The sequence below is a fragment of the Ferrimonas gelatinilytica genome, from assembly GCF_039544205.1.
Classification (GTDB): Bacteria; Pseudomonadota; Gammaproteobacteria; order Enterobacterales; family Shewanellaceae; genus Ferrimonas; species Ferrimonas gelatinilytica.
The window spans coordinates 1-57,671 of record NZ_BAABLF010000027.1 but is presented as its reverse complement, the minus strand read 5'-3'; the positions used below and the strand labels follow the sequence as shown (position 1 = coordinate 57,671).

The 57,671-nt window shown below is 58.5% G+C and carries 46 protein-coding genes (1 of these 46 running past the window's edge); 34 read left to right on the top strand and 12 right to left on the bottom strand.

What is annotated here, in order from left to right:
- The 3 genes from fadA to ABD997_RS13165 form a co-directional block, all read left to right on the top strand.
- Positions 1-405, top strand: partial view of an acetyl-CoA C-acyltransferase FadA gene (fadA, locus tag ABD997_RS13175; protein WP_345317577.1) — the final stretch only. It extends 759 nt beyond the left edge of the window; only the last 405 of its 1,164 coding nucleotides appear in the window; its start codon lies off the left edge, out of view; it ends in the stop codon at positions 403-405.
- Between the two features lie 144 nt (positions 406-549).
- Positions 550-795, top strand: coding sequence for a sulfurtransferase TusA (gene tusA, locus ABD997_RS13170; protein WP_345317576.1), 246 nt, complete (start codon positions 550-552; stop codon positions 793-795).
- Positions 796-916: 121 nt separating this feature from the next.
- On the top strand, positions 917-4,123 hold the full coding sequence (locus tag ABD997_RS13165; RefSeq protein ID WP_345317575.1) for an amidohydrolase family protein: 3,207 nt from the start codon (positions 917-919) through the stop codon (positions 4,121-4,123).
- Between the two features lie 89 nt (positions 4,124-4,212).
- On the opposite strand, the gene ABD997_RS13160 is transcribed toward ABD997_RS13165, so the two are convergent.
- Entirely contained in the window at positions 4,213-4,797 is a 585-nt protein-coding gene (locus tag ABD997_RS13160) for a DNA-3-methyladenine glycosylase I (RefSeq protein WP_345317574.1), read from the bottom strand.
- Positions 4,798-4,931: 134 nt separating this feature from the next.
- On the opposite strand from ABD997_RS13160, the gene glyQ reads away from it, so the two are divergent.
- From glyQ to ABD997_RS13145, 3 genes are all read left to right on the top strand, one after another.
- Entirely contained in the window at positions 4,932-5,843 is a 912-nt protein-coding gene (gene glyQ / locus ABD997_RS13155; protein ID WP_345317573.1) for a glycine--tRNA ligase subunit alpha, read from the top strand.
- Between the two features lie 7 nt (positions 5,844-5,850).
- On the top strand, positions 5,851-7,944 hold the full coding sequence (gene glyS, locus ABD997_RS13150; protein WP_345317571.1) for a glycine--tRNA ligase subunit beta: 2,094 nt from the start codon (positions 5,851-5,853) through the stop codon (positions 7,942-7,944).
- A 225-nt stretch (positions 7,945-8,169) separates the two neighbouring features.
- Positions 8,170-9,207 (top strand): GMP reductase, encoded by a 1,038-nt coding sequence (locus ABD997_RS13145; RefSeq protein WP_345317569.1) that lies wholly within the window; start codon positions 8,170-8,172, stop codon positions 9,205-9,207.
- Positions 9,208-9,359: 152 nt separating this feature from the next.
- On the opposite strand, the gene gyrB is transcribed toward ABD997_RS13145, so the two are convergent.
- The 4 genes from gyrB to dnaA are packed head-to-tail and all read right to left on the bottom strand — an operon-like array spanning position 9,360 to position 15,351.
- On the bottom strand, positions 9,360-11,777 hold the full coding sequence (gyrB, locus tag ABD997_RS13140) for a DNA topoisomerase (ATP-hydrolyzing) subunit B (protein ID WP_345317567.1): 2,418 nt from the start codon (positions 11,775-11,777) through the stop codon (positions 9,360-9,362).
- Between the two features lie 14 nt (positions 11,778-11,791).
- Positions 11,792-12,859, bottom strand: a complete 1,068-nt coding sequence (gene recF / locus ABD997_RS13135) for a DNA replication/repair protein RecF (protein ID WP_345317565.1) — start codon at positions 12,857-12,859, stop codon at positions 11,792-11,794.
- Positions 12,859-13,959: a DNA polymerase III subunit beta gene (gene dnaN, locus ABD997_RS13130; RefSeq protein ID WP_345317563.1), complete on the bottom strand. Its 1,101-nt coding sequence runs from the start codon at positions 13,957-13,959 to the stop codon at positions 12,859-12,861. Before dnaN ends, recF begins: the two co-directional genes overlap by 1 nt.
- Before the next feature lie 15 nt (positions 13,960-13,974).
- Entirely contained in the window at positions 13,975-15,351 is a 1,377-nt protein-coding gene (gene dnaA / locus ABD997_RS13125; protein WP_345317561.1) for a chromosomal replication initiator protein DnaA, read from the bottom strand.
- 439 nt (positions 15,352-15,790) lie between these two features.
- On the opposite strand from dnaA, the gene rpmH reads away from it, so the two are divergent.
- From rpmH to ABD997_RS13035, 18 genes are all read left to right on the top strand, one after another.
- Positions 15,791-15,925 (top strand): 50S ribosomal protein L34, encoded by a 135-nt coding sequence (gene rpmH, locus ABD997_RS13120; protein ID WP_013347301.1) that lies wholly within the window; start codon positions 15,791-15,793, stop codon positions 15,923-15,925.
- Between the two features lie 6 nt (positions 15,926-15,931).
- Positions 15,932-16,306 (top strand): ribonuclease P protein component, encoded by a 375-nt coding sequence (rnpA, locus tag ABD997_RS13115; RefSeq protein ID WP_345317558.1) that lies wholly within the window; start codon positions 15,932-15,934, stop codon positions 16,304-16,306.
- Positions 16,270-16,521, top strand: coding sequence for a membrane protein insertion efficiency factor YidD (gene yidD / locus ABD997_RS13110; protein ID WP_345317556.1), 252 nt, complete (start codon positions 16,270-16,272; stop codon positions 16,519-16,521). The genes rnpA and yidD overlap by 37 nt, the downstream gene beginning before the upstream one ends.
- A gap of 6 nt (positions 16,522-16,527) precedes the next feature.
- The gene (gene yidC / locus ABD997_RS13105) at positions 16,528-18,141 is read left to right on the top strand and encodes a membrane protein insertase YidC (protein ID WP_345317554.1); all 1,614 of its coding nucleotides are present in this window, start codon (positions 16,528-16,530) and stop codon (positions 18,139-18,141) included.
- A 108-nt stretch (positions 18,142-18,249) separates the two neighbouring features.
- A complete protein-coding gene (gene mnmE / locus ABD997_RS13100; protein WP_345317552.1) occupies positions 18,250-19,617 on the top strand; it encodes a tRNA uridine-5-carboxymethylaminomethyl(34) synthesis GTPase MnmE in 1,368 nt (455 codons plus the stop codon).
- Positions 19,618-19,785: 168 nt separating this feature from the next.
- A complete protein-coding gene (gene mioC, locus ABD997_RS13095; RefSeq protein ID WP_345317550.1) occupies positions 19,786-20,220 on the top strand; it encodes an FMN-binding protein MioC in 435 nt (144 codons plus the stop codon).
- A gap of 436 nt (positions 20,221-20,656) precedes the next feature.
- Complete coding sequence (gene mnmG, locus ABD997_RS13090; RefSeq protein WP_345317548.1) at positions 20,657-22,546, top strand: tRNA uridine-5-carboxymethylaminomethyl(34) synthesis enzyme MnmG; 1,890 nt, start codon at positions 20,657-20,659, stop codon at positions 22,544-22,546.
- Between the two features lie 88 nt (positions 22,547-22,634).
- Positions 22,635-23,255 carry a 16S rRNA (guanine(527)-N(7))-methyltransferase RsmG gene (gene rsmG, locus ABD997_RS13085; RefSeq protein ID WP_345317546.1) on the top strand — a complete coding sequence of 207 codons (621 nt, stop codon included), beginning with the start codon at positions 22,635-22,637 and terminating at the stop codon, positions 23,253-23,255.
- 20 nt (positions 23,256-23,275) lie between these two features.
- Positions 23,276-24,070 carry a ParA family protein gene (locus ABD997_RS13080; RefSeq protein ID WP_345317544.1) on the top strand — a complete coding sequence of 265 codons (795 nt, stop codon included), beginning with the start codon at positions 23,276-23,278 and terminating at the stop codon, positions 24,068-24,070.
- Positions 24,071-24,087: 17 nt separating this feature from the next.
- Entirely contained in the window at positions 24,088-24,984 is an 897-nt protein-coding gene (locus ABD997_RS13075; protein WP_345317542.1) for a ParB/RepB/Spo0J family partition protein, read from the top strand.
- A gap of 616 nt (positions 24,985-25,600) precedes the next feature.
- Positions 25,601-26,425, top strand: coding sequence for a F0F1 ATP synthase subunit A (gene atpB / locus ABD997_RS13070; RefSeq protein ID WP_345317541.1), 825 nt, complete (start codon positions 25,601-25,603; stop codon positions 26,423-26,425).
- Between the two features lie 48 nt (positions 26,426-26,473).
- Positions 26,474-26,689, top strand: coding sequence for a F0F1 ATP synthase subunit C (atpE, locus tag ABD997_RS13065; RefSeq protein ID WP_425557074.1), 216 nt, complete (start codon positions 26,474-26,476; stop codon positions 26,687-26,689).
- A gap of 72 nt (positions 26,690-26,761) precedes the next feature.
- Complete coding sequence (gene atpF / locus ABD997_RS13060) at positions 26,762-27,232, top strand: F0F1 ATP synthase subunit B (RefSeq protein WP_345317540.1); 471 nt, start codon at positions 26,762-26,764, stop codon at positions 27,230-27,232.
- 18 nt (positions 27,233-27,250) lie between these two features.
- Positions 27,251-27,784, top strand: coding sequence for a F0F1 ATP synthase subunit delta (atpH, locus tag ABD997_RS13055; protein WP_345317538.1), 534 nt, complete (start codon positions 27,251-27,253; stop codon positions 27,782-27,784).
- A gap of 14 nt (positions 27,785-27,798) precedes the next feature.
- Positions 27,799-29,340: a F0F1 ATP synthase subunit alpha gene (gene atpA / locus ABD997_RS13050; RefSeq protein ID WP_345317537.1), complete on the top strand. Its 1,542-nt coding sequence runs from the start codon at positions 27,799-27,801 to the stop codon at positions 29,338-29,340.
- 20 nt (positions 29,341-29,360) lie between these two features.
- Positions 29,361-30,224: a F0F1 ATP synthase subunit gamma gene (gene atpG / locus ABD997_RS13045; RefSeq protein WP_345317536.1), complete on the top strand. Its 864-nt coding sequence runs from the start codon at positions 29,361-29,363 to the stop codon at positions 30,222-30,224.
- A gap of 33 nt (positions 30,225-30,257) precedes the next feature.
- A complete protein-coding gene (atpD, locus tag ABD997_RS13040; RefSeq protein WP_345317535.1) occupies positions 30,258-31,640 on the top strand; it encodes a F0F1 ATP synthase subunit beta in 1,383 nt (460 codons plus the stop codon).
- 18 nt (positions 31,641-31,658) lie between these two features.
- A complete protein-coding gene (locus ABD997_RS13035; RefSeq protein WP_345317534.1) occupies positions 31,659-32,084 on the top strand; it encodes a F0F1 ATP synthase subunit epsilon in 426 nt (141 codons plus the stop codon).
- 47 nt (positions 32,085-32,131) lie between these two features.
- On the opposite strand, the gene ABD997_RS13030 is transcribed toward ABD997_RS13035, so the two are convergent.
- The gene (locus ABD997_RS13030) at positions 32,132-33,034 is read right to left on the bottom strand and encodes a DMT family transporter (RefSeq protein WP_345317533.1); all 903 of its coding nucleotides are present in this window, start codon (positions 33,032-33,034) and stop codon (positions 32,132-32,134) included.
- Between the two features lie 95 nt (positions 33,035-33,129).
- Between ABD997_RS13030 and glmU the strand changes: the two genes are divergently transcribed.
- From glmU to ABD997_RS13005, 5 genes are all read left to right on the top strand, one after another.
- The gene (gene glmU / locus ABD997_RS13025) at positions 33,130-34,488 is read left to right on the top strand and encodes a bifunctional UDP-N-acetylglucosamine diphosphorylase/glucosamine-1-phosphate N-acetyltransferase GlmU (protein WP_345317531.1); all 1,359 of its coding nucleotides are present in this window, start codon (positions 33,130-33,132) and stop codon (positions 34,486-34,488) included.
- A 247-nt stretch (positions 34,489-34,735) separates the two neighbouring features.
- The gene (locus ABD997_RS13020) at positions 34,736-35,512 is read left to right on the top strand and encodes a DeoR/GlpR family DNA-binding transcription regulator (RefSeq protein WP_345317529.1); all 777 of its coding nucleotides are present in this window, start codon (positions 34,736-34,738) and stop codon (positions 35,510-35,512) included.
- Positions 35,513-35,526: 14 nt separating this feature from the next.
- Complete coding sequence (gene glmS, locus ABD997_RS13015; RefSeq protein ID WP_345317527.1) at positions 35,527-37,359, top strand: glutamine--fructose-6-phosphate transaminase (isomerizing); 1,833 nt, start codon at positions 35,527-35,529, stop codon at positions 37,357-37,359.
- Positions 37,360-37,721: 362 nt separating this feature from the next.
- On the top strand, positions 37,722-39,995 hold the full coding sequence (locus ABD997_RS13010) for a heavy metal translocating P-type ATPase (protein WP_345317526.1): 2,274 nt from the start codon (positions 37,722-37,724) through the stop codon (positions 39,993-39,995).
- A gap of 28 nt (positions 39,996-40,023) precedes the next feature.
- Positions 40,024-40,386 (top strand): cupredoxin domain-containing protein, encoded by a 363-nt coding sequence (locus tag ABD997_RS13005; protein WP_345317525.1) that lies wholly within the window; start codon positions 40,024-40,026, stop codon positions 40,384-40,386.
- A 45-nt stretch (positions 40,387-40,431) separates the two neighbouring features.
- Here the strand turns inward: ABD997_RS13005 and ABD997_RS13000 are convergent, their stop codons facing one another.
- On the bottom strand, positions 40,432-42,300 hold the full coding sequence (locus ABD997_RS13000; protein ID WP_345317524.1) for a 2Fe-2S iron-sulfur cluster-binding protein: 1,869 nt from the start codon (positions 42,298-42,300) through the stop codon (positions 40,432-40,434).
- The gene (locus ABD997_RS12995) at positions 42,297-42,956 is read right to left on the bottom strand and encodes a hypothetical protein (protein ID WP_486322303.1); all 660 of its coding nucleotides are present in this window, start codon (positions 42,954-42,956) and stop codon (positions 42,297-42,299) included. Before ABD997_RS12995 ends, ABD997_RS13000 begins: the two co-directional genes overlap by 4 nt.
- 565 nt (positions 42,957-43,521) lie before the next feature.
- Here ABD997_RS12995 and ABD997_RS12990 point away from each other — a divergent pair.
- On the top strand, positions 43,522-44,835 hold the full coding sequence (locus ABD997_RS12990; RefSeq protein WP_345317522.1) for a mechanosensitive ion channel family protein: 1,314 nt from the start codon (positions 43,522-43,524) through the stop codon (positions 44,833-44,835).
- A gap of 22 nt (positions 44,836-44,857) precedes the next feature.
- Here the strand turns inward: ABD997_RS12990 and ABD997_RS12985 are convergent, their stop codons facing one another.
- The 3 genes from ABD997_RS12985 to ABD997_RS12975 form a co-directional block, all read right to left on the bottom strand.
- Entirely contained in the window at positions 44,858-45,577 is a 720-nt protein-coding gene (locus ABD997_RS12985) for a glutamine amidotransferase-related protein (protein ID WP_345317521.1), read from the bottom strand.
- Between the two features lie 120 nt (positions 45,578-45,697).
- Positions 45,698-46,636, bottom strand: coding sequence for a 2-hydroxyacid dehydrogenase (locus tag ABD997_RS12980; RefSeq protein WP_345317519.1), 939 nt, complete (start codon positions 46,634-46,636; stop codon positions 45,698-45,700).
- A gap of 10 nt (positions 46,637-46,646) precedes the next feature.
- Positions 46,647-50,096: an indolepyruvate ferredoxin oxidoreductase family protein gene (locus ABD997_RS12975; protein WP_345317518.1), complete on the bottom strand. Its 3,450-nt coding sequence runs from the start codon at positions 50,094-50,096 to the stop codon at positions 46,647-46,649.
- A 264-nt stretch (positions 50,097-50,360) separates the two neighbouring features.
- On the opposite strand from ABD997_RS12975, the gene ABD997_RS12970 reads away from it, so the two are divergent.
- From ABD997_RS12970 to ABD997_RS12960, 3 genes are all read left to right on the top strand, one after another.
- Complete coding sequence (locus tag ABD997_RS12970; protein WP_345317517.1) at positions 50,361-51,104, top strand: Crp/Fnr family transcriptional regulator; 744 nt, start codon at positions 50,361-50,363, stop codon at positions 51,102-51,104.
- Between the two features lie 112 nt (positions 51,105-51,216).
- On the top strand, positions 51,217-53,061 hold the full coding sequence (gene ilvD, locus ABD997_RS12965; protein WP_345317515.1) for a dihydroxy-acid dehydratase: 1,845 nt from the start codon (positions 51,217-51,219) through the stop codon (positions 53,059-53,061).
- 11 nt (positions 53,062-53,072) lie between these two features.
- Entirely contained in the window at positions 53,073-54,422 is a 1,350-nt protein-coding gene (locus ABD997_RS12960) for a GntP family permease (protein ID WP_345317514.1), read from the top strand.
- A 158-nt stretch (positions 54,423-54,580) separates the two neighbouring features.
- On the opposite strand, the gene ABD997_RS12955 is transcribed toward ABD997_RS12960, so the two are convergent.
- Complete coding sequence (locus tag ABD997_RS12955) at positions 54,581-55,720, bottom strand: alpha-hydroxy acid oxidase (protein ID WP_345317512.1); 1,140 nt, start codon at positions 55,718-55,720, stop codon at positions 54,581-54,583.
- A gap of 210 nt (positions 55,721-55,930) precedes the next feature.
- Here ABD997_RS12955 and ccoG point away from each other — a divergent pair, with 210 nt between their 5' ends.
- A complete protein-coding gene (gene ccoG / locus ABD997_RS12950) occupies positions 55,931-57,361 on the top strand; it encodes a cytochrome c oxidase accessory protein CcoG (RefSeq protein WP_345317510.1) in 1,431 nt (476 codons plus the stop codon).
- Positions 57,362-57,671: the final 310 nt, after the last annotated feature.

The following is a 57,671-nucleotide window of genomic DNA, read 5'->3' as shown; positions in this document are numbered from 1 at the left end:
GCCAAGGCCAAGGCGCTAGGCCTGCCGATCCGTGCCCGAATCAAGTCCATGGCCATTGCCGGCTGCGATCCCTCCATCATGGGCTATGGTCCTGTTCCCGCGACTCAGAAGGCGCTCAAGCGTGCCGGTCTGACCATGCAGGACATTGACCTGGTGGAGCTCAACGAGGCCTTCGCAGCGCAATCCCTGCCCTGCGCCAAGGACCTGGGACTGCTGGAGATGATGGACGAGAAGGTGAACCTCAACGGCGGCGCCATCGCCCTAGGTCACCCTCTGGGTTGCTCCGGCGCCCGGATCAGCACCACCCTGATCAACCTGATGGAAGCCAAGGACGCCACCCTGGGCCTGGCGACCATGTGCATCGGGCTGGGTCAGGGGATCGCAACCGTGTTTGAGCGGGCCTGATCTCCAACCATTACCTAAAGGCGCCGAGAGGCGCCTTTTTTGTTGCCCCGATCACTTTGCTATGCTCGAAAAATGCACAGCGGTTGATCCGATGCCGGAACCGCGTACCATGTGGCGCCATTGTATTTAACGGGGTTACTCACCATGTCCGATCTGTTCCAAACCGCTCACCACACCCTCGATGCCATGGGGTTGCGCTGCCCTGAGCCGGTGATGATGGTGCGCAAAACGGTACGACGGATGGCTGCCGGAGAGACTCTGCTGATCACCGCAGATGATCCCTCCACGACCCGGGATATCCCCAGTTTCTGCCGATTCATGGATCACACTCTGGTGGCCTGTGACACCGACGCCTCCCCCTACCGCTACCTGATCCGTAAAGGCGCCTGAGGGCGGTAAGTGGCCGTTACAGCCGCTAACAATTCTTCCGCCGGTCGCTGCTTTGAGGCCCGGATCCCGGTTGTTACACTCCGGTTGACTTCGAAATCAACTGATAACAACAGGGATCGTTATGTTCAAGCCCTCTGCCCTCACCCTGCTGCTGGCTGGCGCCGGCCTGCTCAGCACGCCACTGCTGGCGTCCGACACTGACACCAAGATCGAGGCCTCCCCCACCTGGCAGGTCAATGCCCCCGCTAATGCCCCGCTCGAAACCATCCGGATCGAGGTGCAACAAGGCACCTGGATGAACCTGGATATCAGTCCGGATGGGAATACACTGGTGTTCGATCTGCTCGGCGATCTCTACACCCTGCCCATCGAGGGGGGCCACGCCACCCCCCTGCGCCAGGGAATCGCCTGGCATATGCAGCCGCGCTTCAGCCCCGACGGCAAACGCATCGCTTTTACCTCCGATGAGGATGGCGGCGACAACCTCTGGATCATGAACGCCGATGGCAGCGAAGCCCATCCGGTCACCGAGGAGGAGTTCCGCCTGCTCAACAGTCCCGCTTGGAGTCCCGATGGGCAGTACCTGGTCGGTCGTAAGCACTACACAGCCCGTCGAAGCCTGGGCGCCGGTGAAGTCTGGCTTTACCACCTCAGCGGGGGCGACGGGATTCAGCTGACCGCCCGTCCCAACGACCAGAAAGACCTGGGTGAGCCCGCCTTCTCCCCTGACGGCCGCTACATCTATTTCTCCCAGGACGCCACCCCGGGCAAGACCTTTCACTACTCCAAGGACTCGGTAAAAGGGATCTACAAGATCAAGCGTTACGACCGGGAAACCGGGGAGATCGAAGTGCTGCTGGAGGGCAGCGGTGGTGCCATTCGCCCCACCCCAAGTCCAGATGGCAAGACCCTGGCCTACATCGCCCGCGATGGCTTCCAGAGCGCACTCTACCTGTACGATCTGGCCTCCGGAGAGAAGCGCAAGCTGTACGTTCAGCTCGACCGGGATATGCAGGAGACCTGGGCGATTCACGGCGTCTACCCCACCCTGGCCTGGACCCCGGACAGCGAAGAGCTGGTGTTCTGGGCCGGCGGCCAGATCCACAAGCTGAACGTCGACAGCGGCGACAGCGCCGTGATCCCGTTTAAGGTGGCCACCGAGAAGCAGGTCCAGCCGGCGGTGCGCTTCAGCCAGGACCTGGATCAGGACAGTTTCCAGGTCAAGATGCTACGCCAGATGCAGATCTCACCGGATGGTGAGCAGATCGCTTTCGAGGCATTGGGCAAGATCTGGATAAAAGCACGCGGCGATGCCAAGCCCGAGCGACTGACCCGCCAGGATAACGCCTTTGAACTCTTTCCCACCTGGTCCCGGGATGGCAAGCGCCTCGCTTACGTGACCTGGAACGATACCGACCAGGGGGCCGTCGTAGTGCGGGATCTGCGCCGCAAGCGCAACCGCATCGTGACGACGGAGCCAGGAAAATACGTTGAACCCGCCTTTTCCCCGGACGGAGAGACTCTGGTATTCCGTAAAACCAAGGGCTACTACATTACCCCCCGCAGCTGGAATCGCGAACCTGGGATCTATGCCGTCGAGTGGGAGAGCAAGCATCCTGAACCGGTCCGGATCAGCAAACGCGGCAGTGCCCCGCACTTCGGCGATCGCAGCGACCGGGTGTTCTTTACCACTTACGAAGAGGGTCAGCCGGCTTTGGCCAGTGTCAACCTGCAGGGTTTTGAGGAGCGGGTCCACTACACCTCTGAACACGCCACCGAGTTCCACGTCGCCCCCGACGGCCGCCATCTGGCCTTTGCCGAGCGCTTCAAGGTGTTTGTCACACCGATGGCGGAGCATGGTGAAACCCTGAAGATCGGCCCCAACGGCGGCGGACTGCCGGTGAAGCAGCTGTCCGAGCGGGCCGGTGAGCAGATCAGCTGGAGCGGCGACAGCCGAAGCCTCTACTGGAACCTGGGCCCGGAGCTGTTCACCGCCGAGCTGACCGGTCTCTTTACGCCGGGCAGCGAACTCACCGTAACGCCCGAAGTTGAGCCGATCGATCTCACGGCCAAGGCGGAAGTTCCACGTGGAACCATCGCCTTTGTTGGCGGCCGGGTGATCACCATGGAGCAGGACAAGGTACTGGAAAACGCCACCGTGGTAGTCGAGGGAAATAAGATCACCGCCGTCGGTGAAGCGATCGCCATTCCCGAGGGGGCGCAGGTGATCGACATCAGTGGCAAAACCCTGATGCCAGGCCTGTTCGACGCTCACGCTCACGGCGCCCAAGGGCAGGATGAGATTATCCCGCAGCAAAACTGGATCAACTACGCCGGTCTGGCCCTGGGGGTAACCAGCATCCATGACCCATCCAATGACACCACCGAGGTGTTTGCCGCCAGCGAGCTGCAAAAAGCCGGCGAAATCGTCGGGCCAAGGATCTTCTCCACCGGCACCATCCTCTACGGGGCCAACAGCCCTGGTGCCACCGCCCACATCGACAGCCTAGAGGACGCCAAGTTCCACCTCTCCCGCCTCAAGGCGGTGGGTGCCTTCAGCGTCAAGAGCTACAACCAGCCAAGACGAAACCAGCGCCAGCAGGTGATCGCCGCAGCCAGGGAGCTGGAGATGATGGTGGTGCCCGAGGGGGGCTCCCTGCTTCAGCACAACCTGACCATGGTGTCTGATGGCCACACTGGCCTGGAGCACAGCCTGCCCGCTGCCAAGCTCTACGACGACGTGAAGCAGTTCTGGTCCCAGACCGAGGTGGGCTACACACCGACCCTGGTAGTGGCCTACGGCGGCATCTGGGGGGAGAACTACTGGTATGACAAAACCGAGGTTTGGAACCACCCTCGCCTCTCACAGTACGTTCCCAAGGACATTCTACGCAGCCGCTCCATGCGCCGCCCAACCGCACCGGATGAGCACTACAACCACTTCAACGTGGCCCGGGAAGCCAAGGCGATGGCGGATCTTGGGGTGCACAGCAACATCGGTGCCCATGGCCAGCGAGAGGGATTAGGTGCCCACTGGGAGATCTGGATGTTCGCCCAAGGTGGCATGAGCAACCTGGAGGCGCTGAAAACCGCCACCCTGAACCCGGCGATCCACTTCGGCATGGATCATCAGCTTGGTAGCATTCGCGAGGGCAAGCTGGCGGATATCATCGTCATCGATGGCAACCCCCTTGAGGACATTCGCAGTAGCGACCGCGTCACCTACACCATGGTCAATGGCCGGCTCTATGATGCTGACACCATGAACCGTGTCGATGGTCAGGGCGAGGAGCGACAGGCGTTTTTCTTCGAGTCCGTTAGGCTCTAATCACCAAAATTAAAGAGGTGAGCCATCTGGCTCGCCTTTTTTATGCAAAGTGATAACTGAGTTTACGTCCGATCAGGGTACAAGTAATGCTACTCAACAGGAGCTTGCTGACACGCCTGATGTTGAGGGCACTGGAGCAGATGGTCGTTCACCATCCCCACCGCCTGCATAAAGGCGTAGCAGATGGTGCTCCCTACAAAGTTAAAGCCCCTTTTCTTCAGTGCCTTGCTCATCGCATCCGACTCCGGTGAGGTGGCCGGCAACTGACTTATCTCCGTCCAGCCATTCACCTTGCTCCTGCCTCCCACGAACTCCCAGAGGAACTGGGCAAAATCGATCCCCTCGGCCTCCATCGCCAGGTAGGCGCGGGCATTCTTGACGATCGAGTTCACCTTCAGGCGGTTACGGACGATACCCGGGTTTTGCAGCAGGGCCTCTATCTTTGCCTCGTCATAATGGGCAATCCTGGCCGGTTCGAAGCCATCGAAAGCCGCCCGATAGTTCTCCGTTTTTCTGAGGATAATCAGCCATGAGAGCCCTGCCTGCTGTCCATCCAGGCACAGCTTCTCAAACAGCGCCCTGCTGTCCCATACCGGCCTGCCCCACTCATTATCGTGATAGGCGACGTACTGCGGATCTGTCCCACACCAACCACATCGCTGTTGCTCTGTCATTCCCACGTCCCATGCTCGACGGCTGCCCAGAATGGCGCGCCGATGTGCCAAAAATTTAGCCTACATCTGACTGTAGTCACAGGGTATAATTGGCCCCATTTACCAAAATCCACACCGCATTCAGGTGAGATCCCATGCATAAGTATGACACCCAAACCTTCCAGGGCCTGATCCTGGCTCTGCAGGACTACTGGGCACAGCAAGGCTGCGCCGTGGTCCAGCCTCTGGATATGGAAGTCGGCGCCGGTACTTCCCACCCGCTGACCTGTCTGCGCGCCCTCGGCCCGGAGCCGTTTGCCGCCGCCTACGTTCAGCCCTCCCGCCGCCCTACCGATGGCCGCTATGGTGAGAACCCCAACCGCCTGCAACACTACTACCAGTTCCAGGTGATCATGAAGCCGTCGCCGGACAACATTCAGGAGCTCTACCTGGGCTCACTGAAGACCATCGGCATGGACCCGGAAGTGCACGATATCCGCTTCGTCGAAGACAACTGGGAAAACCCCACCCTAGGCGCCTGGGGGCTGGGCTGGGAAGTGTGGCTCGATGGCATGGAGGTCACCCAGTTTACCTACTTCCAGCAAGTCGGCGGCCTGGAGTGTAAGCCGGTGACCGGTGAGATCACCTACGGTCTGGAACGCCTGGCGATGTATGTTCAGGGCGTGGACAACGTCTATGACCTGGTCTGGGCGGACGGCCCCTTCGGCAGGATCACTTACGGGGATGTGTTCCACCAGAACGAAGTGGAGCAGTCCACCTACAACTTCGAACACGCCGATGTGGATTTCCTGTTCAGCTACTTCGACCAGTGTGAAAAGGAGTGCCAGCACCTGCTTGGGCTGGAACAGCCGCTGCCCCTGCCCGCCTATGAGCGGATCCTGGATGCTGGCCATGCCTTCAACCTGCTGGATGCCCGCAAGGCGATCTCTGTTACAGAGCGTCAGCGCTATATCTTGCGGATCCGCACCCTGACCAAGGCGGTAGCCGAAGCCTACTACGCCTCCCGCGAAGCCCTGGGCTTCCCCATGTGCAAGCCGAAGCAGTGAGAACACAATGACTGAGCAAGTATTCCTGGTTGAGATCGGCACCGAAGAGCTGCCGCCCAAAGCCCTGCGTACCCTGGCGGAGTCCTTTGCCGCCAACCTGACCGACGGCCTGGACAAGGCGGAACTGCCTCATGGTGACGTTCAGTGGTTCGCCTCTCCCCGCCGCCTGGCAGTAAAAGTGGCGGACCTGGCGGCAGCGCAGCCGGATAAGATCGTCGAAAAACGTGGCCCGGCCACCAAAGCCGCCTTCGATGCCGATGGCAACCCCACCAAAGCGGCCGAAGGCTGGGCCCGGGGCTGCGGCATTACCGTCGCCGAGGCGAGCCGACTGAGCACCGACAAGGGTGAGTGGCTACTGCACAAGGCGCAGGTCAAGGGACAGCCGGTGCAGACCCTGCTGCCCGAACTGGTCAGTCAGGCTCTGGCCAAGCTGCCGATCCCCAAGCCGATGCGCTGGGGCGATTACGATACCCAATTTATCCGTCCGGTTAAGACCGTCACCCTGCTGTTCGGAACCGAATCGATCGATGCCACGATTCTTGGGGTGAAAAGCGGTACCACCCTCCAGGGCCACCGCTTCATGGGTGAGCCGAAATTCACCATCGACTCTGCCGACAGCTACCCGCAGTGCCTGCTGGATGGCCACTACGTCATGGCCGACTATGAGGCTCGTAAGGCCAAGATCAAGGCAGACCTGGAAGCGGCCGCAGCCGAGATCGGTGGTATGGCCGATATGGACGACGACCTGCTGGAGGAGGTGACCTCCCTGGTTGAGTGGCCGGTGGTGCTGACCGCCTCCTTCGAGGCCGAGTTCCTGAACGTGCCAGCCGAGGCACTGGTCTACACCATGAAGGGCGACCAGAAGTACTTCCCGGTATACGACAAACAGGGCAAGCTGCTTCCCAAGTTCATCTTTGTCTCCAATATCGAGTCCAAAGATCCCCGTCAGGTGATCGAAGGCAATGAAAAAGTGGTCCGCCCCCGTCTGGCGGATGCGGAGTTCTTCTTCAACACCGACAAGAAACAGAAGCTGATCGAACAGCTGCCCCGGCTGGAGTCGGTGCTGTTCCAGAAACAGCTGGGCACACTCAAGGACAAGACCGACCGAATCGAGGGCATGGCCGCCCATGTGGCCAAGCTGATCGGCGCCAACGAGGCACATGCGGCCCGCGCCGGCCTGCTCTCCAAGTGTGACCTGATGACCAACATGGTATTCGAGTTCACCGACACCCAGGGTGTAATGGGGATGCACTACGCCCGCCACGACGGTGAAGCCGAAGAGGTCGCAGTGGCCCTTAACGAGCAGTACCAGCCGCGCTATGCCGGTGATGCCCTGCCCGGCAGTGGCGTTGCCCAGGCCCTGGCCATCGCCGACAAGATGGACTCACTGGTCGGGATCTTCGGTATCGGCCAACCGCCGAAAGCGGATCGTGATCCCTTCGCTTTGCGCCGTGCCGCCATCGGGGTACTGCGTATCGCCGTGGAAAAAGCGCTGCCGCTGGATCTCTTCAACCTGGCCGCTTACAGCTACAGCCTGTTTGCGGAACAGGGCAAGCTGGATAATGACCCTAAACATGCGGTCAAGGTGTGCGATCAGGTGGTCGACTTCATGCTGGCCCGCTTCCGCGCCTGGTACCAGGAGCAGGGTTTCCCCGTGGATGTGATTCAGGCGGTACTGGCACTGCGTCCCACCCGCCCCCTGGACTTCGATCAGCGCGTCAAGGCGATGCAGCACTTCCGCAGCCTCGATGCCGCCGAGGCCCTGGCTGCCGCCAACAAACGGGTCGGCAATATCCTCGCCAAGGTCGAGGGCGAGATCTCCGATGAGATCGACCCATCTCTCTTGCAGGAAAGCGCCGAGCAAGCCCTGGCCGCCAAGCTTAAGGAGGTGAGCAGCGCCGTTACCCCGCTGTACGCCCAGGGCAACTACCAACAGGGGCTGGTGAAGCTCGCGGAATTGCGCGAGTCGGTAGATAACTTCTTCGACAACGTTATGGTTAACGCCGATGAGCCCGCCCTCAGGGCCAATCGACAAGCGCTGTTGAAGCAGCTGCGTCGTCTGTTTATGCAGGTGGGTGACATCTCTTTGCTGCAACAGTAAGAGATTTTCAAGCCAGAGAAAGGCCGCCTTCGGGCGGCCTTTTTAATTGTCTATTAAGAAGAACAGACTGTTCCAAACAAAACGGTTGGCTGTTCAAGCGAGCTCCCTATAATGCCCAAAACCGGTGCGTACGCTTTTTTATGGCGGGTTTGTGCTGGTTTGAATCTCCTCTCCAGTCTCGATCCCGCTGCTTATTTTCCGCAAGTAGTATCCGGGATTTAGACCATGCATATCGAATCTGACATCAAACTGGGCTTCAAAGACGTCCTGTTCCGACCCAAGCGCTCCACTCTCCAAAGCCGCTCCGAAGTCGACATTCGTCGTAGCTTCACCTTCAAGCATGCCGAGGGCGAATGGACCGGGGTTCCCGTCATTGCCGCCAATATGGATACCGTCGGCACCTTCGAGATGGCGGCCGCGTTGGCCGAGCACGAGATGCTAACCGCCGTGCATAAGCACTACAGCATTGAGCAGTGGAGCGAGTTTCTGGGTGCCCAGGATGAGAAGATCTACCAGCACATCATGGTTTCCACCGGTACGTCCGAGCGTGAATTTGACAAGCTCTCTACCCTGATGAACGACTTTCCCTCCCTGCGTTTCATCTGTATCGATGTGGCCAACGGTTACCAGCAAAGCTTCGTGACATTCATCTCCAGGGTGCGAGCTGCCTTCCCCAGCAAGGTGATCGTGGCCGGCAACGTCGTGACCGGAGAGATGTCCGAGGAGCTGATCCTGGCCGGTGCTGACATCGTGAAAGTGGGTATTGGCCCGGGCTCAGTCTGCACCACACGGGTAAAAACCGGTGTGGGCTACCCCCAACTCTCCGCCATCATAGAGTGTGCTGACGCCGCTCACGGGCTGGGTGGCCAGATCGTCGGTGACGGTGGGTGCACCTGCGCTGGTGATGTCTCCAAGGCCTTTGGCGGCGGTGCCGATTTTGTCATGCTCGGTGGCATGCTGGCGGGCCACGACGAGTCCGGTGGCGAGCGGGTCGAGAAGGAGAGCAAAACCTTCGTCGCCTTCTACGGCATGAGCTCTGATACCGCTATGAATAAACACAACGGTGGCGTCGCCAAGTACCGGGCTTCCGAAGGTAAGACCGTCATGCTGCCCTACCGTGGTCCGGTTGAAAACACCGTTCAGGATATCCTCGGCGGTGTCCGCTCCACCTGCACCTATGTCGGTGCCCGCAAGCTCAAGGAGCTAACCAAACGCACCACCTTCATTCGGGTGAATGAGCAGGAAAACCGCGTCTATAACTGACGCGACTCCGAAAAGAAAAAGGCGCCCTGTGGGGGCGCCTTTTTGCTGCTCTCTGTCCTGAGGGTCGTCCAAATCAGAGTACCGCGTGTCGGATGTTTCACGTGGAACAAAAAAGGCAGCCAACCGGCTGCCTTTTCACACGTAGCTTGGGTTTAAACGTCCAGGTTGGCCACCGCCAGAGCGTTGCGCTCAATGAACTCCCGACGCGGCTCCACCTGATCCCCCATCAAGGTATTGAACAGTTGGTCAGCGCCGATGGCGTCCTCGATAGTCACTTGCAGCATGCGACGGGTTTCCGGATCCATGGTGGTTTCCCACAGCTGATCCGGGTTCATCTCGCCCAGCCCTTTGTAGCGCTGAATATAGAGACCACGCTTGGACTCCTTGATCAGCCAGTCCAGGCCCTGCTCAAAGCTGCTGATAGGGAAGCGACGCTCACCACGGCGCATGTAGGCCCCCTCCTCTACCAGGTCGGCCAGGGCATCATACAGGGCCACTATCTTGCGGTAGTCACTGGAGTGGAAGAAATCGAACGTTAGAAGGTAATCGGATTCAACCCCATGCTGGCGCAGGATAAGCTTCGGCAGCCAGACCTCACGCTCACCCTCCTCCTCCAGCTCGAAGCGATAGCTGGCACCCTCGAGATCCAACTCATTCAGAGTGCTGACCAGGCCATCTGTCCACTGGGTAATGGCAGCCTTATCCTTCAGTTCAGCCTCGGATATCGGTGCTGTATAGATCAACTGCTTGAGCAGAGAGATCGGGTAACGGCGGCTCTGACGCTCCACCACGGCCTCTACATCACGGAACTGGTACACCAGTTTTTCCAGTGCCTCACCGCTGATCCCTGGCGCTTCGCTGTTCACGTGCAGAGCCGCGCTATCCAGTGCCAGGGTAGTCAGGTACTCGATCAGGGCCGGCTCATCCTTGATGTAGCGCTCCTGCTTGCCCTTCTTCACCTTATACAGCGGTGGCTGGGCAATGTAGATGTAGCCCCGCTCGATCAACTCCGGCATCTGCCGGTAGAAGAAGGTCAGCAGCAAGGTACGGATGTGGGAGCCGTCGACATCCGCATCCGTCATGATGATGATGTTGTGGTACCGGGTTTTCTCCGGATCGTACTCATCCCGGCCGATACCGCAGCCCAGGGCGGTGATCAGGGTTGCGACCTCCTGGGAAGACAGCATCTTGTCGAAGCGTGCCTTCTCCACGTTGAGGATTTTCCCCTTGAGCGGCAGGATCGCCTGATTCTTCCGGTTGCGGCCTTGCTTGGCAGAACCGCCAGCGGAGTCACCCTCCACAATGTAGAGTTCGGATTTACCCGGGTCTTTCTCCTGACAATCCGCCAGCTTGCCTGGCAGACCTGCCAGATCCAGAGCCCCTTTGCGACGGGTCATCTCACGGGCCTTACGGGCCGCTTCCCGAGCGCGGGCGGCATCGATGATCTTGTTCACGACCACCTTGGCTTCACCGGGGTTCTCCAACAGGTACTCAGCCAGCTTCTCGCCCATCGCCTGCTCAACCGCTGTTTTCACCTCCGAGGAGACCAGTTTGTCTTTGGTCTGGGAGGAGAACTTGGGATCCGGCACCTTCACGGAGATCACGGCAGTCAGACCTTCACGGGCGTCATCACCGGACGCGGAGGTTTTCGCTTTCTTGCTGTACCCCTCCCTGTCCATGTAGGTGTTCAGGGTCCGGGTGAGCGAGGCACGAAAACCGGCCAGGTGTGTTCCCCCATCACGCTGGGGAATGTTATTAGTGAAGCAGTAGATGTTTTCCTGGAAACCATCGTTCCACTGCATCGCGATCTCAACCGCGGTGCCATCTTCCCGTTCAGTATTGAAGTAAAAGATGTTCTGGTTGATCGGGGTCTTGTTGGTATTGAGGAACTCAACGAACGCCTGTATCCCGCCTTCGTAGCAGAAGTGCTCCTCCTTGCCGTCTCGCTCGTCCAGCAAACGGATGGAGACCCCGGAGTTGAGGAAGGAGAGTTCACGCACCCGCTTGGCCAGGATGTCCCAGTGGAAGGTCACATCGGAGAATATGGTGGGGCTCGGCCAGAAACGGATAGTGGTACCGGTCTTATCGGTATCTCCAACCGCCTTAAGCGGCGATTCGGGCTCACCGAGATGGTAGGTCTGTTCGTGTACATGACCCTGACGACGTACGGTCAGTTCCAGTTTATCGGACAGGGCGTTGACCACCGACACCCCAACGCCGTGCAGGCCACCGGATACCTTGTAGGAGTTGTCATCGAACTTACCCCCGGCGTGCAGCACCGTCATGATCACCTCGGCGGCGGACACGCCCTCCTCTGCGTGCATGTCCACGGGGATCCCCCGGCCATCATCACGCACCGAAAGGGAACCATCGGCATGGATGGTGATCACGATGTCATTACAGTGACCAGCCAAGGCTTCGTCGATGGAGTTATCCACCACCTCGAACACCATGTGGTGCAGGCCGGTACCATCATCGGTATCACCGATGTACATCCCGGGACGCTTACGCACCGCGTCCAGGCCTTTGAGGACCTTAATACTCGAGGAATCGTAGCTGTTTTCTGCCATTCGCCTGTCTCTGATTAGTCTGTCTGTTCCGTGATCCGGCCATGTTCCACGTGGAACTTTCGGCCCCATGGGACCATAGCCAGCTGTTCCGGCTCGATGGCCGTAACGAATACCTGGCTGCCGGTGTGTTGCAATTGCTCCAACAGCAGGGTGCGACGTCCGTGATCCAACTCGGACGCCAGGTCATCCACCAAATAGAGGCAACCACGCTGTTGCTGCTGACTCAAAACCCGACCCTGTGCGATCTTCAATGCGCAAACCAGCAGTTTAAGCTGACCGCGGGATAGAGCATCCTGAGCCGGCAGTTTATTCACGCGCAAACGCAGGTCCGCCTTATGGGGGCCGGAAACCGTGTAGCCGAGTTGAATATCGCGCTCCAAGTTATGACTCAGAAGCTGTTCCAACGGCGTTTTTACATCCCATCCCTGGCTGAAGCTGACCCGGATCGGTACGTCAGGTAAAAACGGCTCCATTATACCCTTCAGCGCACCATTTAACGAATTTACCCAGTTACTTCTCAGCCGGGTAAGCCACTCTCCATAATGCGCCGTCTGGGTGTCCCAAACGCTTATCTGGCGGGCGGCGCCGGGCTGACGTAACAACTGGTTTCGCTGTTTCAACAGGCGCCGATAGCGGCTCCACACGCCGAGAAACTGCGGGTCGGTATGGAAAGCTCCCCAATCGATAAACTCCCGCCGCGCCTTGGGCCCATCCAGCAACAGGGAGAAACTCTCCGGACTGATCAATTGCAGCGGCATGCGCGCCGCCAGCTCAGCCAGTCGCCTGGGACGCTCTCCGTTGATGCGAACGTCATTGTCACCCTCGCGAGGGCGCTGGATCCCGAGCCGATCCCCCTGTTCAAGGCGGCCAAAGAGGGTGAACTGGGGTTGTTCATGCTGAATCACCCGGGGTGCCAAGTGGGTACGAAATGAACGCCCCAGGCTCAGGTACCAGATCGCCTCCAGGACACTGGTTTTACCGCTACCATTGGCGCCATAAATAAGATTAAGACCGCCGGCCGGGGTAAGGCTGGCGGTCTCAATGTTGCGAAAATGGCGGATCTGAAGTTGCGACAGGGCCATCAGAGTCGCATCGGCATCACCACGTAAAGCGACTCGCCGCTCTCGCCCCCTTCAAAAAGGGCACTGCTGTTGGGCCCACCCAGGGTCACTTTGACCGTGGGTTCTTTCAAGGCATTAAGCACGTCCAGAACGTAGGAAACGTTAAAGCCAATCTCCAGGTTGGGATAGCCATACTCGATGTCCAGGACCTCCTCCGCCTCCTCCTGCTCAGGGTTGTTGGCAGTAATGGTGAGCTTGTCATTTTCCAGCAGCAGGCGGACGCCACGAAACTTTTCATTGGAGAGAATCGAGGCTCGGGCAAACGCCTGCTTCAGCAGGTCCCGATCTGCCAACACGACCTTATCGCCATCCTTCGGCAGCACCCGTCTGTAATCGGGGAAGCGGCCATCCACCAGTTTGGAGGTGAAGATGGCATCCCGGGTAACCGCGCGAATGCTGGAATCTCCGATGCACAGAGTGATCTCGGCCGATTCATCCTCGAACAAGCGGGCCAGTTCCACCACCCCTTTGCGAGGCACGATCACCTGTTTCTGCGGCAGGTCCGCATCGATGCTGCGCTGGCTCACCGCCAGACGATGGCCATCGGTGGACACGGTTCTCAGTACCTTACCTTCGGTCTCGAAGAGCATCCCATTGAGGTAGTAACGAACATCCTGGTGTGCCATCGAGAACTGGGTTGACTCGATTAATGACTTCAAGACGCCCTGCGGCAGGGTAAACTGCAGTTCCCCCTGCCAGTCCCCCAGGTCCGGGAACTCCTCCGCCGGCAGCGTTGCCAAAGAGAAGCGGCTGCGACCACAGCGGATCAACAGGCGGTTCTCCTGCTGAGCAATGGCGATCTCGGCATCGTCGGGAAGGCTCTTACAGATATCCAGGAACTTGCGGGCCGGAACCGTGATACGACCGGGCTGAACCTCGCCCTGCAGCGGAACCTGGCCGACCAGTTCAACCTCCAGATCGGTACCAGTGATCTTGAGCAGGTCGCCAGAGACCTCCAGCAGCACATTGGCGAGGATCGGCAGATTATGGCGCCGTTCAACGGCACCGGAAACCAGTTGTAAGGGCTTATACAGCGCATCCCGGGTAATGGAAAATTGCATCGGTGCTCGTCCCTATCAGGAAGACAATGTTCGGATCAGGTTGGCGTAATCTTCTTTAATGTCGTGGCTCTCTTCCCGCAACTCCCCAATCTTACGGCAAGCATGCAGTACTGTGGTGTGGTCACGCCCACCAAAGGCATCACCGATCTCGGGCAGGCTGTGGTTGGTCAACTCCTTGGCCAGGGCCATCGCCACCTGTCGGGGTCGGGCCACGGATCGGGAACGTCGCTTCGAGAGTAGGTCGGCCACCTTGATTTTGTAATACTCTGCCACCGTTTTCTGAATATTATCAATCGTTACCAACTTTTCTTGCAGAGCCAGAAGATCCCTCAGGGCTTCACGAACAAAATCGATGGTTATGGGGCGGCCGGTAAAATTGGCGTTGGCTATCACCCGGTTCAGCGCCCCCTCGAGCTCCCGCACATTGGAACGCAACCGCTTGGCGATGAAGAACGCCACCTCGTCGGGCAGGTGGATCTTGCTCTCCTCGGCCTTGCGCATCAGGATCGCCACCCGGGTCTCCAGCTCAGGCGGCTCGATCGCCACCGTCAGACCCCAGCCAAAGCGGGACTTGAGTCGATCCTCCACCCCATCGATCTCCTTGGGATAACGATCCGAAGTCAGGATGATCTGGTGATTGCCCTCAAGCAGAGCATTGAAGGTGTGAAAAAACTCCTCCTGAGAGCGATCCTTGTTGGCAAAGAACTGAATGTCATCGATCAACAACGCATCGACGCTGCGGTAATACCGCTTAAACTCGGCAATGGCGTTATTTTGCAGCGCCTTCACCATGTCCTGAACAAACCGCTCGGAGTGCATATACACCACCTTGGCGTTGGGCTTGTTCTTCATGATGCCATTCCCTACCGCGTGCAGCAGGTGGGTTTTACCCAGTCCGGTACCGCCATAAAGGAACAGAGGGTTATAAGCGCCACCAGGGTTATCCGCCACCTGGGTGGCCGCCGCGCGGGCCAACTGGTTCGACTTACCCTCAACGAAGTTGTCGAACTGATAGTTCAGGTTGATGTTGCTGCGAGGGCCGCTGGCGGAAGCAGGCTGCACCGGTGCCGGTTCTGGTCGGGAGACCGGTTGCTGGGCAGTGACAGTGCGCGGTGACTGTCCCACAGAGACTTTCGGCCGGGCCTCCGGGCGGGACCCAATATCGAATTGCAGGGTCGGAGCCTGGTCACCTAGTTCCTGATGAAGAAAAGCAGTGATCTTATCCAGGTACTTGTCCCGAACCCAGTCCAGCACGAAGCGATTTGGCGCGTACAGAACCAGGGTGTTGCCCATCAATTCCGATTGCAACGGTCGGATCCACATGCTGAATTGCTGTGCCGGCAACTCCTCCTGGAGTGACGCCACACAACCTTGCCAAATCGGTACACTCACCGCGATCTTCCCCGAAAACTAGAACACCAAAGAGAAGCAATTTTACCCATGTTGCTCAGTGATCACCATAGCTTAGAGAAGGTTATCAACAGATCCGATCCAAGATCTTTTGGTCAGATCGGATCCCGGGATCGCCAGGATCCCCGCAGCGAAACGCTGATTAAATAAGGGCTAGAAAGGGATCAGTGCGATCTATATAATGCCGCCGGTCGGATCCGATCCGCGATCCGGCTGTCTATATCTAGTGGTGGATACACAGTTTTATCCACAACAACTGGGGGTAGACCCGAGTGAAAAGAAAACACCGCAATTTCATTTGACGGTGGTGGTCGTTTTTTATTAGAATTCGGCCTCTTTTTGAACCGCCCGATCACCAAGCTAAGCTTGGGGTGGGCGTTTAAAGTTAATCTGTACAGTTAACTGAATACGGTAAAAAGCTATGAAACGTACTTTTCAACCGAGCGTTCTGAAGCGTAAGCGTAACCACGGTTTCCGTGCCCGCATGGCCACTAAAAACGGTCGTCAGGTACTGGCTCGTCGTCGCGCCAAAGGCCGCGCTCGCCTGTCCGCATAATTCATTATGCAAAGCGCCTCTCCGGTGCGATACACCTTCGGCCGGGAGTTACGTCTGTTAACTCCCGGCGATTTCAAACCCGTCTTCGCTAACCCTGTTCGGTCAGCCTCTCCCCAGTTAACCCTCCTAGCCCTGCCCAATGGTCTGGAGCATCCCCGTCTCGGCCTCACCATCGCCAAAAAACACGTCAAAAAAGCCTGCCAGCGAAACCGCATCAAGCGCGTTGTGCGAGACAGCTTTCGCCTTCAGCAGCATGCCTTGCCGCCGGTGGACATCGTGGTGATTGCCAAGAAAGGGGTAGACGAGCTGGATAACGCTGCCCTGCATAAACTGGTCAACAAGTTATGGCGCAAGCTCATTCGCCGTTGCAACGAGTCCTGATAGGATTGGTACGCGGCTACCAAAAGTGGATCAGCCCCATGCTGGGCCCCCGCTGTCGGTTCACGCCCACTTGTTCCCACTATACCGTGGATGCCATCGCACACCATGGAGCGATATACGGGTGTTGGTTAGCCATCGCACGCATATTAAAATGTCACCCTTTGCACCCGGGTGGCCATGATCCGGTTCCCAAAGCCAAACAAGGCAGAGACTGATAACTTATGGAATCACAACGTAATTTAATCCTGATCGGATTGCTGTTCGTCAGCTTCTTGCTGTGGCAACAGTGGAACATCGATCAGAACCCTCCGGCCCCTACCGAACAGGCCAGCACCCTGGCAGCCCCTTCGGCAGACGTGCCTCAGGCCAGCCAAACCAGTGATGCGCCCATTGGTGCCCAGCGCTCCTCGGCAGACCTGATATCGGTGACCACCGACACCCTGCAGTTGAAAATCGATCCGGTAGGCGGCGATGTCGTCTTTGCCGCACTGCCCAAGCACAAGCTGGAACAGGGAGGTGACGAGCCGTTAACCATCCTGGAGAATGACAGCCAGTTCACCTACGTGGCACAGAGTGGTCTGATCGGGGCCCAAGGCCCGGATAGCCAGCAGCGTCCCACCTACTCGGTTGAAGGCCAGTCCTTCACTCTGTCCGAAGGTCAGGACACCCTGGTGGTGCCCATGGTATTTACCGACGCCAACGGTATCACCTTCGAAAAGCGCTTTACCTTCGTCCGTGGCCAGTACGATGTCCGAGTCGATTACGTGGTTCGCAACGGCAGTGAGCAGAATGCTCAGGTTCAGATGTACACCCAGCTCAAGCAGAGCACCGGTAAAAAAGAGGGCAGCATGTTCATGCCCACTTACCGTGGCGCCGCCTACAGCACAGCCGATACCCGTTACGAAAAGTACAGCTTCGATAAGATTGCCAAGAACAACCTGGCTGAGCTGACCGAGGGTGGCTGGGTTGCCATGTTGCAGCACTATTTCGTGTCCGCCTGGGTACCTCAGCCCCAGGAGCGCAACGAGCTGTACAGCCGCAGCCTCAATGGTGAAGCCATCATCGGCGTTAAGCAGCCCTCCCAGGTGATCGCCCCCGGCAGTGAACTGACCACCGGCGCGTCCCTCTATGTGGGACCAAAAGACCAGGCAGCCCTGTCTGAGCTGTCTCCGACCCTGAACCTGGTTGTCGATTACGGTTGGCTCTGGTTTATCGCCCTGCCGCTGTACAAGCTACTGATGTTCCTGCACTCGTTGGTCGGCAACTGGGGCTTTGCCATCATCGTGATGACCCTGATCATCCGTGGCTTTATGTACCCGCTGACCAAGGCGCAGTACACCTCCATGGCCAAGATGCGCAAACTGCAGCCGAAACTGCAGGACCTCAAGGAGCGCTTTGGCGACGACCGTCAGCGCATGAGCCAGGCGATGATGGAGCTGTACAAGAAAGAGAAGGTCAACCCCATGGGTGGCTGTCTGCCGCTATTGCTGCAATTCCCCATCTTCATCGCCTTCTACTGGGTACTGCTGGAAGGGGTAGAACTTCGCCATGCAGACTTCATGTTCTGGATCACCGACCTGTCCCAGAAGGATCCCTACTACATCCTGCCTATCCTGATGGGCCTCTCCATGTTCGCAATGCAGAAGATGCAGCCGACCATGGCGACCATGGATCCGATGCAGCAGAAGATCATGCAGTACATGCCGGTGATGTTCACCTTCTTCTTCCTGTGGTTCCCTGCCGGTCTGGTACTGTACTGGCTGGTGGGTAACCTGGTGTCCATCACCCAGCAAGTGGTCATCTATCGTCAACTGGATGCCCAGGGGCTTAAGTAAGCTAAAGCCCTTTCAACGAGGCGGCCGGAAGGCCGCCTTTTTCATACCTCCCTTTCCCCCAAAACCGCCAGAGCGGTTACACTTGGCAAAAATTTTCTCGGAAGTAGCATGACCGATCACAACGACACCATAGTGGCGCAGGCCACCGCCCCCGGTCGCGGCGGCGTCGGCATCGTGCGGGTCTCAGGCAAGCGGGCCGAACAGGTTGCCCACGCCCTGCTTGGCCGTGTCCCCAAAACCCGCTATGCCGAATACCTGGCCTTCAAAGATCACCAAGGCCAGGTGCTGGATCAGGGCATTGCCCTGATGTTCAAAGCCCCAAACTCCTTCACCGGCGAAGACATACTGGAACTGCAGGGTCATGGCGGCCCCGTGGTAATGGATCTGCTGATCCGCGAGATCCTACGTCAGCCCGGGATCCGGACGGCTCGTCCCGGCGAATTCTCTGAACGTGCCTTTCTCAACGACAAGTTGGATCTGGCCCAGGCGGAGGCGATCGCCGATCTGATCGAAGCCAGCTCGGAGCAGGCGGTGCGCAGCGCCATGCACTCGCTTCAGGGGGAGTTTTCCGCCAAGGTCGACGACCTGGTGGAGCAACTGACCCGGTTGCGGATCTACGTCGAAGCCGCCATCGACTTCCCGGAAGAGGAGGTCGATTTCCTGGCCGATGGCCGCATTGCCGAGGAGCTTCAAACGGTTCGGACCCAGTTAACTCAGGTTCAGGACAGCGCCCGTCAGGGGGCTCTGATGCGGGAGGGGATGAAGGTAGTGATCGCCGGACGTCCCAACGCCGGAAAATCCAGCCTGCTTAACGCCCTGGCAGGGCGAGAGTCCGCCATTGTCACCGACATCGCCGGCACCACCCGGGACGTGCTCAGAGAACATATCCATATCGATGGTATGCCCCTGCACATCATTGATACCGCGGGGCTTCGAGAAGCCTCGGACGAAGTGGAACGGATAGGTATCGAAAGGGCCTGGAGCGAGATCGAGCAGGCGGACCGAGTTCTGCTCATGGTGGACGGTACCGACACCCCAGCAACGGATCCGGAAGAGATATGGCCGGAGTTCCTTCACCGCCTTCCCGAAGGGATGGGGATCTCCATCATCCGCAACAAAGCCGACCTGACCGGAGAATCACTGGGGCAAAGCGAAGCCGGGGAGCATCCGCTGTTTCGCTTGTCCGCGAAGAGCGGTGATGGCGTGAACCTGCTGAAAGAGCACCTCAAGGCCTGTATGGGTTATCAGGGTACCTCGGAGGGGGGATTCATGGCGCGCCAACGCCATTTGGAAGCCCTGGCATTGGCCAGACAACACCTGGATAACGGCGAAGAGCAGCTCAGGGTGTTCCATGCCGGCGAGCTGCTGGCGGAGGAGCTTCGACTGGCCCAGCATGCCCTCTCGGAGATCACCGGTGCATTCAGTTCCGATGATCTTCTTGGTCGCATCTTCTCGTCGTTCTGTATCGGTAAATAACTGTCCCGGACATCAAAAATGCCCTCGTCATCGAGGGCATTTTTGTCATTATCGGGCTCCGAGTTATGGCCACTACTCTCCCTACCAAGATGATCGCATCCACTCTGCCAGCTCAATCCCTTGCCGTATACTCCGCAACAGCCTTAAACAATCCAGAGAGGAACCCCCATGAAGATCGCACTGATCATAGGTACCACCCTCGGCGGTGCGGAAGCGGTCGCCGACGAGCTGCAGCCAGTATTGGAATCGGCCGGACATGAGATCCACTACGGCCTAGACTTCGATCCACAAGCGCTGCTTGAAGCCCCCTTTTGGCTGCTGGTCACCTCGACCCATGGTGCCGGAGAGCTGCCAGAGAACCTTCTGCCCTTCGCCCATTGGCTCGAAACTCAACCGGATCTAAGCCAGCACAGGTATGCCCTTTGTGGGATCGGTGATTCCAGCTATGACACCTTTTGTGGCGCCCTTGATCTGCTGGATCCCGCACTACGATCCAGCGGTGCAACCCCGCTTGTGGACAAGATCAGAATCGATGTTCAACAGATAGATCTGCCAGAAGATCAAGCACTAAGCTGGCTTACTGGTTGGCTGGACAGGATCTAGATCCCCCGTATGGATCCCATTTGATCACAGGCTCAGGAGAGTTATTCATAGATCAAAGATCTAACCACAGCCATGTGTGAATAAGTGCATTTATTTCTGTGGTAAACCTGACAACTAATCACAAGTAAGGATCCGGAAGGATCGCCCCTGTGCATAAGATCGCGATCTATCCAGAGGCTCCGATCCTTTAGATCCCGATCAGATCACAGCTTGCGATCCTCTCTAAACGCCCGCACAGCAATGGGATCCGGGAGTTGTCCACAAAGATCGCGTGAACTAATAAGAGTAAACATAAAAGATCTTTAAATAGATCTTTTAATATTTAAGGATCGAGCCCGATCGAACTGGTCAATTTATAATCTTTCTAACCAGGCTTCCCAGTGGTAGAATGCAGCGCTTTTTTCACCCCAATGATTGGTCAGGTAGGTAGTGGTTCATGCAGGTACAAGAACATTTTGATGTCATCGTTGTTGGCGGCGGTCATGCGGGTACTGAAGCCGCTCTCGCTAGCGCCCGCACCGGCAGCAAAACTCTGCTGCTGACCCATAACCTCGATACTCTGGGACAGATGTCCTGTAACCCCGCCATTGGCGGAATCGGCAAAGGGCACCTGGTTAAAGAGATCGATGCTCTGGGTGGTGCCATGGCTCTGGCAACGGATCGTGCCGGGATCCAGTTCCGTACGCTCAATGCCTCTAAGGGGCCGGCTGTCCGCGCGACACGCGCTCAAGCGGATCGCGCGCTCTACCGGCAGGCGATCCAGGAGATCCTGTTTCGCCAGGAGAACCTGCAGATCTTCCAGCAAGGGGTGAATGATCTGATCCTGGAGCAGGATCGGGTCACCGGTGTGATCACCGATGCGGGTATCCATTTTTCAGCCAGCACTGTAGTACTCACCGTTGGTACTTTCCTGGACGGCAAGATTCATATCGGTCTCGATAACTACGGTGGAGGCCGGATCGGGGATACCAACGCGGTTGCCCTCGCCCACCGTCTTCGGGAGTTGCCCTTCCGTATGGATCGGCTGAAAACCGGTACTCCGGCGCGACTGGATGCACGCAGCCTCGATTTTTCCGTGATGCAGGAACAACCGGGCGATAACCCGACGCCACTGATGTCCTACATCGGTGATCGCAGTATGCAGCCCCGGCAAATCTCCTGTTTCATCACCCACACCAATGAAAAAACGCACGAGATCATTCGTCGTGGACTGGATCGCAGTCCCATGTATACCGGGGTAATCGATGGGATCGGGCCGCGCTACTGCCCTTCGGTAGAGGACAAGATCATGCGCTTTGCGGACAAGACTTCGCACCAGATCTTTGTCGAACCGGAAGGGCTGAACAGCATTGAGATCTATCCCAACGGGATCTCCACTTCACTGCCCTACGATGTCCAGTTGGATCTGATCCACTCCATCAAGGGCTTCGAGCAGGCACGGATCCTGCGCCCAGGCTATGCCATTGAGTACGACTACTTCGATCCGCGAGATCTCAAAGCGTCGCTGGAGAGCAAGTTTATTGAGGGGCTGTTCTTTGCCGGCCAGATTAATGGCACCACGGGTTACGAAGAAGCGGGTGCCCAAGGACTGCTTGCGGGTCTCAACGCCGCCCGTCAATGTCGTGGTGAATCCCCTTGGGCTCCGCGTCGGGACGAAGCTTACCTTGGCGTCCTGGTGGATGATCTCTCCACCCTGGGCACCCAAGAACCCTATCGGATGTTTACTTCGCGGGCGGAGTATCGCCTCCTGTTGCGCGAGGACAACGCGGATCTGCGCCTGACCGAGGTCGGCCGCAACATGGGGCTGGTGGATGATGAGCGCTGGGCCAGCTTTAATGCCAAGCTGGAAGCTATTGAACAGGAGCGGCAGCGTCTTCGAAGCACCTGGGTTCAGAAAGAGAGCGATGAAGCACTGGTGCTGAATCCGCAACTTAAATCGCCGCTGACCCGGGAAGCCAACCTGGAAGATCTTATCCGCCGTCCAGAGATGACCTACGCACAGTTGATGGCAATCGACACCCTGGGGCCAGCGCTGAGCGACCCCCGTGCCGCCGAGCAGGTGGAGATTCAGATCAAGTACGCCGGCTACATCGATCGCCAGAAGGAGGAGATCGAAAAAGCCCGTCGGCACGAATCAACGGTGTTACCGCTGGACCTGGATTACCAGGAGGTCAAAGGGCTCTCGAACGAGGTGATCGCCAAGCTCAACGAGCACAAACCGGAAACCATTGGCAGCGCCTCGCGGATCTCCGGTATTACGCCAGCCGCTATCTCACTGTTGCTGGTCTACCTGAAGAAACACGGACTGCTGCGCAAAACCGCGTAAAATCCCATCCAGTGATAATGCAGCGGGGCTTTTCATGCCCCGCTGTTCCTTTCATAATGCCTAATTAACCCTGTGGGAGGATGCCAACGTGTTGGCTCAACGCCTGAAATCCTTGATTGATGACACTGATCTTACCGTTACCGCCGAACAACAGGCGCAACTGGTGACCTTGGTCACTCTGCTGGATAAGTGGAACAAGGCTTACAACCTCACTTCAGTGCGGGATCCCAATGAGATGCTGGTTAAGCACATGCTCGACAGCATGGTGGTCGGCCCCTACCTCGACGGGAAACGTTTTATCGACGTCGGGACGGGACCGGGGCTGCCGGGATTGCCGCTGGCGATCTGCAATCCGGACAAGGAGTTTGTCCTGCTGGACAGCCTCGGCAAACGGATCCGCTTTATCCGCACGGTGATCCACCAGTTGGGATTGACCAATGTGGTGGCGGTGGAGAGCCGGGTCGAGGCTTACCAGCCAGAACAGGGATTTGATGGTGTGCTCAGTCGTGCATTTGCCTCATTGCAGGATATGCTGAGCTGGTGTCATCATCTGCCTACCCCTCAGGGACGTTTCTACGCCCTCAAAGGGCAACTGAATGAGGATGAACTGGCACAGCTCCCAGAGGGGCTGTCCATCGCCGATACCATAGCGCTGAAGGTGCCTGAGCTGGATGGGCAGCGCCACCTGGTGATCGTTACCGCCCAATAACTCAATCTGGAGTCTCCGTCGTGGCCAAGATCATAGCTGTCGCCAACCAGAAAGGCGGCGTTGGAAAAACTACTACCAGCATCAATCTGGCCGCTTCCATGGCGGCTACCCGTCGCCGGGTGCTGCTGATTGACCTCGATCCTCAGGGCAATAGCACCATGGGCAGTGGCGTGGATAAGTATCAGGTGTCCCATACCGCCTACGATCTGCTGGTGGATGAGGTCCCCGCCAGTGAGGTGATCCAGACCGAAACCAGCGGGAAATACCACCTGATAGCCGCCAATGGTGATGTGACGGCGGCGGAGATCAAGCTGATGGAGGTGTTTGCCCGGGAGATCCGCCTGAGAACGGCCCTGGAAGCGGTGCGAGATCAATACGACTATATCTTCATCGACTGCCCCCCCTCGCTCAACCTGCTCACCGTGAATGCGCTGGCGGCTGCCGATGCGGTCGTTATCCCGATGCAGTGCGAGTACTATGCGCTGGAGGGGCTGACCGCACTGATGGACACCATTGAAAAGCTGGCCCGGTTGGTGAATCCAAAACTCGCCATCGAAGGGATCCTCCGCACCATGTATGACCCGCGGAACCGTCTTGCCAATGACGTGTCGGATCAGCTGAAAAACCACTTCGGGGACAAGGTCTACCGAACCGTGATCCCCCGCAACGTTCGCCTGGCCGAGGCACCCAGTTTTGGGGCGCCCGCCATGTACTACGACAAGAGCAGCGCCGGCGCCAAAGCCTACCTGGCATTGGCCGGCGAGATGCTGCGGCGCAGTGAATCGGCCCAGATCACTGCGCTGGAAACCGAATAACGTCAAAGAGGAAGCCGATGTCGTTGAGAAAACGTGGATTGGGCAAAGGGCTGGATGCCTTGTTGGGCAGCAGCCAGTCGATGGCGCTGAGCGATCAGAAAGAATCACTTCGCCCTGAACTGCCACCATCGGAGTTGACCCGTCTGTCGGTCACCGCACTGCGCGCCGGACAGTACCAGCCCCGTCGTGACATGTCGGCGGAGGCACTGGAGGAACTCGCGGCCTCCATCCGGTCACAGGGCGTGATCCAACCTGTCGTGGTCCGTCAACTCAGCGGCGATCGTTACGAGATCATTGCCGGCGAGCGACGTTGGCGCGCCGCACAGATGGCGGGTCTGGAGACAGTTCCCTGCCTGCTCAAGCAGGTTGATGATAACGCCGCTATCGCCATCGCCCTGATTGAGAACATCCAGCGGGAAGATCTCAACGCCATGGAGGAAGCGATCGCGCTTAAGCGCCTGGCGGATGAGTTTGATCTCACTCATGCCCAGGTGGCCGAAGCGGTGGGAAAGTCCCGCACCACAGTCACCAACCTGCTGCGCCTGAATCACCTCAATGATGAGGTGAAAACCCTGTTGGAGCACGGGGACCTTGAGATGGGCCACGCCAGGGCGCTGTTGGCCTTGAGCGGCGATGAGCAGAACCTGGTGGCCCGCCAGGTGGTGGCCAAAGGCCTGAACGTGAGGGAAACCGAACGGCTGGTACAGAAGGTACAGACACCGACGCCGGCGAAGCCGGAAAAGCGGGTGGATCCGGACATTCAGGCCCTGGCGCAACGCCTGACCGAAAATCTCGGGGCCGAAGTTGCCATCAATCACGGCAACAAGGGAAAAGGGAAGCTGGTGATCAGCTACCGGGACCTGGATCAGCTGGATGGGATCCTCAGCAAAATTGCCCCCTCCCGGGAGGAGTAACGGAGCAAATTTACTAGCCACCACAATGAAACGAGCCGAAAGGCTCGTTTTTCATTTGCCGATTCCAAATCTGTACTGAATTTTAACGTTTTGCAATTCGAAGTGCTGGCGTCCTGGCTGGATCACAAATCATGATGCAAACGTGACGTGAGATACCGTCAATCCGCCGTGTTTTGTTGCATCGGGGGCATAAGCCGGTATACTTTCGCATGATTTTTCAGTCCCGCCCTGCTGTTGCTTTGCGGGATTGTTAAAAACGCAGGAAGCGGGCTCGTTTCAAGCGAAATCCAGTCTCTGCGAGGGAGCGCGGTTGTACCTCAACCTCTGCTTTTGTCGTGGCTTGGTTCGTTGATGATGAGCTGGTGCTGCGTATTTCGGGTACCTGGGTAAAGCTAAGCGTCGTTTTTCGATGTTTTAACGTCTAGGCGCTCGATCTGTATCGCATTCCTTAGCGGTCGCTGATCTCCAGTGGCGGCGAATCGGCCTTCGGGTCTGTTCGGATAGGATTCGATAAAAGCTGATGCTAACCAGGGTGCGTCCGGACGACGCTATAGCGTCTCGGGACACACTATGGGCAGCAACTTTGTTTTTTCAACAAAAACAAATGAGATGAATAATGGCTGCTACTCCTCAGGAATACATCCAGCACCACTTGACCAATTTGCAGGTCTGCTCCACCGACTCCGGTCTTGGGTGGAACTATGCCTGTAAAGAGGCGGGGTTCTGGGTATGGCACGTCGATTCATTGCTGTTCGCGGTTGGCTTAGGTCTCCTCTTCCTGTGGCTGTTTCGCTCCGTAGCGAAAAAAGCGACCACTGGCGTTCCCGGTAAGCTGCAATGCTTTATCGAGATCCTGGTGGAGTTTGTGAACAACTCCGTGAAGGATGTGTTCCACGGCCGCAACCCCGTTGTAGCTCCCATGGCTTTGACCATCTTCGTCTGGGTTTTCCTGATGAACCTGATGGATCTTATCCCTGTGGACTTCATCCCCAACGCCATCATGTGGGCGACTGGTGTTGAGTACTTCAAGATCGTTCCAACGACCGACTTGAACATCACCGCAGCATTGGCGCTTGGTGTCTTTTTGACGGTGATCTTCACCAGTATCAAAGTGAAAGGCGTCAAGGGGTTTGCGAAGGAGTTGACCCTCCAACCGTTCAACCACCCAGTAATGATCCCGTTCAATTTCGTCCTCGAATCGGTCACCCTGCTGGCGAAACCCATCTCATTGGCGCTTCGTCTGTTCGGTAACCTGTACGCGGGTGAATTGATCTTCGTCCTCATCGCGCTGGTTTACAGCGGCGGTGTGGTGCTCGGTTCTCTGGGCGTGGCGTTGCACATACTTTGGGCAATTTTCCACATTCTGGTAATCGTGCTTCAGGCCTTCATCTTCATGATGCTGACGATTGTGTATCTCAGCATGGCAAGTGAAGACCATTAATCAATAACATCAATAAGTTAGTTTAAGCTTAACTATCTGGAGAGACTCATGGAATCCTATTTCGCTGTTGCTTTTCTGATCGGTATCTGTGCCATGGCCACTGCCATCGGTTTCGGTCTGTTGGGTGGTAAGTTCCTGGAAGCCTGTGCCCGTCAGCCGGAAATGGCCCCGACCCTGCAAACCAAGATGTTCATCATCGCCGGTCTGCTGGATGCCGTACCGATGATCGGTGTGGGTATCGGCATGTACATGCTGTTCGCATAACGCATCCCATCCTGATGACCGGGCCTTGCGCTGTACGCAAGGCTTGAATTGGATTTAAGAGGAGATGCCGTTTTGACTATCAACGCGACCTTACTGGGTCAGCTGATCGCTTTTATCCTCTTCGTCTGGTTCTGCATGAAGTACGTATGGCCGCCCTTGCTGGCAGCCATCGAAGAACGACAGAAGACGATTGCTGATGGCCTCGCCAGCGCGGAACGCGCGGGCAAGAATCTGGAGTTGGCGCAACAAAAAGCGTCAGACCAGATCAAAGATGCCAAAGGACAAGCGGCTGAGATCGTTGAGCAGGCCAACAAACGAGGCAATGCCATTGTCGAGGAAGCCAAGGCGGAAGCCGAGGTGGTTCGCGCCAAGATCATTGCCCAAGGCGAAGCCGAGATCGAAGCTGAACGTAACCGCGCACGGGATGAACTGCGCGCCCAAGTGGCTGCCCTGGCAGTCGCGGGTGCTGAGAAGATCCTGGAGCGTTCCATTGATGCCAACGCGCACCGCGACATTGTCGACAAGCTGGCTAACGAACTGTAAGCAAAGGGAGAGGGCTAAATGTCTGAATTGACCACTGTTGCTCGCCCTTATGCCAAAGCCGCTTTCGATTTTGCCGTCGAGAAGCAGGCGGTGGACGACTGGGGACAGATGCTGGGTTTCCTGGCAGAAATTGCGGCCAATGAGACCGTGATGGAACTGATGTCCAGTCAGACCAACGCCGAGCAGCTGGCCGATATCTTTATCAAGATCGGTGGCGAGCAACTCGATGAGCATGGCCAGAACCTGGTAAAGGTGATGGCAGAAAATGGACGCCTGGTGACGCTGCCGGCGGTTGCCCGCCAGTTCGCGCTGTTGCGCGACGAGTGGATGAAGGAGCTGACTGCGGAGGTTCAATCCGCCGAGGTCCTGTCCGAAGAGCAACTGACCAAAATCGCAGCGTCGTTGGAACAACGTTTGGCACGCAAAGTGAAGCTGAACTGCAGCGTCAACCCGGATCTGATCGCCGGTGTCATCATCACTTGTGGTGACACCGTGATCGACGGGTCGGTACGCGGCAAGCTCAGCCGCCTTGCCGACAAGCTGCAATCCTAATTGGGGATGTGAGCATGCAACTGAATTCCACTGAAATCAGTGAACTGATCAAGAGCCGTATTGAACAGTTCAATGTTGTCAGCGAAGCTCGTAATGAAGGCACCATCGTTTCCGTAAGCGATGGCATCATCCGTATCCACGGCCTGGCCGATGTGATGCAGGGTGAGATGATCGAGCTGCCTGGCAACCGTTTTGCCATCGCACTGAACCTGGAGCGTGACTCCGTTGGTGCTGTTGTGATGGGTCCTTACGCCGATCTGGCGGAAGGGGAAAAAGTTAAATCCACTGGCCGTATTCTGGAAGTGCCAGTGGGCCGTGGCCTGTTGGGCCGCGTGGTCAACACCTTGGGCGAGCCGATCGACGGTAAGGGAGCTATCGAAAACGATGGGTTCTCCCCCGTTGAGGTGATTGCACCGGGTGTTATTGAGCGTGAAGGCGTAGCCCAGCCTGTTCAGACCGGCTACAAGTCCGTTGACGCCATGATCCCGATTGGCCGTGGTCAGCGTGAGCTGATCATTGGTGACCGTCAGACCGGTAAAACCGCGATGGCCATCGACGCCATCATCAACCAGCGTGATTCCGGCATTAAGTGTGTCTACGTAGCGATAGGCCAGAAGGCCTCCACCATCGCCAACGTGGTGCGCAAGCTGGAAGAGCACGGTGCCCTGCAAAACACCATCGTTGTCGTGGCGTCCGCGTCCGAAGCGGCGGCTCTGCAGTACCTGGCGCCCTACTCCGGTTGCTCCATGGGTGAGTACTTCCGTGACCGCGGTGAAGATGCGCTGATCGTATACGATGACCTGTCCAAGCAGGCTGTTGCTTACCGTCAGATCTCCCTGCTGCTGCGCCGCCCGCCAGGCCGTGAAGCTTTCCCGGGTGACGTATTCTACCTCCACTCCCGCCTGCTGGAGCGTGCCTCCCGTGTGAATGCGGATTACGTGGAGAAGTTCACCAACGGCGAAGTGAAAGGCAAAACCGGTTCTCTGACCGCTCTGCCGATCATCGAAACCCAGGCTGGCGACGTTTCCGCATTCGTTCCGACCAACGTGATCTCCATCACCGACGGCCAGATCTTCCTGGAAACCGACCTGTTTAACGCCGGTCTGCGCCCTGCTGTTAACCCGGGGATCTCCGTATCCCGTGTGGGTGGCGCCGCTCAGACGAAGATCATCAAGAAGCTGTCCGGTGGTATCCGTACCGCCCTGGCTCAGTACCGCGAACTCGCGGCCTTCGCCCAGTTCTCTTCTGACCTGGATGAGGCGACCCGTGCCCAGCTGGAGCATGGTGAGCGCGTTACCGAGCTGATGAAGCAGAAGCAGTACTCTCCGATGAGCGTAGCCGAACAGGGTGTCGTGATTTTCGCAGCCGAGAAGGGCTTCCTGAAGTCCGTCGAAGTGGCCAAGATCGGTGACTTCGAAACCTCTCTGCTTTCCTACATGAACAGTCAGCACGCGGACTTGATTGCCCTGATCAACGAGAAAGGAGACTACAACTCCGACATCGAAGCTCAGCTGCAGTCCGCACTGGATCAGTTCATTGCCACTCAAACCTGGTAACAGGTCAAGGAGAGTAAGAGATGTCCGGCGCTAAAGAGATCCGTACCAAGATCGCGAGTGTGAAAAGCACTCAGAAGATCACGTCTGCAATGCAGATGGTGGCCGCATCCAAGATGCGTCATGCGCAGGAGCGCATGAATGCCAGCCGTCCCTATGCAGACAGCATGCGTAAGGTGATCGGTCACATCGCGCAGGGCTCTCTCGAGTACAAGCATCCTTACCTGGAAGAGCGCGAGGCCAAGAACGTGGGATACATCGTTATCTCCACGGACCGTGGCCTCTGTGGCGGCCTTAACATCAACCTGTTCAAGCAGGTGGTGAAGGGAGCTGCAGCCTGGAAGGCCAAGGGCGCCAATGTGCAGTTCGCTGCCATCGGCACCAAGGCCGCCGGTTTCTTCCAGAGTTATGGCGGGGAGGTCGTTGCACAGGCCTCCGGGTTTGGCGATGAGCCGACCCTGACCGACTTGATCGGTTCCGTCAAAGTGATGCTGGATGCTTACGACGAGGGCAAACTGGACCGCCTCTACCTGGTGTACAACCAATTTGTAAACACCATGAAGCAGGATCCGGTGATCGATCAACTGCTGCCGTTGCCCAAAAGCGACAAGCAGGAAGCCCCCCATACCTGGGACTACGTGTATGAGCCGGATAGCCCCAAGCAGCTGCTCGATAAGCTGCTGGTGCGCTACGTCGAGTCCGTGGTTTACCAGGGGGTGGTGGAAAATGTCGCGTCTGAACAGGCCGCGCGTATGGTAGCGATGAAAGCCGCGACCGATAACGCTGAAGGCCTGGTCGATGATCTGCAACTGGTATACAACAAGGCTCGTCAGGCTGCGATTACGCAGGAACTGAGCGAGATTTGTGCCGGTGCTGCGGCGGTTTAAGGCAACGCTTTTGACAGAATCAGAGGAAAAATCATGAGCACAGGTACTGTTGTTCAGGTGATTGGCGCGGTTGTCGACGTGGAGTTTCCGCAAGACGCCGTTCCTAAGGTATACGACGCCCTGAACGTCGCCCACGATGACGCCAGCCTGGTGCTGGAAGTTCAGCAGCAGCTGGGCGGCGGCGTAGTCCGTACCATCGCAATGGGTGCGTCAGAAGGTTTGCGTCGTGGCCTGAAAGTGACCAACACCGGTAAAGCCATTGAGGTTCCGGTGGGCACTGCGACCCTAGGTCGTATTATGAACGTCCTGGGTGAGCCCATCGACGAAGCCGGTGAAATCGGTGAAGAGGAGCGTTGGGCCATCCACCGCGCTGCACCGAGCTACGAAGATCAGTCTTCCGCCACCGAGCTGCTGGAAACCGGCATCAAGGTGATCGACCTGGTCTGCCCCTTCGCTAAAGGCGGTAAGGTGGGTCTGTTTGGCGGCGCCGGCGTAGGTAAAACCGTCAACATGATGGAGCTGATCCGTAACATCGCGGTAGAAAGCTCCGGTTACTCCGTGTTTGCCGGTGTGGGTGAGCGTACCCGTGAAGGGAACGATTTCTACCACGAGATGAAAGAGTCCAACGTACTGGACAAAGTATCTCTGGTTTACGGTCAGATGAACGAGCCGCCGGGTAACCGTCTGCGCGTGGCCCTGACCGGTCTGACCATGGCGGAGAAGTTCCGTGATGAGGGACGTGACGTACTGTTGTTTGTCGACAACATCTATCGTTACACCCTGGCCGGTACTGAAGTATCCGCTCTGCTGGGCCGTATGCCCTCTGCGGTAGGTTACCAGCCGACGCTGGCGGAAGAGATGGGTGTCCTGCAGGAGCGTATTGCTTCCACCAAGACCGGCTCCATCACCTCCGTTCAGGCGGTCTACGTGCCTGCAGATGACTTGACCGACCCCTCCCCGGCCACCACCTTCGCCCACTTGGATGCGACCGTGGTACTGAGCCGTGATATCGCTGCCCGCGGTATCTACCCCGCCATCGACCCGCTCGATTCCAGCTCCCGTCAGCTGGATCCGCTGGTCATTGGTCAGGAGCACTATGATGTGGCTCGTGGTGTGCAGACCGTTCTGCAGCGCTACAAGGAGCTGAAGGACATCATCGCGATCCTGGGTATGGACGAACTGTCCGAAGACGACAAGCTGGTGGTGGAACGTGCCCGTAAGATCGAGCGCTTCCTGTCTCAGCCGTTCTTCGTAGCAGAGGTCTTTACCGGTTCTCCGGGTAAGTTCGTTTCGCTCAAGGAAACCATCCACGGCTTTAAAGGCATCCTGGCCGGTGAGTACGATCACCTGCCGGAGCAGGCCTTCTACATGGTTGGTAGCATCGACGAAGCGGTCGAGAAGGGTAAGAACCTTTAATCTTTCCGGGAGGATAAGATGGCAATGACTGTTCACCTGGATGTGGTCAGCGCACACGAGAAGCTGTTCTCAGGACTCGTTGAAACCGTACAGGTCACCGGTATCGAAGGCGAACTCGGGATCTTACCGGGTCACGTTCCGCTGCTGACTGCCATCAAGCCCGGTATGGTCCGCATCGTAAAGCAACACGGAAAGGAAGAGATGATCTACCTGTCCGGGGGGATCCTTGAGGTCCAGCCGAACTCCGTGATCGTGATGGCCGATGTGGCCATCCGTGCAGAAGATATCGACGTGGAAGCGGCTCGTGAGGCCAAGCGTGCCGCACAGGAGCGCATCGCCCACGCCGGCGTCGACTTTGATTACGATGCAGCACAGATTGAGCTTGAACGCGCACTGGCGCAGTTGCGAGTGGTGGAAACCATCCGTAAGCACCTGAGTAAGTAAGCTATCCATCAGAAAAAGCGCCGCATTCGCGGCGCTTTTTTTATGGCTCAAATTCGTCGCTCGCTGTGGGGCTGGTGATCCATCTTCAGCAACCAGGCCAGTGCCAGTAGGGTCAGCGCCAGACCCGGGAGCAGGCTCCAGTGGGGCACTCTCTGGCCGATCGCCGCTTCCAGCATCAACACCAGCGCCGGCATCAACAAGCTGTAGGCATGGGCGCTGCTCCCTCCCACCACCAGGCTGGCCGCCTGGAACAGGTAGAAGGTTAACATGGTGGTAAACAGGGCCAGCCAGAGGATCGCCAGGAGTGAGCCACCATCGGGCCAGCGCCATGGCGGCGGATCGAAGCCGGCCGCCAGCAGCAGCCATCCTGTCCCGGTGATGAGTGACCACCCGGTGATCGTAAGCATCGGCTCCCCGCGGTGCAGTTGCTTGAGGGTCAACGGGTAGCCGGCCATCAGGCCACAGGCCAGTAGGAACTCACTGTTGCCCTCGGGCCAACCGTCGGCGCCAAGCTGGGTCAGGTCACCGGCGGTGAGCACCCAAATCGCTCCGAGGGCCCCCAGCGTCAGCGCCAGCAGGCGCTGGGCCGTGGGTGCCACCCGCCAGCAAAGCCAGCCCAGCAAGCAGCTGAGCAGTGGCACCAGGGTTGCCAGGCTACCCATCGCCAGTGGCGTCGCACTTTGGCCGGCTCGGAACATCAGCAGGAAAAAGCCGGTCAGCGGCAAGCTGATGAGCGCATAGCGGCCCAGTGCCCGCCACCCCGGCCATTGCAGCTGCCGCGCGCGGGCCATCAGCAGCACAAACCCGGCGGCGGCCAGGATGAAACGCAGCAGCGTGGTCAGCAGAGGGGGATAGCGCTCCCCAAGGTAGCTGGCCAGGGGGAAGGAGGTGCTGATCAGCAGTGCGTACAGCAGCAGGGCCAGATGGGCATGTCGGGTATGGGCAGCCATCGCACTCCTTGATATTGAGGGGTTACGGTTATTTTTTTGCCGTCGCCGCAGCTATAATAGCCGGCTTAATTTCACTGTAACCGCGCGAACCCCTTATGCAAAAACTGGAAGTCGTGATCCTTGCTGCCGGCATGGGCACCCGGATGAAGTCCAAGCTGCCAAAAGTCCTGCACCCCATCGCCGGCAAGCCGATGGTGCAACACGCCATCGACGCTGCCGCACCCCTCAACCCGCATCGCACTCACCTGGTCTACGGGCACGGAGCGGAGCAGCTGCAGGCTGCGCTGGGACATAACGCCGTCACCTGGGCCCTGCAGGCGAAGCAGCTGGGGACGGGACACGCGGTGAATATGGCGGATTGGGATGATGACAGTACCGTCCTGGTGCTTTACGGCGATGTGCCGCTGATCCAGACCGAAACCCTGCAGCGTCTGCTGGCGGTACAGCCGGACGATGGTATCGGCCTGCTGTCCGTGGAACTGGATAACCCCACTGGCTACGGCCGTATCGTTCGGGAGCATGGCCGGGTTACCGCCATTGTCGAGCAGAAAGATGCCAGTGCCTCACAGTTGGCAATCACCGAGGTGAATACCGGTATCCTGGTGGCCCCGGGCAAGGCGTTGAAAAGCTGGTTGGCCAGCCTCTCCAATGATAATGCCCAGGGGGAGTACTACCTCACCGATGTGATCGCCATGGCCGCCCAGGCGGGCGGTGTCGAGACTGCCCATCCGGATACCGCCATCGAGGTGGAGGGGGCCAACAACCGGCTGCAGTTGGCGGCCCTGGAGCGTGCTTACCAGGCCCGGGCCGCGGAGCGGTTGATGCTCGCAGGGGTGACCCTGCTGGACCCAAGCCGTTTCGATCTGCGCGGTGAGGTGACAGTCGGCTCGGATATCATCATTGATGCCAACGTGGTCATCGAGGGAACGGTAACCATCGAGGATGATGTTCAGATAGGTGCCGGCTGCCAGCTCAAGGATTGCCACATTGGTCGCGGCAGCGTGCTCAAGCCCTACACCATCGTCGAGGGGGCGCGTGTGGGTGAACTCTGTACCGCCGGGCCCTTCGCCCGTCTGCGTCCCGGAGCTGAACTGGTGGAAGACAGCCATATCGGCAACTTTGTCGAGATGAAGAAAGCCCGACTGGGCAAAGGCTCCAAGGCCAACCACCTGGCCTACATCGGTGATGCCGAGGTGGGCAGCAAGGTGAATATCGGGGCCGGCACCATCACCTGCAACTACGACGGGGCCAACAAGCACCTGACGGTGATCGAGGACGACGTCTTTGTCGGCTCAGACACGCAACTGGTGGCGCCGGTGACCATCGCCAGGGGCGCTACCATTGCCGCTGGGTCCACCATCACCAAGAACGTGGCCGAAGGGGAGTTGGTGCTGACCCGAACCAAGCAGAAGCACCTGGCCAACTGGCAGCGTCCGGTGAAAAAGCGCTCCTGAGCGGAGTCCACCGAGAGTAAGAGGGAACACCCTGAAGGGGAAGAGCACTGCTCTTCCCCTTTTTTTCGTCTAGGAGTGGATGTTGCGAGGGCCGGTGCTCAGTACCGCTGGGCGCCATAACTGGCGGCTCCGCAGAGACTCTGCTGCTCTCTTACGGCAATCTGAGAGATGGCCCCTTGATCTCCGTGCTTTTGTTTTTATACTGTCGAGCTTTCGAATCGAAACTTAAAGTTGCGTTCAAAAGATCATGTCGAAACGTAATACCCAGCAGCGGCGTCACCATATCGTCTCCCTCGTTAATGAGCAGCGGGAGATCAGTGTGGATGAGTTGGCGCGCCAGTTTGCCACCTCCGAGGTGACCATCCGCAAGGATCTGGCGGCGCTGGAGGCCAGCGGCTTGCTGCTTCGGCGGTACGGCGGTGCGGTGGCGATGCCCCAGGAGGTGATCGGTGACGATCCTGCCCACCGGCTGTCACCCTACAAGCGGGCGATAGGGCTCGCTGCGGCGGCACTGATCCGGGATCACCAGCGCATCATCATCGACAGCGGTCGTACCACCGGCGCCCTGGTGCCGGAGCTCGGCAGTAAACGTGGTTTGGTGGTGATGACCAACTCCCTGAACGGCGCAGAGGCGCTGCGCGCGCTGGAGCCGGAGCCGACTATTTTGATGACCGGTGGTACCTGGGATCCCCACTCCGAGTCCTTCCAGGGCCAGGTGGCGGAGCAGGTTCTGCGTTCCTACGATTTCGATCAGCTTTTTATCGGTGCCGATGGCATCGACGTGGCCCGGGGCACCACCACCTTCAATGAACTGGTGGGGCTGTCGCGGGTGATGGCAGAGACTGCCCGGGAAGTGAATGTCATGGTGGAGTCCGACAAGATCGGCCGCCGTATTCCCAACCTGGAACTGCCCTGGCAACAGATCACCCGGGTGATCACCGATGAGCGGCTCAATGAGGCCGCTCGGCAACAAATCGAATCTCAGGGTGTGCAGGTGATCTGCGCGCCCAACACGAATCAGTAATTGGAGTTAGACCTATGTGTGGCATTGTGGGCGCGGTAGCGCAGCGTGACGTGGCGGAGATCCTGGTCGAGGGGCTGAAACGCCTGGAGTACCGGGGCTATGACTCGGCCGGGGTGGCGATCCTCAACCAAGCGGGTGAGCTGGGCCGCCTGCGCCGGGTGGGCAAGGTTCAGGCCCTGGACGATGCGCTGGTGCAGAGTCCCCTAGCCGGTGGCACCGGCATCGCCCACACCCGCTGGGCGACCCATGGTGAGCCCTCCGAGCGTAATGCCCACCCCCATCAGTCCCGGGATCAGATTGCCGTGGTGCACAACGGCATCATCGAGAACCACGGTGAGCTGCGTCAGCGCCTCAAGGGAATGGGATATGTATTCACGTCAGATACCGACACGGAAGTGATTGCTCACTTAGTTCATCACGAACTGCAATCGGCGAAAAGCCTGCTGGCGGCGGTTCAGGCCACCGTGAAACAGCTGGAAGGCGCCTACGGCACCGTGGTGGTGGATCGTACCCAGCCGGAACGGATGATCGTCGCCCGCTCCGGCAGCCCGCTGGTGGTGGGCTACGGCGTCGGGGAGCATTTCGTTGCCTCCGACCAGCTGGCCCTGCTCCCGGTAACCCGCCGTTTTGCCTTCCTTGAAGAGGGCGACGTGGCGGAGATCACCCGCCGCGAGGTGAACATCTTCGACATCGATGGTAACCCGGTCGAGCGGGAAGTGAAGGAGTCCGAGGTGAGCCACGATGTTGGTGACAAGGGCGAATTCCGCCACTACATGATGAAGGAGATCTACGAGCAGCCGCTGGCCCTTCAGCGCACCCTGGATGGGCGTCTCGCGGGCGGGAAAGTGGTGCCGGAAGCCTTCGGTGACAACGCCGCCGAACTGCTGTCCAAGGTCAAGCATGTGCAGATCATCGCCTGTGGCACCAGTTACCACGCGGGTATGGTGGCCCGTTACTGGCTGGAGCAGCATGCCGGCGTCTCCTGTAACGTGGAGATCGCCTCCGAGTTCCGTTACCGCAAGTCCCATGTGTTCCCGGACAGCCTGATTGTCACTATCTCCCAGTCAGGTGAGACCGCCGATACCCTGGCGGCCCTGCGCCTAGCCAAGGATATGGGCTACATGGCCAGCCTGACCATCTGTAACGTGCCCGGCTCCTCCCTGGTGCGCGAGTCGGACATGGCTTACATGATGAAAGCCGGCGCGGAGATCGGCGTGGCCTCCACCAAGGCCTTTACCGTTCAGCTGGCGGCCCTGGCGATGTTGACTGGCGCCATCGGCATCCACAATGGCATGAGTGATGAGACTGTGATGGCCCTGGTTTCCAGTCTGCAGCAGTTGCCGAGCAAGGTGGAGCAGGCCCTGGGTCTGAACGATGCCATCGAAGCGTTGGCAGAGGATTTTGCCGACAAGCACCACGCTCTGTTCCTGGGACGTGGGGACCAGTACCCCATTGCCATGGAGGGGGCGCTGAAGCTCAAGGAGATCTCCTACATCCATGCCGAAGCCTACGCCTCCGGGGAGCTCAAGCATGGCCCGCTGGCGCTGATCGACGCGGATATGCCGGTGATCGTGGTGGCGCCGAACAACGAGCTGCTGGAGAAGCTGCACTCCAACGTGGAGGAGGTGCGGGCCCGGGGCGGGTTGATGTACGTGTTCGCCGACGTGGATGCCAAGTTCGAAAGCGACGACACCATGAAGGTGATCAACGTTCCCCACTGCGATGAGTTTATCGCTCCCATCATCTACACCCTGCCACTGCAGCTGCTCTCCTACTACGTGGCGCTGATCAAGGGCACCGATGTGGACCAGCCGCGTAACCTGGCCAAGTCCGTTACCGTGGAGTAAAAGTGCCCTGAGGCCAGGGCAGTACGGACTCTATCGCGTCGTCGTCCTATAACCTCCTGCTGGTGTCACGCCAGCAGGAGGTTTTTGTTTTTTGATACCGTTAAACCGAGCCTATATGAGGATTGGTGTGCTCTGGCGTTTCACTGGGCGGGCGATGTAATGGGATGCCCTTCGCTTTCTGCTAGACCTTACTGTAAGGGGACGATCGTGAGTCGAGCGAAGCCAACAAGCGAAGCCGCGTTAAGGTAGCCGTAAGCGAAGCCACGTTAAAGTAGTCGCTTCTGGCTCATCCATTGTCCCGATGGTCATGCATCAAGGCCGGTCCGGTCGCTGTAGCGTGCAACCCTCACACGGGGATCATAATGACAAAACCGAAAGCGAGCGCTCAGGGTGACGCCCATCCCAAAGAGTCCATTGAGCTGCTCATTGATGGTGCGGGCTGCGCCAGCTGTGTCGGCAAGATAGAAGCCGCACTGCAGGCGGTACCTGGCGTGGCGACGGCACAGATGAACTTTGCCCAGCGCACCGTCACCGTGACCGGTTATGCGGCCCCGAAGGCGCTGCTCCGCGCCATCGAGCAGGCCGGTTACACTGGCAGAGTGAGCGAAGCGGACGGTGATGATGCCATTTTGACCGAAAAGGAGGTCACTGAGCGGGCCTACTACCGAAAGCTGGTGCGAGAGATGGTTGTTGCGCTGGCACTGGGTGTGCCCTTGATGATCTATGGCCTGTTCGGCGGCGATATGATGGTCAACACCCCCCGCGCTCAGCTTGCCTGGTTGCTGGTCGGCATTCTGACCTTGGGGGTTATGGCAACCTCAGGACGCCATTTCTACCTGGGAGCCTGGCAATCGTTTCGCAACCACACAGCCAATATGGATACCCTGATCGCGTTGGGCACCGGGACAGCGTGGCTCTATTCCATGGTGGTCGTTTTGGTGCCTCAATCGGTACCCGAGATGGCCCGCCACGTCTATTTCGAAGCCACTGCCATGATCATTGGTTTGATTAACCTGGGTCTGGCGCTGGAGCTGAAGGCGCGGGGTAAAACCTCCGCGGCGATCAAACGTCTGGTCGGGCTTGCGCCGAAAACGGCGCGGGTGATCCGGGATCACCAGGAGCGGGATATACCCATAGAGCAGGTGCTTCAGGGGGATATCCTGCGGGTACGACCGGGAGAAAAAGTACCGGTCGATGGCGAGATTCTGGAGGGTGGCACGTCGATCGATGAATCCATGCTCACCGGTGAGCCGATGCCCGTCGAAAAGGGGATCGGTGATGATGTGGTGGCGGGGAGCATCAACAAAACCGGTTCCGTCCTGTTTCGGGCTACCCGGGTTGGCAAAGATACCGCCTTGGCGCAGATCATCCAGATGGTTAAGCGGGCGCAAAACTCTAAACCGCCCATCGGTCGTCTGGCGGATCGGATCGCCGCCTACTTTGTCCCGACCGTGATGATCATTGCCGTTGTCAGCGCCCTGTTCTGGCTCAACTTCGGCCCCAGTCCCATCGTTGCCTACGCCATGGTCTCCGCCACCACCGTACTGATCATTGCCTGCCCCTGTGCCCTGGGGTTGGCCACACCGATGTCGGTTATGGTGGGGGTGGGCAAGGCAGCAGAAGCCGGTGTGCTGATCCGCAATGGTGCCGCACTGCAAACCGCCGCCAAGATCACTGCCATGATCCTGGATAAAACCGGCACCATCACCCAGGGGGCGCCCAGAGTCACGGATATTCTGGCCAGCGAAGGCTTTGAGCAGGATCAGGTGCTGCGGCTGGCGGCAACCCTGGAAAGCGGCTCGGAACACCCTCTTGCCCTGGCTATCCTTGATTCCGCCCGGGAAAGTGGCCTGGAGCCCGGCAAGGTATCCCACTTTGATGCCATCACCGGACAGGGGGTGCAGGCCGAGGTTGAGGGGAAGACCCTGCTGTTGGGCAACGAAAGGCTGATGCGAGATCGCGGTATTGCCCTGGAGGGGGCCGTTGAACGGGGGCAGGGGCTCGCCGCCGAAGCAAAAACGCCGATCTACTTTGCTGTCGATCAGAAACTGGCGGCGATCATCGCCGTGGCGGATCCCATCAAAGCCGATTCCGTTGCGGCGATCCGACGCTTGCAGCAAAGCGGTATCCGCGTTGTCATGCTCACCGGAGACAATCGGGCCACCGCGCAAGCGGTGGCCCGGCAGGCGGGGATCACGGAGTATTTTGCCGAGGTGATGCCGGAGGACAAGTCTGCCAAGGTGCAGGAGCTGCAGGGACAGGGAGAGATCGTCGGCATGACCGGCGATGGCATTAATGATGCTCCTGCGCTGGCGATGGCCAATGTCGGTTTTGCCATAGGTACCGGCACCGATGTCGCCATTGAAAGTTCGGATGTGACACTGATGCGAGGCTCCCTGCATGGCCTGGCCGATGCCATTGCGGTTAGTCGTGCAACCCTGCGCAATATTAAGCAGAACCTGTTTGGGGCCTTTATCTACAACGTGGCCGGCATACCTATCGCGGCAGGGATCTTGTATCCCTTCTTGGGGCTGCTGCTCAGCCCGGTGATTGCCGGGGCGGCCATGGCCTTCTCATCGGTGACTGTGGTCACCAATGCCAACCGTTTGCGTCTGTTCAAGGCTCAAGAGCACTGAACGTTTTCGACGGCTACAGGAGAGGAAGATGCTCTTTATTAATCTCGCCGGTCTGGCCTTGATCGCCGGGATCCTATGGTGGTTCTGGCTCTACAAACCGAAAGCGGAAACCGGCGGGGACGCGTTGACGATAACGGTAGAAAATGGGGTTTATCACCCTGCCCGGATCCAACTGCCCGCCGGCGCACCGGCCACCCTCCTCTTTATGAGAAAGGATCCGGCTCCCTGCAGTGAAACGGTGCTGTTTCCGCAGTTGGAGATCAGTGAAACACTACCGCTGAACCGCCCTAAAGCGATCCCGTTACCGGCCATGCCGCCGGGTGAGTACGACTTTCACTGCCAGATGCAGATGTACAAAGGGCAGATTTTGGTCCTTGACCAAAGCACGTAAGTCCATTGCTCAGGCGGTCTTAAGTGCAGGACTGACTCGTTTTTATCAAACTCTACTGTCAGCGGACAGTGGTTGCTCGCGGACGACTGTGGGGCCAAATTGGGTGGAGTGAATACGCCTCTCTGCCACCCCCAATGCACGCAAGCGTTCGGTGGTCTGCGCCATCATTGCCGCTGGCCCACAGAGATAGAACTGCCCCTCCCTGATCTGGTGTTCGTCCAGGTTGTCGAAGGCGTGGTGCTGGGCATAGCCACGGTGGCCCTGCCACTGATCATTGGGTTGTGACAGGGAGGGATAGAAACGGAAGTGGTTATGTTGCTCCGCCAACTGGTGCAGTTCATCAACGTAAACCAGGTCACAGGCTTCCCGGGCGCCGTAGTACAGGCTGATTCTCTTTGTGCAGTCTCTCTGCCCAATACGTTCCATCAGCAGGCTGCGCAGGGGGGCAATCCCTGAGCCGGCACCGATAAGGATCATCTCGTGCTGACCCAATGCGGCTCCAAACTCCTCCACGGGCAGGCTTGCTTGCACCTTAGCTCCAACAGGAAGGTTACACAGGTAAGCCGAACCTATCCCAGGGGGGAATGGGTCGCCGGGGGCTCTGTGGAACTTGACCGTAAACACCAATTCCTTTGACTCATCCGCCGTGTTGGCGATGGAATAGCTGCGCTGTATCGGCCCATGGGGGAAGAAGCCTTTGCACTGGCTTTTCCATCGGCAGGCAAAGGCCTCCGGTACAGGAACCGGGTGGGAAGCCACACGGCCCGCGGGAATTAGGAATTGAACATGAGCACCAGCTCGGTATGCCAGGGCAGACTCGGCTTTGAATCTCAGTTCCTTGATCTCTGGAGTCAGAAAACGACTTGCCACCAGAGTCAGAGTCTGGGTTTTCAGTAGATTGTCACCTGACAATTCGAGCCGGTCCGTCTCATTGGAACGATGTTGGCAGGCTAGACGATACCCTTGGGCCTGCTCCTGCTCGGAAAGGTGGGCCCGCTCGGCCGATTTGATTCTCACGTCGTTACTGAGGCGAACCTTACAGAGCCCGCAACTCCCTCCACCACCACAACCGGACTGAACTGGGATCGATTGGCTCTGCAGCACGCTCAGTAAGCTTGCATTGGCCGGTGCATCGAGTCGCTGCTCAGTGTCACCCTGTACCAGAGTTAAAGCGTGGCTGCGCTTGGCCAACGACAGGCGATAGTCGCCTTCATGCACTTTGACCAGGGTCCAGTACAGGCCGGAGCCGGATAGCCACAGCACGATAAATCCAAAGAGCCACATGAAGGGATTGTTGAAGCTGCCTTGCCCCAGATAGTCCATGAAATGCAGCATGAACATCCATTGGGCTTCATAAGTGTGTTTGTTTTTATGTCCAGCAATGCGTCCGCTGAGGGCCTCAACGTAAACCCGGGTATTGAGATCATCCGCTAACTGGACCCGCCATACGGGGTTTTGCTCCCTGGCCATCTCCCGGGGAGGGTGTTGGAAGAAAGTCACATCGATGATCTGCCCCGGACCGGTATAGCTTTCTTTGGCCAGGGTACGGGCCAGGGGGGCGTCGATAGTGAAAGGCTCTCCCGTATAGGCATCGATCAGGGTAATGCTCTGGGCAAAATGGGCGTACAGCCGTCGCTCGTGCTCCACCTTGTATGTGGGCCGACCGGCCACTTCCGTCAGGGTGATGCGTTGGGCCGGCTCCAGCTGTGCCAGCAAGGGGCCAATCTCGGCCAGGCGGCCAGGCTCGATGCGGGGCGATTCGCCATGGCCCATGGCGTTGTGACTCAGGTACTGGTGGCCAGCGATGCGCTCATGGTCGACCAAATTGAAATAGAGTCCGGTGGCAATCCAGATCAGGAACTGGGTCCCGGCCAGTAAGGCTGCCCACTTATGAATTTTTTGCACCCTCTTCATTGGCTGGTTTCCTTACCTGGCACGAAGCGGCGCCAAGTGAGGATAAGACCGGTGCTTGCCCCCAACATGGCCAGCAGAGCCGCAATCCGCAGCAGCCAGTTGTTGATGTTGGCGCCATCGTCGTAATCCATGATGTGGATGTACCAGAAGATATCGAACCAGCGCCAAAAGTCGTGCCGCTTGGCCACCAGTGCCCCTTCGTCTGCGGATAGGTAGAGGCTGGTATTGCCGAAGTCATCGAAGTCCACCCGCCAGGATGGCAGGTGCCGGGGACTGAGCTCGCTTGGTGCCACGTCAGTCAGTAAGCTCGCATGGCTGACGGGACCGGCCCCTGCGTAATGGTACTGTGCGATGGCAATGGCCTGTTCACGCTCAATGGGAGGCAGGGGCTGACCACTGACGGGGTGAATTAAGCGAGTTTCACCATGTTGAATGATGCGGTACACCTCCTGGCCGGCCACCAGCTGAAGTCGCACGGACTCTGTGCCTGGGTAACGGCTGTAGAGTGAGCCGATGGGGAAGCGGGACTTGTCCCCTTTGAGGTAGGACTCCTCCCTCTTAATCAAGCTGTCACCATGGATAAAATCGATGTCCATGAAGGCAAAGTAGGCACCGCTTATGGCCCACAAGGCCAGCTGCGCGCCCACGATCAACATGAGCCACTTATGCCAAGCTCGAGCCTTACTCACTTTCCTTACCGTCATTGCCATGCCTATTATGGGTTCTTTATTTCTCATTCTTTGTCGTTTTGCGGCAAGTCAACAAACGCCCTACCATTCGATATTCGAGGGCACGGTGAGTCCCAGGTCACTGACACCCAATTTACCAAAAAGGGACCCTTACTTAGCAAATTACTCAACGTCTTCTTATTAGACTCAGTGTCTCAACATCTATGGTGTCCCTCCCAGAGGTTGGGAAAGGTGTTTCTTTACCAAACAGGTTGTTGACGCCGGTAGAGATCGGCAGGTAATCCGATCATCGAGAAACTCTTTGCAATAGCGTGGTAGGTCATCGTGGCCACGGCCCGATGATACTATTGTTGAGAAAAGGTTATCACGTTGCGTTACAGTGGGTTAAGTCAGATTCGGGGATGGCAGCGGGAATCGGTGACGGTTCTTTTTATTGTCGTGAAGCCGAGCCAAAGATGAAGGAGTGTATCGTGTTCGAGCATGACAGGCTCATCAGGAGTGTGAAGCCGTTCAGAAACGGGGGGGATGAGTGATGTCTTTGGCCTCCGTTCTGCAATTTCTCGAGCAGCAGCTTGATAGGATCAATGACGTGCTGGTTCAGGCGGATACCTATATCCAGCTCCTGATTATCCTGGTGATATACACCCTCTCTTACCTGGTGGCCAGACGCCTCGGTGCATTTTCGCCCTCTCGCGAGAGCCGTGCCCGGGATGGCGCCGAGCAGCGCTGGCGACAGTTCCTGGCCAAGCTGGCGGGGTTGGTGTTCCCGATGCTCGCCATATTCCTGCTGCGCTTCTCTCTTGAGGTCACCGAGACCACGCTGACCCAGGGCTGGCTGGTACAGACGGCGCTGACCATCGCCATCCTGATCCTGTTTAACTCGGTGATTCATAACTTTGTCCGCAACCGGGTCGCCGCCCGGGTGTTTCGCTGGGTTGGCCTGCCCATCCTGTTCCTGCACCTGTTGGGGTTGCTTGATGGCCTGATTAGGATACTCGAATCGATCTCCATCAATCTCGGTAATATCGAGATCTCCGCCTACAGTGTTGCCCGCCTGGTGATTTTCGGCTCCCTGCTGTTCTGGCTGGGGCGTGTCAGCAGTAAAACGGGCCGGGAGTTCATCTCCCACCAGCAAGATCTGGATGTGCGAACCCGGGAGGTGGCGGCCAAGCTGTTCGAGATCGTTGTTTTCTTCATCGTCTCGCTGCTACTGCTGAAAATTCTGGGGATCAACCTGACCGCCCTGGCGGTATTTGGCGGTGCATTGGGGGTGGGTATCGGCCTTGGGTTGCAGGCTATTGCCTCCAACTTTATCTCCGGAATCATCATCCTGGTTGACCGCTCCGTCTCCATCGGCGACTACGTTGAGCTCGGCGATGGCTCCACCGGGGTGGTGCGCGAGCTCAGCATGCGGGCAACCACCTTGGAAACCTACGATGGCAGAGACATCGTGGTGCCCAACGACAAATTCATCACCGAAACCTTCATCAACTGGACCCACAAGGACAAACGGCAGCGTTACCGCGTTGATTTTTCCGTTGCCTACCATACCGATGTCCGCAAACTGGTTGAGATCATCAAGGCCGTGGTGTCGACCCATCCGCAGGTGTTCAGCGGCGATGCGGTGCCCCTCGAGGAGCGGCCGGATTGTGAGATCGACAGCTTCGGTGACTCCGGCATCAACATGTTTGTGGAGTTCTGGATGGAGGGGATCGATGACGGCAAGAACCGCGTCGGCGGCGACCTCATGCTGATGATTCTGGAAGCGATGCAGGAGCACGGTTTCGAGATCCCCTTCCCGCAGCGGGAGGTGCGTATCCTGAACGAGCCCGGACCCACAAGGTGACCCTAAGTCGGTGGGGTGAGCTTTAGTGGGGCTCTCTAAGGAGAAAGCGCAACAGTCCCGCCAGGAACCGCTCCGAGTCCGGCTGCTGCTCGAATGAGCGCAGTGCGCGCTGGTAGACGTCCTCACCGAGGCGTTGGCGTCGCTTCTGTGCCAGGGCGAGGTTGTAGTCGATGGTAAACTCCGGATGGCCCTGCACGGTGAAGATCCGGTTTTCCAGGGCAAAGCTGTAATAAGGGCAGAAGTCGCAGCGGTACAGCAGGCGGGCACCGGATGGCAGTTGCTGAACCTGGTCCTGGTGGGACGCCAACAGTGCCAGCGTTGGCGACCGATCGAGCCAGGGGGCGTCTCCGATCCGTTGGGTGCGGTAGAGCCCCATCCCCCATCCTGCGGGACTGCGGGTCACCCGGCCACCGAGCGCCTCCGCGATCACCTGATGGCCGAAACAGATCCCCGCCAGCTGAACCGGCTGGCGGCTGGCTTGCCGGATCCAGGCTTTGAGGTTATCTATCCAAGGAAGGGGATCAAAGGCACTGTGGCGGCTGCCGGTGATAAGCCAGGCACGATGTTGTGTCGGTTCGGGTAGCGGCTCACTCATCCCCTGGTAGACGGCGAAGCGAAGCCCCGCCTGCTGAGCGCCCAGGGCGCGGATAAACATGTCACTGTACTGGCCATGCAGCGCCGCCAGCGCCGGGTCGATCCGGTCGCAATCCACTATCCCTATCTGTGCCCGTGTTTCGCTCATCGCCCTGCCCCGCTGGTTTGCCCTCTTCGAGTTTAGCGAGGTGCGTCGTTCGATGCCGCTGGTAAACAAACGGGCCCCGCTTGCGGGGCCCGTGGCAATCAGTAGTGGGTTGACCGCGACTTAGGCAACCCGGCTTGGCAGCGGTTGGCCCTGAAAGAAGGCGATGACGTTGGCCAGTGCGGTGGCCCCCATGTGTTGGCGACAGGCGGCGGTGGCACTGCCGATATGGGGGGTCAGGGTGACGTTATCCAGGCTCAGGTAATCGGCGTTGAAATCCGGTTCCCCTTGGAACACATCCAGCCCCGCCGCCGCCAGGTGGCCAGAGCGCAGCGCCTCGATCAGCGCCCCGTCGTCCACTAGATCGCCGCGCCCCGTGTTGACCAGTACGGCACCGGCTTTCATCTTGGCCAGGGCTTCCCGCCCCAACAGGCCGCAGGTCTGTTCGGTGAGCGGACAGTGCAGTGTCACCACGTCGGATCGGGCCAGCAGCTGATCCAGGTCGGCGCAGAATTCGGCACCCAGCGCCTCGGCGGCCTCGGGTTTGGCACGGGGCCCATGATAGAGCACGGTCATGTTAAAGCCCCGGGCCCGGCGAGCTACCGCCTGCCCGATCTCACCGAAACCGATGATCCCCAGGGTCTGGCCATGGACACGGGTGCCCATGGCCGCCATCGGCTGACGGGTAGACCACTGACCTGCGCGCAGGAAACGCTCATTGACGCTCAGCTGGCGGCAAGCCGCCAGCAGCAGGGCGAAGGTGAGATCGGCGGTGTCTTCGGTCACCACAGGGGTGTTGGTCACGGCAATGCCCCGGGCCTTGGCAGCCTCCAGGTCAATATTGTCGTAGCCAACGCCGATGTTGGCGATCAGGCGGACGCTGTCCGGCATCTGGGCGATCAACTCGGCCCTGACCGGGTCAACCGCGGTGGCGATCAACACCTGAGCCCCCTCGAAGACCGAGGGGTCCCCCTCGTAGGTGCGGTATTGCAGCTCCCCCTGCCCCACCGGAACGGTGGGCAGAGGCAGTGGACGGGTCAAAACGGCGATGCTTGGCTTCACGATCCGCTCCTTAATGCAGTTGGGCCAGCAGAGACTGGCGCTGCTTGTCCGCCTCGGCCATGGCATCGGCTTTGACCGGACCGTAGCCGCGAATGCCATCCGGCAGGTTAAGCAGGGCCACCAGGGCTTGGGGCGGCTGCTGACCCGGATGCGCATTGAGCCACTGGATCGCTTGCTCCACATCCGCCAGGTAGGTCTTGATCAGGTTGCGCTCATGACGACGCTCGGTGGTATAGCCGAAGGGGTCCAGCGCCGTGCCACGCAGCCCTTTCAGTGAGGCGAGGCCTTTAAAGGCACCCATCATCCAGCCGCCAAACTCCATCTTCTTGGGACGACCGCTGTGTTTGTCGATGCGGCTGATCAGGGGCGGCGCCATATGGAACTTGAGCTGGAAACCGGGCTCGAACTGCTGCTCCAGCTGGGCCTTGAACTTGGCACTGCTGTGCAGACGTGCCACCTCATACTCATCTTTGTATGCCATCAGCTTGGCCAGGTTGTGGGCGGCCGCTACCGTCAGCGCGACGCTGCCGTTGTCCGCTTCCGCTTGGCGCAGGCGGGCGATGGTGTCGCTGTAGCGCTTGGCGTAGTCGGCGTTCTGGTAGTCGGTGAGCAGCCCGATACGATGCTCGATGGTTTCATCCAGCGACGGCTCGGTCGCGACGCTTCCGCTGTCACGACGGGCCTGGATCACCTCCGGTTGATGGGCATAGAGGCGGCCCAGCGCGAAGGCCTGCTTGTTGAAGGCCACGGCTACGCCGTTGAGTTCGATGGCACGCAGCAGGGCATCGAGACTGACGGGCAGCAACCCTTTCTGGGCGGCGAAGCCCACCATGAACATGTTGGCGGCGATGGTGTCCCCACAGAGCTCACGGGCAAGGCTGGAGGCGTCGATAAAGTGCACCCGGTCAGGCTGGGTCCGTTGCTTGAGCTGGGTGCGAACCACGCTGTCTTCGATCTTGAAGTTGCGGTTGAACTGGAAGTCGGAGGTGGTGGTGATGTCCGTGTTGCCCAGCAGTTCGGTCTTATGAGGGTTGAAGGTGATCCCCGCATCGCCGGTCAGGGCCGCCACAAGGTCAAAGCCGAGCACCAGATCTGCTTCGCCGGTACCGATGCGCTGGGCGCTGACGGCATCGGCGTTATCGGCGATGCGCAGGTGCGAGTACACGGCACCGTTCTTCTGGCTGAGACCGGTCATGTCGTAGATGGAGCAGTGACGACCTTCGAGGTGCGCGGCCATACCGATTACTGCACCAACGGTGATCACCCCGGTGCCGCCGATGCCGGCGATCATGATGGCATGGTTGCCCTCCTTCACCGAGGCGATGGCGGGCGTGGGAATGGCGGCCAGCAGCTGAGCATCGAAACTCTTGCCATCCGGACGTTTGGGCTCGGCGCCATGAACGGTAACGAAAGAGGGGCAGAAGCCGTTGATGCAGCTGAAGTCTTTGTTGCAGCTGGACTGGTCGATGGTGCGCTTCACACCCAGCGCGGTGGCGGTGGGTTGAATGGACACACAGGTGGATTGTACCGAGCAATCGCCGCAGTTTTCGCACACATCGGGGTTGATGACGGCGCGTTTGGCTGGGTTGGGAAACAGCCCCTTCTTGCGGCGGCGTCGTTTCTCGGCGGCACAGGTCTGTTCATACAGGATGATGGTTGTGCCTTCGAGAGTACGGAACTCCTCCTGCACCGTCATCAGTTCATCCCGGTGGTGGATCTCGATGCCGGTGGGGATGTCCCCGCTCTTACGATGCAGGTCCGGTTGATCGCTGACAACGGCGATCTTGTTGACCCCTTCCGCCTGGACCTGGCGGATGATGTCGCCCACGGAGAGCGGACCGTCTACGGGCTGGCCACCGGTCATGGCGACGGCGTCGTTGAACAGGATCTTGTAGGTGATGTTGGCCTTGGAAGCCACCGCACCCCGTATCGCCATCAGGCCGGAGTGATAGTAGGTGCCGTCACCCATGTTCTGGAACATGTGTTTGGTGCCGCTAAAGGGCGCGGCGCCAGTCCAGTTGAGGCCTTCGCCGCCCATGTGGACAGGCAGGTGTGTGTCAGCGCGCTTGAAGGAGGCCATGGCGTGACAGCCGATCCCGGCCATCGCCTGGCTGCCCTCGGGCAGCTTGGTGGAACGGTTGTGGGGGCAGCCTGAGCAGAAATAGGGCATGCGCAAGGCGGCCGGCTGGACCTTGCTGTTGGCCGTCACCAGAGAAAACTCTTCGACCAGTGCCTGGTAGCGCTTGGCGAGATCTTCGGGCAAGGGCCCCAGGCGCTTGAGACGGTCGACGATGGCGTCGATCAGCATCATCGGTGTGTACTGGATGTCCGAGGGCAGGATCGGGTTGCCTTCCGCACTGGTTTTGCCGCTCAGTTTTGGACGCCTCTCCAGGTTGAACAGCAGGGTACTGATCTGCGGTTCCATCACCGCGCTCTTCTCTTCCAGCACCAGCAGTTCGGGGCGCCCATTGGCAAATTCGGTCAGTCCCTGAGGCTCCAGGGGCCAGATACAGCCAGGCTTGTAGATCCCGATCCCCATCTGTTCGGCTTGCTGCCGGCTCAGACCCAGGAGGTTGAACGCCTGCAGCACATCTTCATAGCTTTTGCCTGCGGTGACGATGCCCAGGCCGCCCTGCCCCTGCCACGGTGTCTTGTCCAGGCCATTGGCCCGGACAAACTGGTGCACCAGGGGCAAGCGAACCCGCTTAACCACCACTTCGCTGTTCTGGGGAATGAAGTTGCCCCTGCTGATATGAACGCTGTCGCCATGCTCGTGGGCCGGCAGCACCGCCTTGAATCTGTTTAGGTCGATGTCGATGGTTTCGGTCTGCTCCACCGTCTCATTGACCGTTTTTACGCCCACCCAGAGGCCGCTGTAACGGGAAAGCTGCCACCCCAGCAGACCAAACTCCAGTATCTCCTGGACATTGCTGGGATAGAGGACCGGCATATTCAAAGAGGCCAGCAGGGGTTCGCTCTGGTTGACGACCGTGGAGGACTTGCCCGGATGGTCGTCACCGGCCACCACCAGTACCCCCCCGTTTTTATGGGTTCCCGCCGTGTTGCCATGGCGGAGCACGTCGGCACTGCGGTCCACCCCGGGGCCCTTGCCGTACCACATGGCGTAGACGCCATCGACCTGGGGATCCGGGAACTGGTCCAGTTGCTGAGTGCCCCAGACGGCGGTTGCCGCCAGATCTTCGTTGACCCCGGGCTGGAAGATGACGTCGTTCTCTTTCAGTCGTTCACGCTGCTGCCAAAGCGCCATGTCCAGGCCGCCAAGGGGAGAGCCACGGTAACCACTGATGTAACCGCGGGTGTTGAGCCCCTGTTGCTTGTCCAACTGGCGCTGGATAAAGGCGATGCGAGTGAGGGCTTGGGTTCCGCTGATGAAGATGCGCCCCTGCTGCACCTCGTACTTATCGTCCAGGCTTACCTGTCTAAGGGCCTTCTTGGTCATGATATCAACGTCCTGATTGTTTATTTGGGTAGAGTTTTGGCTAGGGTGCTACGTCCATTTGGCAATATCTGCCACATATCTGACATTGTGCACAACCTCTGTGCACACAAAGTGACAGGGATTAACAGCCATGCGGATGCGGTGTCGATTGATCGCGGGGGCTCGGTCGATTAGATTCTGATCAGCGGAAAAGGAACATTTCCGACAAATAAAAACAATAAGCCTGCAATAACGATAACTAGAGCTTTTCAAAAGGATGAGACTATGCTGGCGATCCCCCATATGCATAACTGGTATCAAGGCCTCTCCGAGGTGGCCAAAGCGGCCGTGGACGATAAATCGTTCACCTGCAGCTACCGTCAGGGCGAGAATATCTATAGCTACGGTGATGCTGCCAACCTGGGCTACCGGGTCCTCTCCGGTAAGGTCAAGATAGGCAACCGTAATCAGGATGGCCGTGAGGTGATCCATGCCACCCTGATGGAGGGTGACTGTTTTGGTGACATCGGCTTGATTACCGGCTATCCAAGGTTCAATTACGCCATTGCCGCAACCCCAGTGACCCTGAATGCGATCCGACGGGACGACTTCATGCGCATTATGGATCTGCATCCAGAGGTCTCACGTCAACTCAATGTCTTCTTCTGTCACCGCGCCCAACACATGTTCACCATTCTGGAGGGGATGCAGCTGCTCTCTCTTTACGAGCGCCTGGCCAACACCATCATCCGCCTCACCCTGAGCCTGGGTGAACTGAAGACGGAAGGAGATAAGCCCTGCTACAGCCTGGGTGATCTTTCCCAGGAGATGCTGGGGCAGATGGTGGGCGCCACCCGCCAGAGTGTCGGCCGAGAACTGAAGAAGCTTGAGTCTGAAGGCTATATCGAGATCCGCTACGGCCGCTTGCTGGTTCGGGATCTGGAGGCGATGAAGGCCCGTTTCGTACACCTGATCAGCCACACGCCGACCTTTGCGACCTATAAAAGCAATCAGGGTGAGGTGGCCTGACCATCGGCGTTGGTTAATCCTTTGTGAAAGATTGTCCCCTATGTGGCAGATGCGATGGTAACACTGTGTCAGGGTAGCCCGATAACTATGATGGAGTTATCGGAGAACCCTCATGAGGCCACTACGCTCTAGCGCGGTCACACAAGGAAAGACCGCCTCGGCGGCTCGCTCGCTATGGAAAGCGGGCGGCGTAAAAGACAGCGATTTCGGTAAACCGGTAATCGCCATTGCCAACTCCTTTACCGAGTTTGTGCCAGGTCATATCCACCTTCAGGAGGTGGGGCGGGTGATCAGCGAGGCCGTCTGGGAAGCCGGTGGCATTGCTCGGGAGTTCAACACTATCGCCATCGATGATGGCATCGCCATGGGCCACAACGGCATGCTCTACAGCTTGCCCAGCCGCGAGCTTATCGCCGATAGCATCGAGTACATGGCCAATGCCCACTGTGTCGATGCCATCGTCTGCCTCTCCAACTGTGACAAGATCACCCCCGGGATGCTGATGGCAGGCCTGCGCCTGAATATCCCGGTGATCTATATCTCCGGCGGCCCGATGGAAGCAGGACGCGTGGTGGAGAACGACAAGATCCAGCGATTTGACCCGGTGGACACCTACATCGCGGCATTTGACAGTCAGCATCTCAATGGCAACCCCAAACAGGTGGAGGACAACGCCTGTCCCACCTGCGGTTCCTGCTCCGGTATGTTTACCGCAAACTCCATGAACTGCCTGGCGGAAGCGCTTGGCCTGGCCCTGCCCGGCAACGGCACCATGCTGGCCACCCACGAAGATCGCCGTGGCCTGTTCGAGCGTGCGGGTAAGCAGATTGTCGAACTCGCTAAGCGCTACTACTTCGAAGGCGATGAGGGCGTCCTGCCCCGCAATATCGCGACCCGCAGCGCGTTTGAGAATGCGATGAAGGTGGATATCGCCATGGGCGGTTCTACCAACACTATCCTGCACCTGTTGGCCATGGCTCAGGAAGCGGAGGTGGACTTCACCCAGGGAGACATCGATCAGATCTCCCGCTCCATCCCTCACCTCTGCAAGGTGGCCCCGGCATCAAGGGACTACTACATGGAAGATGTGCATCGTGCTGGGGGCATCATGCGGATCATGGGAGAACTGGATCGCGCCGGGTTGATCGATACCCAGACCCGCACTGTCTCCGGTGAGGTACTGGAAGCCCAGCTGGCCAAGTGGGATATCGGGCGCAGTGACGATCCCGAGGTGGCCCACTTCTTCAAAGCTGCACCCGGGGGCAAGCGCACCATTAAAGGGTTCAGCCAGGGTCAACGCTGGAATGATCTCGACACCGACAGTGCCAATGGCTGTATCCGTGATATCGACCACCCCTACAGCCAGGAGGGGGGCCTGGCGGTCCTCTTCGGCAACCTGGCGCCCAAAGGCTGCATCGTCAAGACCGCCGCCGTTTATCCCCATATGCTGCAGTTTCGTGGCCAGGCGCGGGTATTTGACCAGCAGGAGAGTGCCCTGCGGGCGATGGAGCGCGGAGAGATCCAGCCCAACACCGTGGTGATCATCCGCTACGAAGGCCCCAAAGGGGGGCCGGGGATGCAGGAGATGCTGAAACCCACCATCACCCTGAAGGCACAGAAGCTGGACAGCAGTTGTGCCCTGATCACCGATGGTCGCTACTCCGGTGCTTCAGCGGGACTCTCCATTGGTCATGTTTCACCCGAAGCGGCCAACGGCGGGGCCATCGCCCTGGTGGAAAACGGCGACTGGATAGAGATTGATATCCCGAACCGTCGTATCGAACTGGTGATTGAGGAACAGGCTCTGGAGCAGCGCCGCGCGGCGATGGATGCTCTGCCCCATGGCCTGGCCTGGCAACCCCGAGAGGAGCGTGATCGCGTGGTTACCCGGGCCCTCAAGGCGTATGCCGCATTTGCTACCAGCGCGGATCGCGGTGGCTTCAGAGAAGTGAAGTAGTAGGAGTTTCCATGGCTATCGGAATTTTGGTGGCACTTTGCCTCTTTATCTACCTGGCGATGCGCGGTACCAATATTGTACTGGCGTCGCTGATCTGCTCCACAACCGTGGTCCTGACGACCGGGATCCCGTTTGATAAGGCGATGCTGGAGTATTTCCCCGCCGGAGCCTTGGGCGCCTTTACCTTTGCCGGCAAGTTCTTCCTGCTGTTTATCGCCGGGGCGATGTTCGGTAAGGCGATGGGGGTCAGCGGTTCGGCCAGCCGTATCGCCAATGCCCTGGTGGACTGGTTGGGCACGGAGCGGGCCATCTGGATCACGGTGATCTTCACCTCCGTGCTGACCTACGGCGGCGTGGTGGTGTTTGTGGTGATCTTTGCCATGTACCCCATCGGCGTACAGCTTCTGGCAAAGGCCAACATGCCCAAGCGCTTGTTTACCGGGGCGATGGCGCTGGGCGTCGGTACCTATACCATGACCGCCCTGCCGGGCTCCCCCTCCATCCACAACGTGATCTCCTCTGTGGCGCTGGATACGGATCTCTTCGCGGCACCGGGCTATGGCCTCTTTGGCAGCGCGCTGATGATCGCCTCCGGCATGGTGTACCTGGAGTGGCAGCGCAAGAAGGCGTTGGCGAACGGGGAAGGCTTTGTCCCCACCGAGAAAGATAAGCTGATCTTGGCCAGCGACGAGTCTCAGGTCTTGCCGCCGCTGTGGACCTCTATTCTGCCCCTGGCCTCGGTGCTGGTGTTGATTGTCGGCACCAAGATCCTGGCTTCCATGGATATTGAGATCGCCGGCCTGGTAGCTTACTCACAAGCCCAGCCCATCATCTGGCCCTCCCTGGCGTTACTCGGTGGTGTGGCGATCACTCTGCTGCTCAGCCCCCGCCTGCGTCGTAACGCCCTGGATAACCTGGGAGCCGGCGCCGAGGATGCCATACTGCCGTTGATCGCCACCTCCGTGGTGATCGGGTTTGGTGGTGTGGTAAGCCAGACGGAAGCGTTCCAGTGGTTCACCAAGTCGATGACGGAGGTGGATATGCCGGTACTGCTCTCGGTCTTTATCGCCGCCAGTGCGGTTTCTGCGGTGGTCGGTTCCTCTACCGGTGGGCTACAGATCTTCCTGGCCACCATGGCGCCGGACTACTTGGCCAAGGGGGTGGAACCTGAAGTGCTGCACCGGGTTGCGGCCATGGCCAGTGGCGGCTTCGACAGCCTGCCTCACTGCGGCGCTATCGTCACCGTGTTGGCGGTCACCGGCCTGACCCACAAAGAGGGGTACAAGGATATTGGTGTGGTGACGGTGCTCTTTCCGGTGATGGCGACTCTGTCGACCATCGCCTTGGTGATGATGAATTAATGACTCCCTGTTTCGCCTAGTTGGCGGCCTTAGGGCCGCCTTTTTTTATTCCTGTTTCCTGCGTACCCGCTGTGAAGTCCGGGTTAGCAAGGCAATAGAAAACCCCCGACCAGCCGGTCAGGGGTTGGGAAAGTGGCCAGGGGTAACGAGTGCGTCGCTCAGAGGCGCTTCACTTCAAGTGACTTTACCGCTTCCACATTGGCGGCGCCCAGTAGGATCATCTCCCGCTGCAGCTCTGCGCGAAGGATCTCCAGGGCGCGAAGCGCGCCCTCTTCACCGGCGGCAGCCAGGCCGTAACCGTATGCCTTTCCGATGGCGCAGGCATCGGCACCGAGTGCCAGCGCTTTGATAATATCGCTGCCACGGGTGATCCCACCATCGACGATCAACTCCACCTTGTCGCCTACGGCGGCACGGATCTCGGCAACCAGGTCAATGGGGGCTGGCGCACTGTCCATCTGCCGTCCCCCATGATTGGAGATGAAGATGGCGGACGCGCCAATTTTAGCCGCTTTGACGGCATCGGCAACGGCGCTGATCCCCTTGATGGCAAAGGGTCCGTCCCAGGCCTGGATCATCCGTTCGGCATGCTCCCAGGTAAGACGACGCTCTGCCAACGATTGCAGGTAGGTCATAAAGGCCTGTCCATCGGAAGCTTGTGGGGCGCCATCCATGTTGGCCAGATCCCGCCCCTCTCCGTAGAGGTAACGCCATACCCAGACGGGGTGTTTGGCAAACTCAATCATGCTGCTTAGGGTAAGCTTGACCGGCATGGTGAGGCCATTGCGTAGATCCCGCTCCCGGTTGCCACCAATGACAGAGTCGACCGTCAGACAGACCGATTGGTAGCCCGCAGCCTTTGCGCGCCGGAGGTTGGCCTGGTTCAGCGCGTCGTCTGCCATCACGTATATCTGGAACATTTTGGGCCCATTGCTGGCCTCGGCAACCTGTTCGATGTTGAAAGAGGAGAAGCTGGAGAGGGTAAACAGTGTTTCGGCCCTGGAGGCCGCCCGGGCACCGGCACGATCCGCCTCGTGGTGGAACATCCGTTGCTGTCCCAGGGGGGAGACGATCAACGGCATCGACAGGGTTTGTCCCAGCAGCTTGGTGGACATGTCGATATGGGAAACGTCTTCCAGTACCCGTGGAACCATTCGATATCGAGCAAAGGCGCTTTGGTTATTTGCCATCGCCTGCTCGTCATCGGCTCCTCCATCGAGATAATCAAAAGCCGGACGGGGAAGGCGGCGTTTCGCCAGTTTTTTTAGATCATGGATATTGATGGCATTGACACTCATAGCAGCCTCGAGAACTTAATTTTGTCTCTATTGTTCAGTGAATTGTGCAAAAGAACAGCCATCTATGTGGCAATGACAGCTGCCGTTGACGGCGCGCTTTCTGTTCTCGTCCAAGCCGGCTTTTTAGTATCATCGGTGATCTGAGTCACTTCAGAGTCCCAGAGCTGGGATTTTGAGTGGCGTGAACTTTACTCACGAGCAGGTAAGTCGATGGAGCAGCCAGACAACAGCGTCACGTCAAGCCGTGCTGAAGCGCAGCCTATTAAGGTGCAGCCGGCCAGGATCAGCAGGGCTCAATCGGCGAACCCGAGAAGCCGTATCTATGTGCGCAAAACCGATGGGATCTGGAGCCAGCTGCGCCGTCGCATGGGTTGGGTGATGATCTCCCTGTTCCTCATTCTGCCGTGGCTTCCCTGGGGTGACCGTCAGGCGGTACTCTTCGATCTTGGCGAACGTAAGTTCCATGTGTTTGCCCTCACCATCTGGCCACAAGACCTCATCCTGTTGGCCTTCCTGTTCATGATGGCGGCCTTTGCCCTCTTCTTCTTTACGACCTTCCTTGGCCGCGTCTGGTGTGGCTATATGTGCCCGCAGTCAGTCTGGACCTTCATCTTCATCTGGTTTGAGGAGAAACTGGAGGGGCCCCGCAATAAACGGATAAAGCTGGACCAGGCGCCCTGGAGCTGGAATAAGCTGTGGCGAAAGAGCGCCAAGCATGGTGCCTGGCTGTTGGTATCCCTGCTGACAGCACTGACTTTTATCTCCTTCTTCTACCCCTCTCGAGAACTCTACCTCGACTTCTTCAGCGGCCAGGCGCCGGCGATGGCCTACTTCTGGGGCAGCTTCTTTACCCTGGCGACTTACGGTAATGCGGGCTGGATGCGGGAGACCATGTGTCTGCATATGTGCCCCTACGCCCGTTTCCAGTCAGTGATGTTCGATCCGGATACCTACCTGGTGGGCTACAACGCCAGCCGCGGAGAGACGCGAGGCCCACGGGGACGGAAGCAGGACCCCAAGGCGATGGGGCTGGGTGACTGTATCGACTGTAGCCTTTGTGTTCAGGTTTGTCCGACCGGGATCGATATCCGTAATGGTCTGCAATATGAGTGCATCAACTGTGGCGCCTGTGTGGATGCCTGTGATGACGTGATGGCTAAGATGGGATATCCCAAGGGATTGATCAGCTATACCACCGAGCGTCAGCTGCAAGGGGGCGAATCGAGAATGGGGCGGCCAAAACTGGTGGGCTACGGCTTGGCACTGGGCTGTATCCTGATGGCCTTCATCTACATGCTCATGACCCTGGCACCGGTGCAACTGGATATCTTGCGCGACCGTAACGAGCTGTTCCGTCAAAACCGCGACGGGCTAATCGAGAATGTTTACACTCTTAAAATTCTAAACAAAACAGACGAGCAACAGCTATTTCATATCGAAATAGAGGGGCTGCCTAACTACGAGTGGCAGGGGCCAGAAACGGTCAGGGTGCTGGCAGGTGAGGTTTATACCCTGCCTGTTAGCGTGGCAGTCGATCCCTATGATATTGAAAGCCCGATGACTGAAATCGAATTTATTCTTGCCTCCGAAGATGGCCAGTTAACTTCTCGCAGCAAGTCCAGGTTTATCTCCTCACTGTGACTCCTGAAGTGTAAGAAGAGGAAAAAAGAGGCGTTCGGCAAAAAAGTTGTCCGAACGCCTCTTTTTATCAAATAACCTCTTGCGGAAACGAATTCCCTCCCTATAATGCGCTCCCTGTCGACGGGGCACAGCGAGCTACTCAGTGAGGAGCAAGCGGCGTCACCAAAGGGCTTCAGGCCCGGCTGGTTAAAACCTAGACGGTTGGAAAGAAAGTTGAAAAACGGCCTTGACGACCACGGTGGATTCACTAGAATACGCCACCTGCCTTGAGCAAAGCGGCTTCGGCCCAGGCGCTTGGCAAAGCTCGCAA

Excerpts from the sequence above, each read along its gene's own strand:
- tusA (WP_345317576.1), top strand. The coding sequence starts at position 550 with ATGTCCGATCTGTTCCAAACCGCTCACCACACCCTCGATGCCATGGGG.
- ABD997_RS13165 (WP_345317575.1), top strand. The coding sequence starts at position 917 with ATGTTCAAGCCCTCTGCCCTCACCCTGCTGCTGGCTGGCGCCGGCCTG.
- ABD997_RS13160 (WP_345317574.1), bottom strand. The coding sequence starts at position 4,797 with ATGACAGAGCAACAGCGATGTGGTTGGTGTGGGACAGATCCGCAGTAC.
- glyQ (WP_345317573.1), top strand. The coding sequence starts at position 4,932 with ATGCATAAGTATGACACCCAAACCTTCCAGGGCCTGATCCTGGCTCTG.
- glyS (WP_345317571.1), top strand. The coding sequence starts at position 5,851 with ATGACTGAGCAAGTATTCCTGGTTGAGATCGGCACCGAAGAGCTGCCG.
- ABD997_RS13145 (WP_345317569.1), top strand. The coding sequence starts at position 8,170 with ATGCATATCGAATCTGACATCAAACTGGGCTTCAAAGACGTCCTGTTC.
- gyrB (WP_345317567.1), bottom strand. The coding sequence starts at position 11,777 with ATGGCAGAAAACAGCTACGATTCCTCGAGTATTAAGGTCCTCAAAGGC.
- recF (WP_345317565.1), bottom strand. The coding sequence starts at position 12,859 with ATGGCCCTGTCGCAACTTCAGATCCGCCATTTTCGCAACATTGAGACC.
- dnaN (WP_345317563.1), bottom strand. The coding sequence starts at position 13,959 with ATGCAATTTTCCATTACCCGGGATGCGCTGTATAAGCCCTTACAACTG.
- rpmH (WP_013347301.1), top strand. The coding sequence starts at position 15,791 with ATGAAACGTACTTTTCAACCGAGCGTTCTGAAGCGTAAGCGTAACCAC.
- rnpA (WP_345317558.1), top strand. The coding sequence starts at position 15,932 with ATGCAAAGCGCCTCTCCGGTGCGATACACCTTCGGCCGGGAGTTACGT.
- yidD (WP_345317556.1), top strand. The coding sequence starts at position 16,270 with ATGGCGCAAGCTCATTCGCCGTTGCAACGAGTCCTGATAGGATTGGTA.
- yidC (WP_345317554.1), top strand. The coding sequence starts at position 16,528 with ATGGAATCACAACGTAATTTAATCCTGATCGGATTGCTGTTCGTCAGC.
- mnmE (WP_345317552.1), top strand. The coding sequence starts at position 18,250 with ATGACCGATCACAACGACACCATAGTGGCGCAGGCCACCGCCCCCGGT.
- mioC (WP_345317550.1), top strand. The coding sequence starts at position 19,786 with ATGAAGATCGCACTGATCATAGGTACCACCCTCGGCGGTGCGGAAGCG.
- mnmG (WP_345317548.1), top strand. The coding sequence starts at position 20,657 with ATGCAGGTACAAGAACATTTTGATGTCATCGTTGTTGGCGGCGGTCAT.
- ABD997_RS13075 (WP_345317542.1), top strand. The coding sequence starts at position 24,088 with ATGTCGTTGAGAAAACGTGGATTGGGCAAAGGGCTGGATGCCTTGTTG.
- atpB (WP_345317541.1), top strand. The coding sequence starts at position 25,601 with ATGGCTGCTACTCCTCAGGAATACATCCAGCACCACTTGACCAATTTG.
- atpE (WP_425557074.1), top strand. The coding sequence starts at position 26,474 with ATGGAATCCTATTTCGCTGTTGCTTTTCTGATCGGTATCTGTGCCATG.
- atpH (WP_345317538.1), top strand. The coding sequence starts at position 27,251 with ATGTCTGAATTGACCACTGTTGCTCGCCCTTATGCCAAAGCCGCTTTC.
- atpA (WP_345317537.1), top strand. The coding sequence starts at position 27,799 with ATGCAACTGAATTCCACTGAAATCAGTGAACTGATCAAGAGCCGTATT.
- atpG (WP_345317536.1), top strand. The coding sequence starts at position 29,361 with ATGTCCGGCGCTAAAGAGATCCGTACCAAGATCGCGAGTGTGAAAAGC.
- atpD (WP_345317535.1), top strand. The coding sequence starts at position 30,258 with ATGAGCACAGGTACTGTTGTTCAGGTGATTGGCGCGGTTGTCGACGTG.
- ABD997_RS13035 (WP_345317534.1), top strand. The coding sequence starts at position 31,659 with ATGGCAATGACTGTTCACCTGGATGTGGTCAGCGCACACGAGAAGCTG.
- ABD997_RS13030 (WP_345317533.1), bottom strand. The coding sequence starts at position 33,034 with ATGGCTGCCCATACCCGACATGCCCATCTGGCCCTGCTGCTGTACGCA.
- glmU (WP_345317531.1), top strand. The coding sequence starts at position 33,130 with ATGCAAAAACTGGAAGTCGTGATCCTTGCTGCCGGCATGGGCACCCGG.
- ABD997_RS13020 (WP_345317529.1), top strand. The coding sequence starts at position 34,736 with ATGTCGAAACGTAATACCCAGCAGCGGCGTCACCATATCGTCTCCCTC.
- glmS (WP_345317527.1), top strand. The coding sequence starts at position 35,527 with ATGTGTGGCATTGTGGGCGCGGTAGCGCAGCGTGACGTGGCGGAGATC.
- ABD997_RS13010 (WP_345317526.1), top strand. The coding sequence starts at position 37,722 with ATGACAAAACCGAAAGCGAGCGCTCAGGGTGACGCCCATCCCAAAGAG.
- ABD997_RS13005 (WP_345317525.1), top strand. The coding sequence starts at position 40,024 with ATGCTCTTTATTAATCTCGCCGGTCTGGCCTTGATCGCCGGGATCCTA.
- ABD997_RS13000 (WP_345317524.1), bottom strand. The coding sequence starts at position 42,300 with ATGAAGAGGGTGCAAAAAATTCATAAGTGGGCAGCCTTACTGGCCGGG.
- ABD997_RS12995 (WP_486322303.1), bottom strand. The coding sequence starts at position 42,956 with ATGTTGATCGTGGGCGCGCAGCTGGCCTTGTGGGCCATAAGCGGTGCC.
- ABD997_RS12990 (WP_345317522.1), top strand. The coding sequence starts at position 43,522 with ATGTCTTTGGCCTCCGTTCTGCAATTTCTCGAGCAGCAGCTTGATAGG.
- ABD997_RS12985 (WP_345317521.1), bottom strand. The coding sequence starts at position 45,577 with ATGAGCGAAACACGGGCACAGATAGGGATAGTGGATTGCGACCGGATC.
- ABD997_RS12975 (WP_345317518.1), bottom strand. The coding sequence starts at position 50,096 with ATGACCAAGAAGGCCCTTAGACAGGTAAGCCTGGACGATAAGTACGAG.
- ABD997_RS12970 (WP_345317517.1), top strand. The coding sequence starts at position 50,361 with ATGCTGGCGATCCCCCATATGCATAACTGGTATCAAGGCCTCTCCGAG.
- ilvD (WP_345317515.1), top strand. The coding sequence starts at position 51,217 with ATGAGGCCACTACGCTCTAGCGCGGTCACACAAGGAAAGACCGCCTCG.
- ABD997_RS12960 (WP_345317514.1), top strand. The coding sequence starts at position 53,073 with ATGGCTATCGGAATTTTGGTGGCACTTTGCCTCTTTATCTACCTGGCG.
- ABD997_RS12955 (WP_345317512.1), bottom strand. The coding sequence starts at position 55,720 with ATGAGTGTCAATGCCATCAATATCCATGATCTAAAAAAACTGGCGAAA.
- ccoG (WP_345317510.1), top strand. The coding sequence starts at position 55,931 with ATGGAGCAGCCAGACAACAGCGTCACGTCAAGCCGTGCTGAAGCGCAG.